This is a genomic window from Paeniglutamicibacter gangotriensis Lz1y, from assembly GCF_000348945.1.
Taxonomy (GTDB): Bacteria; Actinomycetota; Actinomycetes; order Actinomycetales; family Micrococcaceae; genus Paeniglutamicibacter; species Paeniglutamicibacter gangotriensis.
Window position 1 is genome coordinate 112,954 of the sequence record NZ_AOCK01000012.1, and the last position, 57,671, is coordinate 170,624.

The 57,671-nt window shown below is 64.0% G+C and carries 52 protein-coding genes and 3 tRNA genes (2 of these 55 only partly in view); 39 read left to right on the plus strand and 16 right to left on the minus strand.

The genetic code is table 11. From position 1 onward, the window contains the following. Positions 1–325, minus strand: the beginning of a protein-coding gene (locus ADIAG_RS17535) for an AI-2E family transporter (RefSeq protein ID WP_043475834.1). Its footprint begins 710 nt before the window's first position; the window shows 325 of its 1,035 coding nt (coding positions 1–325); the start codon lies at positions 323–325; the stop codon falls past the left edge of the window. 89 nt (positions 326–414) lie between these two features. Between ADIAG_RS17535 and soxR the strand changes: the two genes are divergently transcribed. From soxR to ADIAG_RS17550, 3 genes are all read left to right on the plus strand, one after another. Further along, positions 415–882, plus strand: a complete 468-nt coding sequence (soxR, locus tag ADIAG_RS17540; RefSeq protein WP_007272772.1) for a redox-sensitive transcriptional activator SoxR — start codon at positions 415–417, stop codon at positions 880–882. Between the two features lie 102 nt (positions 883–984). Next, positions 985–1,503 (plus strand): flavin reductase family protein, encoded by a 519-nt coding sequence (locus ADIAG_RS17545; RefSeq protein ID WP_007272773.1) that lies wholly within the window; start codon positions 985–987, stop codon positions 1,501–1,503. 60 nt (positions 1,504–1,563) lie between these two features. Next, the gene (locus ADIAG_RS17550; RefSeq protein WP_007272774.1) at positions 1,564–2,193 is read left to right on the plus strand and encodes a superoxide dismutase; all 630 of its coding nucleotides are present in this window, start codon (positions 1,564–1,566) and stop codon (positions 2,191–2,193) included. Positions 2,194–2,291: 98 nt separating this feature from the next. Here the strand turns inward: ADIAG_RS17550 and ADIAG_RS17555 are convergent, their stop codons facing one another. Beyond that, complete coding sequence (locus ADIAG_RS17555; protein WP_007272775.1) at positions 2,292–3,740, minus strand: DUF5129 domain-containing protein; 1,449 nt, start codon at positions 3,738–3,740, stop codon at positions 2,292–2,294. 86 nt (positions 3,741–3,826) lie between these two features. After that, positions 3,827–4,603: a LysE family translocator gene (locus ADIAG_RS17560; protein WP_007272776.1), complete on the minus strand. Its 777-nt coding sequence runs from the start codon at positions 4,601–4,603 to the stop codon at positions 3,827–3,829. A 186-nt stretch (positions 4,604–4,789) separates the two neighbouring features. On the opposite strand from ADIAG_RS17560, the gene ADIAG_RS17565 reads away from it, so the two are divergent. Then, positions 4,790–5,236 carry an Lrp/AsnC family transcriptional regulator gene (locus ADIAG_RS17565; protein WP_083874242.1) on the plus strand — a complete coding sequence of 149 codons (447 nt, stop codon included), beginning with the start codon at positions 4,790–4,792 and terminating at the stop codon, positions 5,234–5,236. A 520-nt stretch (positions 5,237–5,756) separates the two neighbouring features. Here the strand turns inward: ADIAG_RS17565 and ADIAG_RS17570 are convergent. After that, positions 5,757–5,830: transfer RNA gene (locus ADIAG_RS17570), tRNA-Arg, on the minus strand. A gap of 329 nt (positions 5,831–6,159) precedes the next feature. Here ADIAG_RS17570 and ADIAG_RS17575 point away from each other — a divergent pair. Beyond that, entirely contained in the window at positions 6,160–7,266 is a 1,107-nt protein-coding gene (locus ADIAG_RS17575; protein ID WP_161623977.1) for an MFS transporter, read from the plus strand. Here ADIAG_RS17575 and ADIAG_RS17580 read toward each other — a convergent pair. Beyond that, complete coding sequence (locus tag ADIAG_RS17580) at positions 7,263–8,108, minus strand: aldo/keto reductase (protein ID WP_007272780.1); 846 nt, start codon at positions 8,106–8,108, stop codon at positions 7,263–7,265. The two genes, ADIAG_RS17575 and ADIAG_RS17580, sit on opposite strands and share 4 nt — an antisense overlap. Before the next feature lie 208 nt (positions 8,109–8,316). Between ADIAG_RS17580 and ADIAG_RS17585 the strand changes: the two genes are divergently transcribed. From ADIAG_RS17585 to ettA, 3 genes are all read left to right on the plus strand, one after another. After that, the gene (locus ADIAG_RS17585) at positions 8,317–9,270 is read left to right on the plus strand and encodes a CPBP family intramembrane glutamic endopeptidase (RefSeq protein ID WP_007272781.1); all 954 of its coding nucleotides are present in this window, start codon (positions 8,317–8,319) and stop codon (positions 9,268–9,270) included. Positions 9,271–9,385: 115 nt separating this feature from the next. Continuing rightward, a complete protein-coding gene (locus ADIAG_RS17590) occupies positions 9,386–9,868 on the plus strand; it encodes a single-stranded DNA-binding protein (protein WP_007272782.1) in 483 nt (160 codons plus the stop codon). A gap of 151 nt (positions 9,869–10,019) precedes the next feature. Continuing rightward, positions 10,020–11,702 carry an energy-dependent translational throttle protein EttA gene (ettA, locus tag ADIAG_RS17595; RefSeq protein ID WP_007272783.1) on the plus strand — a complete coding sequence of 561 codons (1,683 nt, stop codon included), beginning with the start codon at positions 10,020–10,022 and terminating at the stop codon, positions 11,700–11,702. A gap of 101 nt (positions 11,703–11,803) precedes the next feature. Here ettA and ADIAG_RS17600 read toward each other — a convergent pair whose 3' ends face one another. Then, the gene (locus tag ADIAG_RS17600) at positions 11,804–12,688 is read right to left on the minus strand and encodes an acyl-CoA thioesterase (protein ID WP_007272784.1); all 885 of its coding nucleotides are present in this window, start codon (positions 12,686–12,688) and stop codon (positions 11,804–11,806) included. A gap of 199 nt (positions 12,689–12,887) precedes the next feature. Here ADIAG_RS17600 and ADIAG_RS17605 point away from each other — a divergent pair, with 199 nt between their 5' ends. Beyond that, positions 12,888–13,547 (plus strand): hypothetical protein, encoded by a 660-nt coding sequence (locus ADIAG_RS17605; RefSeq protein WP_007272785.1) that lies wholly within the window; start codon positions 12,888–12,890, stop codon positions 13,545–13,547. A 14-nt stretch (positions 13,548–13,561) separates the two neighbouring features. Here ADIAG_RS17605 and ADIAG_RS22285 read toward each other — a convergent pair whose 3' ends face one another. From ADIAG_RS22285 to pepN, 4 genes are all read right to left on the minus strand, one after another. Further along, positions 13,562–13,987 carry a globin gene (locus ADIAG_RS22285; protein WP_397387570.1) on the minus strand — a complete coding sequence of 142 codons (426 nt, stop codon included), beginning with the start codon at positions 13,985–13,987 and terminating at the stop codon, positions 13,562–13,564. Positions 13,988–14,260: 273 nt separating this feature from the next. Next, positions 14,261–14,965, minus strand: coding sequence for a DNA alkylation repair protein (locus tag ADIAG_RS17615; RefSeq protein ID WP_007272787.1), 705 nt, complete (start codon positions 14,963–14,965; stop codon positions 14,261–14,263). Next, complete coding sequence (locus ADIAG_RS17620) at positions 14,962–15,435, minus strand: OsmC family protein (protein ID WP_007272788.1); 474 nt, start codon at positions 15,433–15,435, stop codon at positions 14,962–14,964. Before ADIAG_RS17620 ends, ADIAG_RS17615 begins: the two co-directional genes overlap by 4 nt. Positions 15,436–15,552: 117 nt before the next feature. Further along, a complete protein-coding gene (pepN, locus tag ADIAG_RS17625; protein ID WP_007272789.1) occupies positions 15,553–18,096 on the minus strand; it encodes an aminopeptidase N in 2,544 nt (847 codons plus the stop codon). Between the two features lie 197 nt (positions 18,097–18,293). Here pepN and ADIAG_RS17630 point away from each other — a divergent pair, with 197 nt between their 5' ends. The 11 genes from ADIAG_RS17630 to ADIAG_RS17680 all read left to right on the plus strand — a co-directional run bounded on the left by ADIAG_RS17630 (position 18,294) and on the right by ADIAG_RS17680 (position 28,132). Further along, the gene (locus ADIAG_RS17630) at positions 18,294–19,121 is read left to right on the plus strand and encodes an aspartate dehydrogenase domain-containing protein (RefSeq protein ID WP_007272790.1); all 828 of its coding nucleotides are present in this window, start codon (positions 18,294–18,296) and stop codon (positions 19,119–19,121) included. Positions 19,122–19,215: 94 nt separating this feature from the next. Next, the gene (locus ADIAG_RS17635; RefSeq protein ID WP_007272791.1) at positions 19,216–20,259 is read left to right on the plus strand and encodes a DUF1648 domain-containing protein; all 1,044 of its coding nucleotides are present in this window, start codon (positions 19,216–19,218) and stop codon (positions 20,257–20,259) included. A gap of 69 nt (positions 20,260–20,328) precedes the next feature. Next, the gene (locus ADIAG_RS17640) at positions 20,329–20,802 is read left to right on the plus strand and encodes a ribose-5-phosphate isomerase (RefSeq protein ID WP_007272792.1); all 474 of its coding nucleotides are present in this window, start codon (positions 20,329–20,331) and stop codon (positions 20,800–20,802) included. Between the two features lie 45 nt (positions 20,803–20,847). Further along, entirely contained in the window at positions 20,848–21,819 is a 972-nt protein-coding gene (locus ADIAG_RS17645; RefSeq protein WP_007272793.1) for an Fpg/Nei family DNA glycosylase, read from the plus strand. Positions 21,820–22,006: 187 nt separating this feature from the next. Continuing rightward, positions 22,007–22,080, plus strand: a tRNA-Gly gene (locus ADIAG_RS17650). 736 nt (positions 22,081–22,816) lie between these two features. After that, positions 22,817–22,891: transfer RNA gene (locus tag ADIAG_RS17655), tRNA-Pro, on the plus strand. Positions 22,892–22,972: 81 nt separating this feature from the next. Further along, entirely contained in the window at positions 22,973–24,355 is a 1,383-nt protein-coding gene (gene tig, locus ADIAG_RS17660) for a trigger factor (protein WP_007272794.1), read from the plus strand. Positions 24,356–24,634: 279 nt separating this feature from the next. Continuing rightward, positions 24,635–25,228: an ATP-dependent Clp protease proteolytic subunit gene (locus tag ADIAG_RS17665; protein WP_043475848.1), complete on the plus strand. Its 594-nt coding sequence runs from the start codon at positions 24,635–24,637 to the stop codon at positions 25,226–25,228. A 45-nt stretch (positions 25,229–25,273) separates the two neighbouring features. Continuing rightward, complete coding sequence (locus tag ADIAG_RS17670; protein ID WP_007272796.1) at positions 25,274–25,936, plus strand: ATP-dependent Clp protease proteolytic subunit; 663 nt, start codon at positions 25,274–25,276, stop codon at positions 25,934–25,936. A 166-nt stretch (positions 25,937–26,102) separates the two neighbouring features. Then, the gene (gene clpX, locus ADIAG_RS17675; RefSeq protein ID WP_007272797.1) at positions 26,103–27,395 is read left to right on the plus strand and encodes an ATP-dependent Clp protease ATP-binding subunit ClpX; all 1,293 of its coding nucleotides are present in this window, start codon (positions 26,103–26,105) and stop codon (positions 27,393–27,395) included. 89 nt (positions 27,396–27,484) lie between these two features. Then, positions 27,485–28,132, plus strand: coding sequence for a mycothiol-dependent nitroreductase Rv2466c family protein (locus tag ADIAG_RS17680; RefSeq protein WP_007272798.1), 648 nt, complete (start codon positions 27,485–27,487; stop codon positions 28,130–28,132). Between the two features lie 442 nt (positions 28,133–28,574). On the opposite strand, the gene valS is transcribed toward ADIAG_RS17680, so the two are convergent. After that, on the minus strand, positions 28,575–31,202 hold the full coding sequence (valS, locus tag ADIAG_RS17685) for a valine--tRNA ligase (protein WP_043475850.1): 2,628 nt from the start codon (positions 31,200–31,202) through the stop codon (positions 28,575–28,577). A 115-nt stretch (positions 31,203–31,317) separates the two neighbouring features. Next, on the minus strand, positions 31,318–33,030 hold the full coding sequence (locus ADIAG_RS17690; RefSeq protein ID WP_007272800.1) for a glycoside hydrolase family 13 protein: 1,713 nt from the start codon (positions 33,028–33,030) through the stop codon (positions 31,318–31,320). A gap of 176 nt (positions 33,031–33,206) precedes the next feature. Here ADIAG_RS17690 and ADIAG_RS17695 point away from each other — a divergent pair, with 176 nt between their 5' ends. From ADIAG_RS17695 to ADIAG_RS17710, 4 genes are all read left to right on the plus strand, one after another. Further along, positions 33,207–33,572 carry a DUF488 domain-containing protein gene (locus ADIAG_RS17695; protein WP_149620582.1) on the plus strand — a complete coding sequence of 122 codons (366 nt, stop codon included), beginning with the start codon at positions 33,207–33,209 and terminating at the stop codon, positions 33,570–33,572. A 113-nt stretch (positions 33,573–33,685) separates the two neighbouring features. Next, positions 33,686–34,456, plus strand: a complete 771-nt coding sequence (locus ADIAG_RS17700) for an SDR family oxidoreductase (RefSeq protein ID WP_007272802.1) — start codon at positions 33,686–33,688, stop codon at positions 34,454–34,456. 10 nt (positions 34,457–34,466) lie between these two features. Then, positions 34,467–36,176 (plus strand): alpha/beta hydrolase, encoded by a 1,710-nt coding sequence (locus ADIAG_RS17705; protein WP_007272803.1) that lies wholly within the window; start codon positions 34,467–34,469, stop codon positions 36,174–36,176. Positions 36,177–36,302: 126 nt separating this feature from the next. Then, positions 36,303–36,671, plus strand: a complete 369-nt coding sequence (locus ADIAG_RS17710; RefSeq protein ID WP_007272804.1) for a DUF898 family protein — start codon at positions 36,303–36,305, stop codon at positions 36,669–36,671. A 168-nt stretch (positions 36,672–36,839) separates the two neighbouring features. Here ADIAG_RS17710 and ADIAG_RS17715 read toward each other — a convergent pair whose 3' ends face one another. Continuing rightward, positions 36,840–37,031 (minus strand): hypothetical protein, encoded by a 192-nt coding sequence (locus ADIAG_RS17715; RefSeq protein WP_007272805.1) that lies wholly within the window; start codon positions 37,029–37,031, stop codon positions 36,840–36,842. Between the two features lie 61 nt (positions 37,032–37,092). Beyond that, positions 37,093–38,826 carry a DUF222 domain-containing protein gene (locus ADIAG_RS20520; protein WP_007272806.1) on the minus strand — a complete coding sequence of 578 codons (1,734 nt, stop codon included), beginning with the start codon at positions 38,824–38,826 and terminating at the stop codon, positions 37,093–37,095. A gap of 9 nt (positions 38,827–38,835) precedes the next feature. Between ADIAG_RS20520 and ADIAG_RS17725 the strand changes: the two genes are divergently transcribed. The 6 genes from ADIAG_RS17725 to ADIAG_RS17750 all read left to right on the plus strand — a co-directional run bounded on the left by ADIAG_RS17725 (position 38,836) and on the right by ADIAG_RS17750 (position 45,528). After that, a complete protein-coding gene (locus tag ADIAG_RS17725; RefSeq protein WP_007272807.1) occupies positions 38,836–39,039 on the plus strand; it encodes a hypothetical protein in 204 nt (67 codons plus the stop codon). 184 nt (positions 39,040–39,223) lie between these two features. Then, positions 39,224–42,529, plus strand: a complete 3,306-nt coding sequence (gene ileS, locus ADIAG_RS17730) for an isoleucine--tRNA ligase (protein ID WP_007272808.1) — start codon at positions 39,224–39,226, stop codon at positions 42,527–42,529. Continuing rightward, positions 42,526–43,890, plus strand: coding sequence for a bifunctional folylpolyglutamate synthase/dihydrofolate synthase (locus ADIAG_RS17735; RefSeq protein ID WP_007272809.1), 1,365 nt, complete (start codon positions 42,526–42,528; stop codon positions 43,888–43,890). Before ileS ends, ADIAG_RS17735 begins: the two co-directional genes overlap by 4 nt. Before the next feature lie 2 nt (positions 43,891–43,892). Next, positions 43,893–44,354 (plus strand): DUF4233 domain-containing protein, encoded by a 462-nt coding sequence (locus ADIAG_RS17740; protein WP_007272810.1) that lies wholly within the window; start codon positions 43,893–43,895, stop codon positions 44,352–44,354. Between the two features lie 50 nt (positions 44,355–44,404). Next, positions 44,405–44,821: a nucleoside-diphosphate kinase gene (gene ndk, locus ADIAG_RS17745; protein WP_007272811.1), complete on the plus strand. Its 417-nt coding sequence runs from the start codon at positions 44,405–44,407 to the stop codon at positions 44,819–44,821. Between the two features lie 188 nt (positions 44,822–45,009). Then, positions 45,010–45,528 (plus strand): hypothetical protein, encoded by a 519-nt coding sequence (locus ADIAG_RS17750; protein WP_007272812.1) that lies wholly within the window; start codon positions 45,010–45,012, stop codon positions 45,526–45,528. 15 nt (positions 45,529–45,543) lie between these two features. Here ADIAG_RS17750 and ADIAG_RS21700 read toward each other — a convergent pair whose 3' ends face one another. Both ADIAG_RS21700 and ADIAG_RS17760 read right to left on the minus strand, forming a co-directional pair. Continuing rightward, positions 45,544–45,912 carry a ribosomal maturation YjgA family protein gene (locus ADIAG_RS21700; protein WP_007272813.1) on the minus strand — a complete coding sequence of 123 codons (369 nt, stop codon included), beginning with the start codon at positions 45,910–45,912 and terminating at the stop codon, positions 45,544–45,546. A gap of 88 nt (positions 45,913–46,000) precedes the next feature. Next, positions 46,001–46,630, minus strand: coding sequence for a vitamin K epoxide reductase family protein (locus ADIAG_RS17760; RefSeq protein WP_007272814.1), 630 nt, complete (start codon positions 46,628–46,630; stop codon positions 46,001–46,003). 547 nt (positions 46,631–47,177) lie between these two features. On the opposite strand from ADIAG_RS17760, the gene ADIAG_RS17765 reads away from it, so the two are divergent. The 9 genes from ADIAG_RS17765 to ADIAG_RS17805 all read left to right on the plus strand — a co-directional run. Next, on the plus strand, positions 47,178–50,543 hold the full coding sequence (locus ADIAG_RS17765) for an Rne/Rng family ribonuclease (protein ID WP_007272815.1): 3,366 nt from the start codon (positions 47,178–47,180) through the stop codon (positions 50,541–50,543). A gap of 194 nt (positions 50,544–50,737) precedes the next feature. Further along, positions 50,738–51,046, plus strand: coding sequence for a 50S ribosomal protein L21 (gene rplU, locus ADIAG_RS17770; RefSeq protein ID WP_007272816.1), 309 nt, complete (start codon positions 50,738–50,740; stop codon positions 51,044–51,046). Positions 51,047–51,094: 48 nt separating this feature from the next. Beyond that, the gene (gene rpmA, locus ADIAG_RS17775) at positions 51,095–51,346 is read left to right on the plus strand and encodes a 50S ribosomal protein L27 (RefSeq protein ID WP_007272817.1); all 252 of its coding nucleotides are present in this window, start codon (positions 51,095–51,097) and stop codon (positions 51,344–51,346) included. Between the two features lie 152 nt (positions 51,347–51,498). Then, positions 51,499–53,070: a GTPase ObgE gene (gene obgE, locus ADIAG_RS17780; protein ID WP_007272818.1), complete on the plus strand. Its 1,572-nt coding sequence runs from the start codon at positions 51,499–51,501 to the stop codon at positions 53,068–53,070. A 9-nt stretch (positions 53,071–53,079) separates the two neighbouring features. Next, positions 53,080–54,219: a glutamate 5-kinase gene (gene proB / locus ADIAG_RS17785; protein WP_007272819.1), complete on the plus strand. Its 1,140-nt coding sequence runs from the start codon at positions 53,080–53,082 to the stop codon at positions 54,217–54,219. Between the two features lie 77 nt (positions 54,220–54,296). Beyond that, entirely contained in the window at positions 54,297–55,616 is a 1,320-nt protein-coding gene (locus ADIAG_RS17790; RefSeq protein ID WP_007272820.1) for a glutamate-5-semialdehyde dehydrogenase, read from the plus strand. Positions 55,617–55,719: 103 nt separating this feature from the next. Then, positions 55,720–55,941 (plus strand): hypothetical protein, encoded by a 222-nt coding sequence (locus ADIAG_RS17795; RefSeq protein WP_007272821.1) that lies wholly within the window; start codon positions 55,720–55,722, stop codon positions 55,939–55,941. Beyond that, positions 55,901–56,575 carry a nicotinate-nucleotide adenylyltransferase gene (gene nadD / locus ADIAG_RS17800; protein WP_007272822.1) on the plus strand — a complete coding sequence of 225 codons (675 nt, stop codon included), beginning with the start codon at positions 55,901–55,903 and terminating at the stop codon, positions 56,573–56,575. The genes ADIAG_RS17795 and nadD overlap by 41 nt, the downstream gene beginning before the upstream one ends. A 13-nt stretch (positions 56,576–56,588) precedes the next feature. Continuing rightward, positions 56,589–57,671 carry the 5' portion of a hypothetical protein gene (locus tag ADIAG_RS17805; RefSeq protein WP_043475766.1) on the plus strand. 396 nt of this gene lie beyond the right edge of the window, so the window shows 1,083 of its 1,479 coding nt (coding positions 1–1,083); its start codon is at positions 56,589–56,591; its stop codon lies off the right edge, out of view.

Below are 57,671 nucleotides of genomic sequence, written 5' to 3' on the forward strand. Positions count from 1 at the left end.
ACCACACCTGGGATTCGATTCCTTCAAGGCTTGAGGGAAGCGATATCAACAGCTTTCGGCCTTCGGTGACCAACAGCGGAATGACCAGGGCCAGCACCAGTGCGGAGAAGACCAGAAGTGCGGCAATGACGCACAGTACCGCCTTGACCCGGCTAAGTCCCAGGCGTTCGAGCCTGCTGACCACCGGATCCAGTCCCAGCGCCACAAATAGCGCCACGAACACCAGCGTCAGCACGTAGGTCAACGAAACGACTGCCGCACCCAGCCCGAGCGCGACCAGCACCCCGAGCGTTACAACAAACCCTGACCTGAACGTTGGTTTCATGAAGTACGCACCTTTTCTCCGCTGCCGCTTGTAGAAGATCATGCCATCACACCGTCCATGGAGCGCCCTAGACGCGAAGAGGAGGCAGAATGGAACCCATGGACATGGGTGAGACGGCCGCGCAGGACCTGAGCGTGGGACAGGTCGCTGCCAGATCGGGCGTTGCCGTCTCGGCGCTGCACTACTACGAGCGTGAGGGGCTGATTTCCTCGTGGCGCACCTCTGGCAATCAGCGTCGCTTTGATCGCAGCGTGCTGCGGCGCGTGGCTGTGATCAGGGCGGCCCAGCGCGCCGGAATCCCCTTGGCCTCCATCGCGGAGATCTTTGCCGGGTTACCCGACGACCAGACCCCGCTCAAGGAAGACTGGCAGGCTGTTTCCGCAGCCTGGCGCGATGACCTGCAGGAGCGGATCCACCAGCTGCAATCACTACGTGACGGGCTCGGCGGCTGCATTGGTTGCGGCTGCCTCTCCTTGGCCGAATGCGGGTTTGTTAACCCCAATGACCAGCTGGCCGACGAACGTGGAGGGGCAAAGCTGTTTCGCGATAGCCTGTGATTTGACCTCAACCAAGGTTGAGGTTCTAGCGTTGGGGTAGCAGATAAGGATAATTCCGGGCCCAGGGGCCACGGATCCTGATGAGAGGAACTTCCACCAGCCGTGCACACCCAACTTCCGCCAGCAGTCATCACGGAGCAGTTCCGTGCCGCCTTCGGCAACCACCCCGCCGGAGTGGCCGTCGTAACGGCTTCCGGCGCACGCGGACCGGTAGGCATCACCGCTTCGTCGTTGATTTCGGTTTCGGCGGACCCGGCGTATCTAGCTTTCAACATTGCTAGGAGTTCCGGGGCCGCCCGGGCAATCCTGGAGGCGGAAACTGTCGTGGTGCACCTGCTTACGGCAGGCAACGCAGACATTGCCGCGTTGTTTGCTGGTCCCGGAGAAAATCGCTTCACCAACGTGCCGCACTGGGAGGCCTTGCCCGGCGGAGAACCCCTGATCCATGGATTGGGTGCCGCCATGCGTTGCTCGATCGAGTCCCGGGTCCCGGCGGGGCCGGCAACAGTCGTCGTAGCAGAAGTCCTCGAGATCTTCGAGGGCCAAGCAAGTGCCGCGCCACTGGTCTACCACCGGCGCGGCTACCACAGCATTGGTGAGCACACGCGACTCACCGATTGACCGGACTCCCGGAGGAACCGGGCGCTGGATCCCATAAAACACGAGAATGAGGAGTCAATTTTGGCTATTTATACCTTGCCTGAGCTGCAGTACGATTACGCGGCGTTGGAGCCGAACATTTCGGCGCGGATCATGGAGTTGCACCACTCCAAGCACCATGCCGCGTATGTTGCCGGCGCGAATTCGGCGTGGGAGCAGTTGGCGGAGGCCCGCGAGAAGGGCGAATTCGGCAATGTGCCGAAGCTTTCCAAGGATCTGGCGTTCCACTTGGGTGGTCACACCAACCACTCGATCTTCTGGAACAACCTGTCCCCGGAAGGTGGAGACAAGCCAGAGGGTGAATTGGCTGCCGCGATTGATGATGCGTTTGGTTCGTTTGACGCTTTCCGTGCGCACTTCACTGCTGCGGCGATGAGCTTGCAGGGTTCGGGTTGGGCATTGCTGGGCTTTGAGGGCCTGGGTTCCCAGTTGGTCATCGAGCAGCTTTACGATCAGCAGGGCAACGTGCCGGTGGCAACGACTCCGTTGTTGATGCTGGACATGTGGGAGCACGCTTTCTACCTGGATTACGTGAATGTTAAGGCCGATTACGTGAAGGCTTTTTGGAACATCGTGAACTGGGCTGATGTGTCGGCTCGCTTCGAGGCTGCCCGTGCTGGTGCGGCGCAGTTGATCGTCCCGGGCAAGTAACACACCCGAGCTCAACGCAAGGGGCGGGCCTTGCTTCGGTTTTTAGTCCGAGGCGAGGTCCGCCCCCTGTGCGTTTGTCCCTCGGGCAGGCTGGCCGATCAGAAGCGGGAGGAGGAACCCGAACCGGAGAAGCTCCCGCCACTGGAACCGTATCCAGTGCTGCCGCCCGTCGACGAGCTCGCGCTACGGCTTTCCTGGACGCTTGAACGTCCTGAACGGTAGCCGACGCTGAAGCCCACGACCGACCAGAACCTGTTGGAAGGGTAGACGGTGCCAAGGATGCTGTGGTTCGAGGAATGGCTCGTGCCGCTGGCCTCGGGGGTACGCATGGCGGCGCGCATCATCTTCTCTTCTTCCTTGTCCTTGGCAAACTTCGCGATCACTGCCTCGGAGTACTCCTTGAGCACCTCGGTCAACTCCTCGCGAGCCGCAGCAATCTTGTCGAGCCCGTCCTCGGGGGAAAGCTGCCGGGATTGCAGGGCCGCACCCCACTTTTCCACCTCGTCAGCGGTCATGGTCTTGAAGCGCGTGAGCGCAATGGCTGCCGGGGCATCGGGAACGGCATGTTTGCCGGTGACCAGCGGGTCGATTTCGGCGAGGTCCTCACGCAGCGGAGCCAGCTGCCGCTCCCATGCCGCGGCCCACCCCGATCCCATGTTCAACAGCATGTTGGTATCTGCGATCACGTCATCGAGCCGGTCCAGCTCCGTGGCCTTGCCCGCGTACTTCTCCATGAACAAGGCTGTTTCCTTGCGCTGGTGCAACTTCGTATCCATATCATTTGCCTTGTTGCCCTGTTCGGCCAGGTCGTTGTAGGCGGCCATGAATCCGCGGTATTTCTCTAGCACGAGGCTGCCATAACGCGAATCGCCGTTGATGGTCTTCGCATTCAGCTCGGTGGCTTCGAGATCCAGGCTGACGTTCGAGTAGCTGGCGTTGCCAATCTCCAGCGCCTTTTCGGAACGGGTCCGGTAGGTCTTGCGCACATACAACGTGCTGCCGACGCTGATCCCGCCGACCACCAGGATTCCGCCGCTCCACGCATAAAGCTTCGGGGACTTGTACCAGGGACGGTTCATCAACTGTGCTGCCCGCTCGACGCCGGCGATGCTTCCGTCAGTCCATTGGGCTTCTTTGAACAGATCCTTGGTGGCGTTCTGGATGTCATCTCGTTGGCCGGGAGAAACCTTTCGATCCTCTCCGAAATATGTCCCGACCTGTCGGCCTGCGGGGTCCAGCGCAAAGACGAATAGCGAGTCGGCCCACTTTTGCCTGTCGCTGCTTAACCATTCGGGATGCTTTTCGCGCGCAAAACGCAGCACTTCCTCATTGAGGTTGTCGCTTTCGTTCCCCGCCCGCGTGTAGATGGCGACCTTGGTCGGCTCGTTGAACTTGATCTTTTCGATGGCCGGGAGCAGGGTGTTCGCATCAAGGGTGCCGGCCGTGTCCTCGATGACAATGTCGGTTGCTTGGGAGGCACTTGCCGCGGGAGCGCCGCCGATCAAAAACAGTGCGCCCAGGGCAAGGATGGAGAGAAGCTTTCGCATGAATATTGCCGTTCGTCGATTGCAGTCTTCTTTAGAACCCTAGCTGGATTAGACCAATCGATCGATTCCGGGTTGCTGGGCCAGGTCTACTTACCCAAAAAGAACAGTAAAGTTCTGAGAGAGTCGGCGAGAACTGGAGCTTGTTCAGCGACGAGAAGAAGCCCCAATACGATCATGATCAGCCCGCTGAACAAGGTAATGAACCGTGCCGCTGTTGGACGCTGGCGCAGCAACACCCGCGCACCCAATGCCACGCCCGAGTAGATGAAAATGGACAGGATCATGTGGCTGATGCCCAGCAAAGCCGTCTGTACCGGCACTGGGAACGCAGCATCTGCATGAATGAACTGTGGGATCAGTGCCAAGTAGAGCAGCAATGCCTTGGGGTTGGTCCCACTGGTACCCAGACCGCGAAGAAACGCGGGCCCGAAGAAGCGCTCCTTCGTCGCTGCGGGCGCAGCGGACCGTACGATCGTGCGAACTGCCGTGTCTACGCCACCGTGTTCGCCTGTGTAGGAGCCTTGCGTCGGTGTTTCACTTTGTACCGCCGACAGCATGCCTGAGTCGGCGCTGAATCCTGCGCCGCGCCAGGACCGTGCCGTGCTGATACCCAACCAGAGCAGGTAAGCCGCACCTGCCAGCGTGATCCAGGACAGCAACCGGGGGTTGCTCGCCACCAGGGTGGCCATGCCGGCGACGATGAGGGTTGTATGGAAAATGTATCCACTGCACAATCCAGCAACGGCGGAAGTGACCTTGTGCCGCCCAAGGCCAGCAGAAATCGCATAGGCCCAGTCGGCGCCGGGAGTCATGGCGAGAGCGAACGACACCCCAAGAAATCCAAGAATGGTTGCGATGTCCATGAGTGATCTCTTTCCCCGTGTTGTTGGTATGCGCAAGTTTATGAACAAATCGTCGAGAGGTGCTTGCGTGTTCCGGCGAGAATCATAGGATTGACGCAAGTTTTAGTTTGTTATTATGAAGTTTGAGCTAGATTCTCGCTGAGTGTGGTTCTAGTGCGGTGGAAAATTGCTGAAAGAGGACCGAACATGGATGGAATTGACCGTGCAATGCTCCGCCGGTTGCAGGATGACGGACGAATGACGGCCACGGCGTTGGCCCATGATGTGGGCCTCACCTTGGCGCCCTGCCACCGGCGGCTACGCGAAATGGAAAGCAACGGCGTAATTCGTGGCTACCGCGTGGAGGTCGATCCTGCCAAGGTAGGGCTTGGCTTCGAGGCGCTGGTGTTCGTGACCCTTAAGGATCGCTCAAATCTGAAGGGTTTTGAACAAGAGGTTGCCGGGATCGGACAAGTCATAGATGCCCAGCGACTTTTTGGGGAACCGGATTTCTTGTTGAGGGTCATGGCCGAGGATCTGCCCGCTTATCAACGCTTCTATGATGATGTTCTGGTGGGCCTGCCCGGGGTCGAAAAACTCACCAGCACCATCGTCATGAAGCACGTGAAGACCGGCGGGCGCCTGCCGCTGTAGCCAACCGGCGGACGGGCGTCGTTAGCCCTTGCGGATCCGGTCTAGCCGCGTGATGCTTGGGAAGCCGAGCCAACTTGATGTCTCGGGCACCAACTGGAGATGAGGTCCACTCAAATGAACGTACGCACAACTGTGCTAACCCCCGGCGTCCGAAGATGAACAGTGTTCTCGTGGTGTTGCGCGGAGGGCCGTTCGACGGCCGACAACTGACCGTCACTGACTGGCCGGAACCGGTCATGGTGGAGTCGCTGCCTCAGGAGCTTCCATACGAAGGACGCGTACGGGCACGGTACCTAGCTAAGGAGCCTGCCGGAACGGTGGAGGGTCCACGGGAAATGATTTGGGACGAGGCCAAACGTGTCGGAGGGATCCATCATGCGTAGTTTTCTGCGGATTCTCCGCAGACGGCGAGCTTTCGGGTCAATTACCTTGTCCGGGCTTCGTCCACTTCATCAGCTTGCAGGCATATGAAAAGCGGCATCCAGCAGGGAGTCCCTGTTGGATGCCGCTTTTGTCTCTGTGCCCCCGACGCGACTCGAACGCGTGACCTAGAGATTAGAAGGCTCTTGCTCTATCCATCTGAGCTACGGAGGCAAGCACAAGAATCATAGCTCAAACTTACGGTGCCCTCATATTTCACCCATGGCGATACAGGGTCGTCTGAGCGTTTTTAATCGTGAGAAACAATAACTACGGCGGTATGATGAACGTGTCAATCATCTAGGTTTGCCGTTGAGCTATCCAACCGAAAACCGCTTCTCCAATGTCGAAAGGGAGCCGTGCCAAGTAGGACCCCAGCACCCATCAATATGACATCGACGCGGTCCAACGGAGCATGGCGCAATTCCATTTTCGGTATCTTCTTCTTGTGCGGCTTCGCGTTTGCCACTTGGGTTGCCAGGCTTCCGGCTGTACGTGTCCAATTGGACCTGTCCACTTCCGACGTCGGGATCCTGCTATTTTCCCTGGCGATCGGGTCGATTGGCGGACTGGCTTTCGCACCGGGGATCCTGACGAGACTTGGAATCCGTCGCGGGATCTCGTGGGGTCTGCTCAGTCTGGGCGCTGTATTGGGTGTCCTCGGACTAGTGACAGAGTTGCTTGGCAGCACCGTGGGCGCCATGACGGTGTTGGTCATATACGGCTTCGTATTCAGCGCCACCGATGTCATGATGAACGTAGACGGAGCCGCCGTGGAACGCGCGCTTGGCAAGACGGTCCTGCCGTTGATGCACGCATTTTTCAGCTTCGGCACCATCATCGGCGCTGTTATGGGGGCAGCGGCCGCGAGTTACCAAATCGATGTGCTGTGGAACTTCACCATCGTCGGTGTGCTGATCATGGTCCTAGGCATCTATTTCGCCCGCAACGTCTCCGGTCTCGAACCACCGGCCACCGAAGGCATGGAGCCCGACCTCCCGGCTGACTCTTGGTGGAAGCGCTTCTCCGGGATCTTCCACGACGGGCACCTGATGCTGATCGGGCTGATGGTGGCGGGACTTGCATTCGCCGAAGGAACAGCCAATGACTGGCTCACGATCGCTTCGGTGGACGACCATGGCTTCAGCGAAGCCAATGGAGCGCTGGTCTTTGGGGCGTTCGTCGCGGCCATGACCATCGGCCGGATCTTTGGCGGACCGCTCATCGACCGCATGGGTCACAAGCGAGTGCTGGTGGCCATGGGGCTGCTCGGGTTGGCCGGAATCGCGCTGTTCATTCTGGCGCAAGCACCATGGGCCGTCTTTGCCGGAGCAGTGCTGTGGGGGTTGGGCGGATCACTTGGCTTCCCAGTCGGGATGAGCGTTGCCGCAGCCCACCCTACCGACGGTCCTCGGCGGGTGGGCATCGTAGCGGTCTTCGGTTATTCCTCGATGCTCGTCGGCCCACCGGTGTTGGGATTTTTGGGCGAGCACTTCGGCGTCCTGAGAGCCTTCATTCTGGTTGCAGCGGTCCTCTTGCTGACGTTGCTGATCACTCCCAAGGCCACCGGCGGGCAGACAAAGCGGTCGCTGCCCGAACGCATCGACTAGTGACCGAATTGCATCGGATCGACTGGTTCGTCCGCTGTGCCATCCAAACCATCGATGGCCAACACCTCGTCCGGGGTGAGGTTGAAGGTAAAGATGTCCAGATTTTCCGCCATCCGCTCGGGGCTCGACGTCTTGGGAATCGGGATCACGCCGCGCTCCATCTGCCAACGCAGGGCCACCTGCGCCGGGGTCACCTTATGGGTCGCCGCGGCCTTGAGTATGGGCTCGCTTTCCAACAAACCATGCTTGCCGCGCCCCAGCGGCGCCCACGCCTCCGTCAAGATTCCGTACTCGGCGTGGAAGGCCAACCGTGCGTCGTCGATCCATAGCGGTGAGTGCTGGATCTGGTTGACGTCGGGAACCACTCCTGTGGCATCGATAAGTTCTTGCAGCTGGTCAACCGTGAAGTTTGAGGTGCCGATGGCCCGCACCCGCCCGCGCTTGAGCAGCTTCACCAGGCCTTCCCACGCCTGGACGTAGTTGCCTTCCTTCGGGTTGGGCCAGTGGATCAGGAAAAGGTCCAGGTATTCAACGCCGAGTCGCGTGCAGCTGTTCTCCCATGCATTTTGAACGCCCTGAAGAGAATGCCACTCCACATTAAACTTTGAGGTGATGAACAATTCCTCGCGAGGTACCGACGTGGACCCGATGCCCTCGCCGATGCCTTCCTCATTGCGGTAGTTCTCCGCCGTATCGATTAGGCGGTACCCGGCATCCAGCGCATGCGCCACTGCGGCTCCGGCTTGGATGTCGTCCAGAGGCCACGTTCCAAAGCCAATGGATGGGATGAAAGCGCCGTTGTTGAGTTCACGTAAGGGGACCGATGCGTAGTTATCTGACATTTGGCCATGCTATGGCACCTACCTGATTACCGATAGAGGGGGGTGTCTCGTTGCAGGCTCGGAAACAACGGGCGGCGGGGCTGGCGGAGAAGATCCGCACAAAGAATGAGGTGTGCCGCGACACGGACGTGGCAGTGTTAGAAGGAATTTCGAGAAGCCGCTGCACCACTCACAGATCGCATCATCCACCCACGATGGGAAGGCAATAATGCTCGCAGATCGCAAGGTCCGGGGAATCGTGTGTTTTGTGGCCATCGCTTTCGGGCTCGCCTGGCTGGTGGCGCTGCCACTGTGGCTCGGTGACGGGCTATTTGACGCACGTTTTGGCACCGTCGCGCTGGCGGTGATGTCTACCCCCGCGATGGCAGCGCTGCTGATGGTCTTCATCATCGAACGTCCCCAGGGCAAGGCCCGGGCCCTAGGGTTGTGGCCACTGCGGCCGGTCGGCCGGTTATTCGTGTACCTGGGTCTCGGGCTAGTTGTTCCGGTGGCGCTGGTCTTGGTGGCATTGCCCGTTGGTGATGTGCTTGGTGTCTACCCGGGTGACTTCAAGACGTTCTCCGCATTCAGGATGATCCTCAACGGGCAGTTGCTTGCTGCCGGGCAAGTCGAGCTGCCGCTGCCGATCGAAACGTTGGTGGCCTTGCAATTCGTGAACGTGCTCATAGGTGCGTTCATCAACCTGGTACCGGCCTTGGGGGAGGAGCTGGGGTGGCGAGGCTGGATGCTTCCACGACTGATGGTCTACGGCCCCGTGAAAGCCATCGTGATTTCCGGGGTGATCTGGGGTGCGTGGCATGCCCCGCTGGTGCTGCTGGGATATAACTACCCGATGGCTCCTGGCTGGCTGGGAGTGCTGCTGATGATCGGCATGTGCACGCTCGTCGGCGCAGTTTTCGGCTGGCTGCGGTTGCGCTCTCAATCGGTGTGGCCCGCAGCACTGGCGCACGGGGCATTTAATGCCGCGGCCGGCTTTCACCTGGTCTTTGCCTCTGCGGGAGCCCCGGTCAACACGACCCACGGCACCATCCTGGGCTGGTCAGGCTGGATCGTTCCGCTGGTGCTGGTCGTGGTGCTGGTGGCCACCAAACAGTTCCGCCACGCTGCGGCCCCACAGTTACCCTCACAGGAGTCGGCCGAAGCCCCTGCCTCGGATCGGTAACACCGGGTTCCTCCACAGACGCGAATCTGGTGTCGTCCGGGTTGGCCGCCTCGGAAGGACACTGAAGGGGATGCGGCAGGAAATACCTGCCTACATCCGAACATTGGAGTGCACCATGACGGACCACATAACGTTGCGCGGTGTCGCCGGAACCGAACCCCGGCGGAGCGGGGAAGGCAGCGGCACGCTTGTCGCCAAGTTCCGGATGGTCAGCAACGAGCGGCGACAGGACCCGGAGACCGGCCAGTGGGCCGATGTCCACAGCAACTGGTACACGGTTTCGTGCTTCCGTGCCATGGCCTCCAACTTGCTGGACAGCATCCACCAGGGCGACCACGTGGTGGTCTACGGGAAGATGCAGGTCCGCGAGTACGACCGCAAAGACGGGACCCGCGGCTTCAGCGTGGATATCGAGGCCATGGCACTGGGCCACGACGTGCGCTTTGGGATCAGCCGCTTCGAACGGGTGCGGAACGCGGAATCCGCCACCGAACGCCGTACGCGCCACGGGGAGACCGCGCATGGTCGGGAGGAATCGGGCGAGAACGTGCCGGAGACCGACTGGCCCCAGGTCGAACCCGACACCGAAGCGGCTTGAACCGAACCAGAAGGCAAACCGCAAGGAAATGTGTGGGCGGCCACGGCAGTAGATGCCGTGGCCGCCCATTGTGTGCAGGAACATGTCCCCTTGGCAAAAATCGGCTGCGGAAATTGTGAGGAAGTCAGCCCAAGGCACTAGCCTTGAGGGCATGGCGGAATTCATTTACACGATGACCAAGGCTCGCAAGGCCGTTGGCGACAAAGTCATTCTCGACGATGTCAGCATGTCGTTCTATCCAGGCGCAAAAATTGGCGTGGTTGGACCGAACGGTGCAGGCAAGTCTACAATCCTGAAGATCATGGCGGGACTGGACATCCCCTCCAACGGCGAGGCACGCCTCAGCCCGGGATACAGCGTTGGGATCCTGTTGCAGGAGCCGCCGCTGAACGAAGAAAAGACCGTTCTGGGCAACGTCCAGGAAGGCGTCGGGGAGATCTACGAAAAGATCACCCGATTCAATGAGATCTCCGAGGAGATGTCCAAGGACGGCGCAGATTTTGATGTGCTGCTCGAAGAAATGGGACATCTGCAGGAAGCCATCGACACGGCCGACGCATGGGACATCGACTCCCAGCTCGAACAAGCCATGGATGCTCTGCAGTGCCCACCGGGCGACTCTGCGGTGTCGCACCTCTCCGGTGGCGAGCGCCGCCGTGTGGCGTTGTGCAAGCTTCTCCTGCAGAAGCCGGACCTGTTGCTCCTTGATGAGCCCACTAACCACTTGGACGCCGAGTCCGTGTCGTGGCTCGAACAGCACCTGCAGGCTTACCACGGTGCAGTCCTTGCCGTGACTCACGATAGGTACTTCCTGGACCATGTGGCCCAGTGGATTGCCGAGGTCGACCGCGGGCGCTTGATCCCGTACGAAGGCAACTACTCCACCTACCTGGAAAAGAAGCGCGAGCGCCTCGAGGTCCAGGGCAAGAAGGATCAGAAGCTTGCTAAGCGTCTGACCGAAGAACTCGCATGGGTTCGTTCCAACGCCAAGGGCCGTCAGACCAAGTCCAAGGCGCGTCTGGCACGCTACGAGGAAATGGCGTCCGAAGCGGAGCGCACCCGCAAACTGGACTTCGAAGAAATCCAGATCCCTGCCGGGCCGCGACTGGGTTCCTTGGTCATCGAAGCCAAGAACCTGAAGAAGGGCTACGGCGACCGCGTGTTGATCGACAACCTGTCCTTCACGCTGCCGCGAAACGGCATCGTCGGTGTCATCGGCCCGAACGGCGTGGGCAAGTCGACCTTGTTCAAGACGATCGTCGGCATGGAACCGATCGACGGCGGGGAGCTGACAATCGGTGAATCGGTCAAGATCTCCTACGTCGACCAGAACCGTGGCGGCATCGACCCGGAAAAGTCGCTGTGGGAAGTTGTTTCCGAGGGCAACGACTACATGCACGTTGGCCAGGTCGAGGTTCCCTCGCGCGCCTACGTCTCCGCCTTCGGTTTCAAGGGCCCGGACCAGCAGAAGAAGGCAGGTGTGCTCTCCGGTGGTGAGCGCAACCGCTTGAACCTGGCACTGACCCTCAAGCAGGGCGGCAACTTGCTGCTCCTTGACGAACCGACTAACGACCTTGATGTTGAAACGCTTTCCAGCTTGGAAAACGCGTTGCTCGAGTTCCCCGGTTGCGCCGTGGTCGTCTCGCACGACCGTTGGTTCCTGGACCGTGTGTCAACCCACATCCTGGCCTACGAAGGCACCGATGAGGACCCGGCAAAGTGGTACTGGTTCGAGGGCAACTTCGATTCCTACGAAGCTAACAAGATTGAGCGTATGGGCCCGGAGGCTGCCAAGCCGCACCGTGTCACCCACCGCCGCCTGACCCGCGACTAGGAGCCTTTAGCCCCCGGTAGGGCTCATAGCACCAAGAAGACCCGGACCCGCAATGGAAGAAATTCCTTGCGGATCCGGGTCTTTTGCGTGTGGCTCAGGGGTTAGTCCTCGTCGGGCAGGCGGAGCATACCTTCCTGGGCGACGGTGGCCACCAGCTGTCCTGCGCGATTGAAGACCCGCCCGGAGGCCAGCCCGCGTGCCCCGGAGGCGCTGGGGGACTGCTGGACGTAGAGCAGCCATTCATCGACCCGGAACGGTCGGTGCCACCACATGGCATGGTCCAGGCTGGCCACCGACATGCCCGGGGTGATCCAGCTCAGCCCGTGGCGGCGCAATATCGGTTCTAGCAACGTGTAGTCGCTCGCGTAGGCCAGTGCGGCGCGGTGCAGGGCATCGTCGTCCGGCATGGGCGAGTTGGTCTTCATCCACACGGCATTGGTGGCGGTGCGTTCGCCCGGCCCCTTGAGGAACAACGGCTCGCTGATGTAGCGGATGTCGAAGGGCCGCTGGAAGGCGAATTCCTTGGCGACCGGATGGTCGATGTTGCCGATCAGATCCGCGGTGCTGGGCAATGATTCGGGATCCGGGACGTCCACCGGCATGGGGTCCTGGTGGTCAAGTCCCTCCGAATCCGTTTGGAACGAGGCGATCATCGACAGGATCGGCACCCCGTCCTGGTAGGCATGGACGCGGCGGGCGGAGAATGAGCGCCCGTCGCGCAGTCGCTGCACCCCGAAGGTGATTGGTAGTCGTGCATCCCCGGCGCGCAGGAAATAGCCGTGCATCGAATGGATCGGACGGTCCGGGGCGATGGTCTTCGAGGCCGCCATCACCGACTGGCCGAGAACCTGGCCGCCGAAGACCCTGTTTCTGGCCTGTGGCGGGGTGTGGCCGATGAAGATGTCTTCGTCGGTACGGGCCTCTGGATCGCCGCTGAGCTCCAGCAGGTCTATCAGTTGCGGCGTCGTGGTGTCGTTGGTGCTCACGTGTCTGCTCCTTGGAGGGGAGAAAATGGATCTGGTTAGACACTATCGCCCCGGTGCGTGCTTTGCCGTATTGGCCCCGAGGCCGTACCGCGTCGACTGACATCTCGGCAGGACCGCTGCTGACCTTGGGCAGAAGCGGCGCTTGTCGGCGCAAAGGACGCATTGAGCCGGTGACGGGCTGCCATGAAAGGATTGGTGTATGGCTAGTGAAACAGTTCTATTTGAGGATCAGGAAACCGTTGCGGACCTGACGACCTTCCTGTCCCGTGCGCGTGCGATCAACGACGGGGCACTGATGTTGCAGGCAGCAGGCAATGCGTTGGGGATGTACGTCCCGGTGCTGTACCCGGAGTTCTTGGGCGATCCGGTCCCCACGGTGCTGGGGATGCGCGCCGCACGGCTTGCGGCTCCGGCCAGCGTCAGGGGCGTCTACGCGATTTCCGCGCTCACCGATCGGCTGGCGCGGATGGGTGCCGACGCGCTGGAGCTGGCGATTCCGCCCGCGGAGGTCAACGCGACCTGGGCGGGTCAGCAGGTGCCGCGCGGCGGCTGGACACAGACACAGACGCTGGCCGACGACTTGTTGTTGTCCGAGGCGACGCGGGGGATGTCCGTGGTGGCGCAGGCGCTGCCGGAAAATGCCGGAGCACCGGTGCTGCGAAACATCCGCGCACGCATCTGGTCCTCGCCCGTTGAAGGGGTGGACACCGCCATGCCATTGGCCATGGCCTTTGGTGCCCAGGCACTCGGATTCCTGCGCGAGGGGCAGTCCTCGGAGCTGTTCAGCTCGGCTGGCTGGCTTCGGCTCAGCAGCACCGGCGGTCACATGGTGGCACGCCAGGGCGGCATCCTGGGCTGAGCCGCGCCGGATTGCTAATCCGGGGCGTTCATCAACGAGTGGGCTGCCCGATCGAAGTAATCCCACAGAGTTTCCTCGAGCAACGGCGGCAGCTCTAAGGAGTCCACGGCGATGCGCATGTGCTTGAGCCAGACGTCGCGGTTATGCGAGTTGATGGTGTACGGCACATGTCGCATGCGCAGGCGCGGGTGGCCGCGGCGCTCCGAGTAGGTTTTGGGCCCGCCCCAGTACTGCTCCAGGAACAGCTGCAGGCGCATGGTGGCCGGACGCAGGTCCTGCTCCGGGTACATGGCCCGGAATTCCATATCGGCACCGACGGACTCGTAGAAGGCCTCCGCGAGCTTCCTGAAGGTTTCTCGGCCGCCGACCTGTGCATAGAAGGTGCCCTCGTAGGCGGCGGGGTCGTGGTTATCGCCCGGGGTCAGTGGCCCGGCGGGCAGGTTGCTCTTGAGCGATTCACCCACCGGTCGCAGGGTTCCTGGTTCGGCGCCGAAGGGGCGCAACTGGCCGACGTTCTCGCCGAAGCGCGTGCTGACCTGCTGCGGAGCAGGTTCGGGCGAGGTGGGCTCAGATGCTGGGTGTTGCTCGTTCACGATGTGGTGGTGTCCTTTCAGAACCCGGCTGTGGCCGGGGCGGCCTCTTGGCCCCATTATCCAGTCTCGGGCCCCGATTGCGGGAGCCTTTCGCGCAGGGCGTGAGAACAAGGCGCGGGTTCAGCGGTGGGTCTCGCCGAGGTGCTTGAGTGCCTCGCGCAGTGACAGCGGGCTCAGCTGGCCCCGGTGCGCGTGCACCCAGGCGCGCACCCACGCAGGGTCGGTCCGCCCGTACTGGCGCAGCGCCCACCCCACGGCCTTGCGGATGAAGAACTCCGGATCGTCGAGATTGGCCAGCAACGTCGCATCGAGCAGCGTGGTGTCGGTCGCGTCCGCCAGGTGCAGCTGGCAGATCATTGACTGGCGGCGCTTCCACATGAAGCCGTCGTCCGACCACTGACGCATCAACAGGCCAACAACTCCGGGGTGTGCCAGCAACAGCTTGCCGTAGTTCTTGACGCAGCCGTCGACGATGTCCCACCAGGCGCCCTCGAGGATCATGCGCTCGTATAGCGGCAGGAATTCGAGCCGCCCACAGCAGCTGGCCGCCGCGCAGATCTCCTGTGCCGCGTACCAGTGCTCCCGGTGCGTGGCCTCATCCCAGATTCCCGTGGCCAGTTCCAATCTCTCGGAGGCGGAAACCGCCCCGAGGATGCGCACGAATTCGCGGGTGGTGGCACGCAGCACGGGCATCGGTACACCCAGGAACGGTTGGCTGGTCTTCATATATGCCTGCGCGCTCGCTGCCCGCCCCTCTTTGATCCCGGGCAGCAACATCGTGGTGAGCCTGTCGATGGGGGCCCGCGAGGCGGGCGTGGGGCTCACGCTCCGGGGGCGAGGGGGAGGTGGTGCACCGGGAAGTTCACACTCCGGGCGATGAAGCACGTCGCGTTGGCTTCGGCATGGAGCGAGTCGGCCAGCGCGCGAACGGATTCGTCGGCCAGCTCGACGCATGGGGCCAAGGTGGCTTCAAGGAACTCGCCGCTGCCATCACGATTCAGCCGCAGCGTGCCGGTGGCTGCATCGGTGTAGCCGGTGACCAGAAGCCCGTGGCGCACCGCGACGTGCAGGTAGGAGAGCATGTGACATTGGGAGAGTGCGGCGAGCAGCAGCTGTTCGGGGTTCCAGCGGTCCCGGTCCCCATGGAACGACGGATCGGCGGTGCCGGGCAAATCCGGCAGTCCCGCGGCACGGATGATGTGATCTCGCCCATAGCTGCGATAGCCGGACGTGCCCTGCCCGCGGTTGCCGGTCCAAGAAATCTCGACGTGATACTCATGCAATGCCAGGTTCATGTTTTCCATTCTCCACCATGGTGCATCGCGAGAATGGTCCCTCTGATGCATGGTGTGGTGCCGGGTGTGGTGACGGGCGCACCCGCCCACCACACCCGGTCGGGGTTTGGGCCGCGTCTACACGTCGGCGCCCTGGGCGGCCAGGGCACGGACCACGCCGTCGCGGGCCTCGATCACTAGGCGGCGCAGCGCCCGGGAGTCCTCCCCGAGGGAGGAGATGAACTCATCGGTGGCATCCAGCGTCGCCTGGTTGGTCTGCACCGCGGGGTACAGACCGACGATGACCTGCTGGGCGATCTCGTGGCTTTTGGTCTCCCAGACGGTGCGTGCGGCCTCGAAGTAGGCCGGCACGTATCCGGAGATCAACTCGAGATCGTGGACGCGGTTGAACCCGGTGATGGCGGCGCGCTGTTCCAGGTTGGACAGTTCCCCGCCCAGGATCCCTTCCCAGGCAGCTGCCTTGGCTTCTGCTGTGGGGACTGCGGCCCGGGCAGTGTGCGCGGCCAGCGAACCGTTGGCCGTGTTATCGCGGGCCAGCTCCTGCTCGATGGTCTCCACGGAGGCGCGGGACCCCGCGGCCAGGGAGGTCAGCAGGTCCCAGCGCAGGTCGGTGTCCACGCTCAGGCCCTGAAGGACCAGATCCCCGGAGAGCAGCGCCTCGACCGCATCGAGCTGCGCGGGGGAGCCGGCGCGCTGGGCGAAGGCCCTGGTGAACTGCAATTGCGAGTCCGATCCGGCCGCGGCCGACCGGGCCAGCTCCCACAAGGCATCTGCGGCGCTGGCGGAGGCTTCGGCGGCGACGGAACGGTCGACGTAGAAGTCCAGGGCGGTGTTCAGCTGGCGCAGCAGCACCATGACCACCGAGGAGTCCGATTCGTGGCCGATGTTCCCCAGCACCACGTCGATATAGGCGCGGGCCGGAGCCTCGGCATCACGCACCGCATCCCAGGTCGCTCCCCACACCAGGGTGCGCGGCAGCGACTGCTCGAAGTCCTTCAGGTGCTTGGTTGCGGTGGCCAGCGACAGCTCGTCGAGGCGGATCTTGGCGTAGGCCAGATCGTCGTCGTTGACCAGCACCAATGCCGGGCGCTGGCGTCCCACGAGGGCCGGGACTTCTGTGGTGGTGCCGGCGACGTCGAGTTCCTCGCGGTGCACGCGCACCAGCGCGCCAGCCTCGTTCAAATCGTAGAAGCCCACGGCCAAGCGGTGCGGGCGGATCGTGGGGTAGGCGGCGATGGCGCTTTGGTTGATGACGAAGGAGGTGATGGTGCCGGCATCATCGGTTTCGATGGCTGCGCGCAGCGTGTTGACCCCTGCGGTTTCCAACCAGGCCTCGGACCACGGCCCCAGGTCGCGGCCGGACGCTGCCTCAAGCTCGCGGATCAGATCCGGCAGCTCGGTGTTCTTCCAGGCGTGCTTGTCGAAGTAACTGCGCACCCCGGCCATGAACTGTTCCTGGCCGACCCAGGCGACCAGCTGGCGCAGTACCGAGGCACCCTTGGCGTAGGTGATGCCATCGAAGTTCACCAGCACGTCTTCGAGATCGTTGATCTCTGCCTTGATCGGGTGCGTGGAGGGCAGCTGGTCCTGGCGGTAGGCCCAGTTCTTTTCCATGATGTTGAAGGTGGTCCACGAGGAGGTGAACTGCGTGTTCTGCGCGGCGGCCAGCGCCGCCATGAACTCGGCGAAGGACTCGTTGAGCCACAAATCGTTCCACCAGCGCATGGTGACCAGGTCGCCGAACCACATGTGTGCCAGTTCGTGCAGGATCGTGATGGCCCGTCGTTCAACCATGGCGTCGGTGGGCCGGGAGCGGAAGACGTAGGACTCCAGGAACGTCACGGCCCCGGCGTTCTCCATGGCCCCGGCGTTGAACTCCGGCACGAAGAGCTGGTCGTACTTCGTAAAGGGGTAGGGGGTGCCGAACTGTTCCTCGAAGAATTCGAAGCCCTGCCGGGTGAGGGTGAAGATGTTCTCCGCATCCAGGTGCTCCATCAGCGAGGCGCGGGCAAAGACGCCCAGCGGGATGATGCGGCCGTCGCTGCTTGTCAGTTCGGAGCGCACACACTGGTACGGGCCGGCAACCAGCGCGGTGATGTAGGAGGAAATACGCTCGGTCGGTGCGAAGGACCAAGTCTTGGCGCCGGCGTGGGCGGGCACCGGTGCGGGGGTCGCGGAGTTGGAGATCACGTCCCAGTGCTCCGGGGCCGTCACGGTGAAGGTGAAGCTGGCCTTCAGATCGGGCTGCTCGAAGACGGCGAACATCCGTCGGGAGTCCGGGACCTCGAACTGCGAGTAGAGGTAGACCTCTTGGTCCACCGGGTCCACGAACCGGTGCAGACCCTCTCCGGTGTTCATGTAGAGCGCGTCGGCGTCGATGACCACGGTGTTTTCCGCCGCCAGGGACGGCAGCGCGATGCGCACACCGTCGGCGACCTGCGCCGTATCCAGCTCGGTTCCGTTCAGATTCACCGAGCGGACGGTGGGCATCACGGCGTCGATGAAGCTGGAGGCCCCGGGGGCTGCGGAGAAGCGCACCGTGGTGCGGGAGGAAAAGACGGTGTCGGATCCGGTCAAATCCAGTTCGACGTCGTAGGAGTGCACGGTGATCAATTCGGCCCGGGTGCGGGCCTCTTCGCGGGTGAGGTTCATTCCTGGCATGGTCGTTGACGCGCCTTTCGATGGTTGCCGAACTGGGATCCACAGGGACTGTGGCAGATGCCCGCAGCGGTGCTGGGCCGTGCCCCGGGTGGGGCGCAACGACACAGGTTGTGAAACAAGCCTTGAACAGTGTGCCCATTCTCTCACCAACACCCCACGGTGCCGCAAGTGCGCGCGGTGCTGGTTGGATGGATGACATGGGAATCGATGTGGCAATACTGGGGTACGGAGCAATCGGACGATCGGTGCACCTGCTGTTGGCGCAGCATCCTCAGCGCGTGCGGGTGCTCGGAGTGCTGGATCGTGCCGCGCTGGCCAAGGAGGGCCCGAAGCCACCGCGGCGCAGTGCCGGACCCCCCGAGGCGCGGGTTCCGGTGCTGGATCTGCCGACCGCCATCAAACGAGCCGACCTGGTCATCGAATGCGCCTCTCCCTCCGCGGTGCGCGCCCATGGCCCGGAGATCATCGCTGCCGATACCGACCTGCTGGTGGCCTCGCTGGGGGCGCTGGTCGACGCACGGCTCGGCGCCCAATTGCATGCAGGTCCCGGCCGCTGCCACCTGTCCACCGGGGCCATCGGGGGACTTGACCTGATCCGGGCAGCGGCGGGCACCCTCGAGGCCATCGAGCTGGAAACCGTGAAATTGCCCGCCGCCTTGCTACATCCCGGGCTCTCTGGCGCACAACGTGAAGACATCGAACGTGCCCAAGCCACCGGCAGTCCCGTGCTCGTCTTTAGCGGATCGGTCTCAGACGCAGTGGCAGGCTTCCCCTCCAACATCAACGTCGCCGCCGCCCTGGGACTGGCTGCAGGGGACCTGTCCGTGGTGCGGGTCTCGATCACCGCCGATCCGACAGCGACCCTGACGTCCCACACCATCACGGTGCGCGGCGAAACCGGTAACCACCGATTCAAGCTCCGAAACTTCCCCGATCCGGCCAATCCCGCCAGCAGTGCCTTGACCGCCCGCGCCATCGCCTCCGGGGTGCTGCGTCTGGCAGGGGTCGGCCCGCACTTCATTTAGCAACCCACGCCCGGCACCGTCAATACCATGTGGTGTTTTGGATAAGCTGGGTCTCACGGCACAAGTAGTCCAAGCCCAAGGGGAAAACTGCAGCATGAACGCATCGTCGAATCCGCCGCCGGCGCCGACCCGGACCCGGGCTCCTCGGCTCTGGCCGCTCTCGCTGGCCACCACAGGAATCGTGCTGGCACTGCACCTGGGCACCACGCTGCTGTGGCGCGGGCGGCTGCCCGATCCGGTGGCCACCCACTGGGGCGGTTCCGGAGTGGCCGACGGCACCGGGAGTTTGACCACCCACGTGTTGCTAGGTGCCTTCACGATCGTGCTGATCGGCATCCTCATCCCGGTGTCAGCCGGCACCGTCTCGGGCGCCGGGAACCGCAGCGGTGTCCCGCTGCTGGCCGGATTCGGCAACGGGCTCGTGGTGGGGCTGGGCGCGATGTTCATCTCCGGACTCGTCGGACAGCTGGACGCAGAACAGGCGCTGGGGACCCGCATGGAGGGCTGGGTGCTGATCGGAGGACTCATCATGGCCCTGTGCTGGGGACTGGCCTCGGCCTACCTGGTGCGCGCAGCCCTTCCCGCCCGAAGCCTGAACCCGGAGACCGCCGCGCCATACGCTGGCGCCGGAGCCACCGGGGTTGCACCCGGCACCGTGATTTCATCCACCGTGCGCGGACCGGCCTGGCTGCTGGCGCTGATCGGTGTTCTGACACTGGCCATGCCGGTGCTTGCCTTCACCGCCGGGCGCGATAATCCCGCAGTTTTCTGGTCGATGGTGCCGGGCCTGGTGATCCTGGTCGTAGCCGGGGTTACCTGCCTGGCCGGCAGAGTGGTGGCCGACGAGCAGGGTATCCGCGTTTACGGAGGCGGGTTCTTCAAGATGCTGCACGTGCGCCCCGAGGACATCGCCGTTGCCGAGGGTCGGGAGATCACCCCGGCCGAGTTCGGCGGGTGGGGGTTGCGCGTCAGCGGTGTCGGCGTCGCCTTCATCATCGGCACGGGTCCCGGGGTCATCGTGAACCGCACCCGCGGAGGAGCAAGGATCTACTCGGTCGCCACCACCGAGGATGCCGCGGTGATCGCCGGGTTGCTCAACTCACTGGCCATCAACCAGGGGGCCGGTTCATCAACTTAGCGACCCGTGCCGGGCCCCGCTAGGCTGGATCCTGCATCCCTCCGCCACCACCTTGCAAGGACACACCACATGCGCGTTCACATTGCCACAGACCACGCTGGCCTCGAGCTCAGCGCCCACCTGATCGAGCACCTCACGGCCCAAGGCTTCGAGATGGTCGATCACGGGCCCACCGCCTATGACGCCGAGGACGACTACCCGTCCTTCTGCATCAACGCCGCCCTGGCCGTGGTCGCCGACCGTGCCCAGGGCCAAGACTCGCTGGGCATTGTGCTGGGCGGTTCGGGCAACGGCGAGCAGATCGCCGCCAACAAGGTCGTCGGCATCCGTGCCGCCCTGGCCTGGAACCTGGACACCGCGCGGCTGGCCCGCGAGCACAACGACGCCAACGTCGTGGCTGTGGGCGGACGCCAGCATTCGCTGGAAGAAGCCACCTCCATCATCGAGGCGTTCCTGGCCGAGCCCTTCTCCAACGTCGAGCGCCACATTCGCCGGATCGGCAAGATCGCTACCTACGAAACCACCGGCGAGGTAGTGGCTTAAGCGCCCCTCCAGCACCTCGCCGCCGCAAGCAAATAGGAACAACATATGCCCGAAGGTCACTCCGTACACCGGCTAGCCCGCCAATTTGACGACGTCTTTGGCGGGCAAGTCCTGGCGGTCTCTTCGCCACAGGGACGCTTCGCGGCGGCGGCCACGCTGATCGATGGGCAGCAATTGCTCACTTCCCGCGCCCACGGCAAGCAGCTCTACCTGGGATTTGCGAACGACTTGGTGCTGCGCGTGCACCTGGGACTCTACGGGGCGTGGAGCTTCGGAGGAGACGAACACTTCACCGGGGCCTCCTCCATCGGCGCCCCGCGCAAGGTCGGAGAAACCGAACAAGGCCCAGCGGAAGGCTCAGGCCCCTATGACGGGCCACCCGAACCCGTCGGTCAGGTCCGCGCCCGGCTGGTCTCCGCCCATGGTTGGGCGGATCTGCGTGGGCCCAGCGCCTGCGAGGTGCTCACGCCCGAAGAGGCGTACGCCGTGCGTGCCAAGCTCGGCCCCGACCCGCTCACCATCGCAGCGGGGGAGTTCGAGTTATCCAAGGGCCGCGGTACCGCTGAGGAACACCTAGCGGCAGCTCGCGCCGCACGCAGGGACTTCGTCTCCCGACTGGACGGCAGGAGGACCCCCATCGGCACCGCGCTGATGGACCAGGGGATTCTGGCCGGGGTGGGGAACATCTATCGCGCAGAAACGCTCTTCCGCACCCGGCTGGATCCTTATCTCCCTTCCGGGCAGATCTCCGCGCGGAAGGCCGGGATGCTCTGGGACGACATCGTGGAGATCATGACCGACGGTGTCCGGGATGGAAAAATCATCACCACCAGCCCCGCACATCGCGATGCCGGTCCGCTCTGGCCGGACAATGCCTACTACACCTACCAACGCCAGGGTCGTGGATGCCGGTTGTGCAGCTCGAAGATCTTGTTGGCCGAAGTTGCTGGACGCAAGCTTTACTGGTGTCCGGGCTGCCAGCGGCCTCCGACCCCACACGGGGTACCCAAGCCTTAGCGGTGGTCGCTCGACAGATCCCGGTGAACGTTTTCGGCCGCGTGGAGCGGTCCGGGCACGGCCGGAGCGCCGGAGGTGGGACTTCCGCGATGACAAGGATCGAGACATGTCACAGGGCCGATTTGCGCGGTACATAAAATGGGTGCTAAGGTTTTACCCGTTGCCCACCTAGAGGTGAAGCAAATGCGGGGATGTAGCTTAATGGTAAAGCCTCAGTTTTCCAAACTGATGACGCGGGTTCGATTCCCGTCATCCCCTCCAAATAAATAGAAAAGCTCCAGCTCTCACGAGTGCTGGAGCTTTTCTGTTTCTTCCGGCAGTCTTCCGGCATCCGCGGCTCATTCTCTCGGCGCTGGCGTGCTCGGCATCCTCGAAGGTGCATCAATGCTCTGTGGTGGCTCTTGATGGGTCGGTAAGCCCTAGGTTGTGATGCCCAGTTCGTTCTGGACCGTCCATCCCCGGTGCCGACTACCAAACTTGCCAGGTGATTTCGCGGCCGCATCGGCGCCGCGGCCACTCAAGAGCGCAAGCAGGTGCCTTCCTTCTTGATGTTTCGCGACATGCGGGCTCAACAGGGCCCGGCGCTGGTCACGGTCGCATCCAGTCACCCTCCTGAGGCGATGGTGAGCCTGGTCGGAGCCGGGGAGGACATGGACCCGAGCGTCCGCTCCACCCAAAACCGTTGTGATCCCTCAGGGAGCCACCGTGCACATCGCCTTTGCCTCAGACTTTGCCGCGCAACCCGGCCCCTCCCGTGAGCCGCGTCTCATTGGTTCGAAGTTTGTGCGCATGGCGTGCCTTCGCAGGCGGTGTCAGCGGCCCGGTGCCCGCGGGAACATGCGGAATATCCAGATTTTTTGATGTACGGGAACACGAATTTTGTTTTCCCACGAATGCTTGTATGGTTATTCCGCGCCGTCGACGAATTCCAAACTTCTGGTTGACGGGCCGATTAGTAGAAAATTGTTTATTCCGCATAGACTGTTTCTGCACTAATCGGGGTGTAGCTCAGCTTGGCTAGAGCGCGCGCTTTGGGAGCGTGAGGTCGCAGGTTCGAATCCTGTCACCCCGACTCTGTATTCAACCCCGTAACGGATTCCGTTACGGGGTTGAAGTCCAGTCAGACCAAACAACACACCAGGAGTACACCGCTGTGAAGAGCGCCGTCGAAACCCTCACCCCCACCCGGGTCAAGCTCACTGTTGAAGTTCCTTATGATGAGCTGAAGCCGCGTATTGCTGAGGCCTACAAGACCATCGCCAAGCAGATCCAGGTTCCCGGCTTCCGCGCCGGCAAGGTCCCGTCCCGCATGATTGATCAGCGCGTCGGCCGTGGCTACGTCCTGGAGACTGCCATCAACGAAGGCATGAACACTTACTACCAGCAGGCCGTCACCGAGAACGAGATCGTTCCGCTGTCGCGTCCCGAGGTCGAAATCACCGAGCAGCCTTCCGCTGAGGTTGAGGGCGAAGGCCAGCTGGCCTTCCAGGTTGAGATCGACATCCGCCCGAGCATCGAACTGCCGGAATACAAGGGTCTGGAGGTCACCGTCGATGCCAGCGAGGCCGACGAAGCTGACGTTGCGAAGGCACTGGATGACCTGCGCGGCCGCTTCGGCACGCTCAAGTCCATCGAGCGCCCGGCCGCTGACGCCGACTTCATCACCTTGGACATGACCGCATCGGTCGACGGCGAAGAGGTCGACTCGGCCACCGGCCTGTCCTACCAGGTTGGCTCCGGCACCATGCTCGAGGGCATGGACGAGGCAGTCACCGGCCTGTCCGCAGGCGAAGACGCCACCTTTGAGACCAAGCTGGCCGGCGGCGAGCACGCAGGTGCCGACGCGCAGGTCAAGGTCACCGTCACCGCCGTCAAGGAGCGCGAGCTCCCCGAGGCCAACGACGACTTCGCTCAGCTGGCATCCGAGTTCGACACCATGGATGAGCTGCGCGAATCCCTCGTGAAGGACGCAGCCGAGTCAAAGGTTGTCGAGCAGGGCGTTGCCGCCCGCGATCTGGTCCTGGACAAGCTCATGGAGCTCGTCGAGGTTCCGGTTCCCGAATCGGTCATCACCGAGCAGGTTGAGCAGCACTTCGAGCAGGGCGCCCACAACGAGGGCGAAGAGCACGACACCGAAGAGCACCGTGCCGAGGTCAGCGAGAACACCGCCAAGGCCTTCAAGAACGAGATCGTGCTTGACGCCGTGGCCGAGGCAGAGAAGATTGGCGTTGCCCAGTCCGAACTGATCGACTACATCGTCCAGACCGCCGGCCAGTACGGCATGGACCCGAACCAGTTCGCGCAGATGCTCGACGGTGCCGGCCAGGTCCCGATGCTGGTGGGCGAAGTTCGTCGCCGCAAGGCCCTTGCTAAGGTCCTTGAGCTGGCAGTCGTCACCGACACCAACGGCAACGTCGTTGACCTGTCCTCCTTCGTCCGCCCGGAAGGTGAAGAAGAGGGCGAGTCGGCATCGTCGGCCTCCTCCGCTTCGTCGGCCTCCTCGGCGTCGTCGGCATCGGCAGCATCCGCCAAGTAATGCGGCGCCGCTGAACGCGGCAAAAACCTCCAAGCGCGGAGTTGCCCCTCACCGGGTGGCTCCGCGCTTTCGGTTTAAGTCGCGGTTTTAAGCCAAAAGCGATGCGTCCGCACCCGACCATGCGCCGACAGCGAAAACTTGCCCCTGCACTGCCAAAGTCGCTGACCAAGGCAGTAATGTTCAAGGAAGTAAAGAGCCAGCGCCCCGACGGACAGAACATCGGGGCACGGCATCACGGAGAGGTATCAGAACATGTCCAGTGACTCCCGCACTCCCACGATGGCTTCGGTAGATCCGGCCGCACGTGAGGACTACATCTACAATCGGCTCCTCAAGGAGCGCATCATTTGGTTGGGCACCGAGGTGAGCGATGCGAACGCAAACGCCATCTGCTCCCAGCTGCTGCTGCTCTCCGCCGAAGACCCGGACAAAGACATCTGGCTGTACATCAACTCCCCAGGTGGTTCGATCACCGCCGGCATGGCCATCTACGACACCATGAACTACATCCCCAACGATGTTGTCACCGTCGCTACCGGCTTGGCCGCCTCGATGGGGCAGTTCCTGCTCTCTTCCGGCACCCCGGGCAAGCGCTACGCCACCCCGAACGCGCGCATCCTGATGCACCAGCCGTCCGGCGGCATCGGCGGTACCGCTTCGGACATTCGTATCCAGGCGGAACTGATCCTGCATATGAAGAAGGTCATGAGCGAGCTGACGGCGACCCAGACCGGTCAGAGCCTCGAGACCATCCTCAAGGACAACGAGCGCGACAAGTGGTTCACTGCCACCGAAGCCCTCGAGTACGGTTTCTTTGACCACATCGCCCAGTCCTCCGGCATCGTCTCCGGTGGCGGCGGGGTCGCGAAGTAACGCGACGGCACCCGGCAGACCTAATTGATTTCCCCAGGAGAAACGATGAATAACACACCGCATGCCACCTCCGGCGAAATGCCGTCGGCGCGCTACATCCTTCCGCAGTTCGAGGAGCGCACCCCTTACGGGTTCAAGCGCCAGGACCCGTACGCGAAGCTTTTCGAAGACCGCATCATCTTCCTGGGCACCCAGGTCGATGACGCTTCGGCCGACGATGTCATGGCCCAGCTGTTGGTTCTCGAGTCGATGGACCCGGAACGCGACATCACCTTGTACATCAACTCGCCCGGTGGCTCGTTCACCGCGATGACCGCCATTTACGACACGATGCAGTTCATCCGTCCCGAGGTTCAGACCGTGTGTCTGGGCCAGGCAGCCAGCGCCGCAGCGGTGCTGCTGGCCGGCGGCACCCCGGGCAAGCGCCTGGCGCTTCCCAACGCACGCGTGCTGATCCACCAGCCGGCGATGGGTGGCGGGGAACGCGGCACCGCCTCGGACCTGCAGATCCAGGCCGAGGAGGTCATGCGCATGCGCGCATGGTTGGAGAACACGCTGGCCGGGCACAGCAACAAAACCCCGGAAGAAGTCGGCAACGACATCGAACGCGATCTGTACATGACGGCCGCCGAGGCCAAGGAATACGGCCTGATCGACGAGGTCCTGTCCCCGCGCAAGATCAAGCCGCAGGCCATCATCACCCGCTAAACGGTGCGGGCCTTGTGGAACGGGTGGCACGTGGCCGCGCGAAACATGCGCACCACGTGCCGCCCGTTCGCCCATTCCGTCGGCGCTCTGTCATAGAGTTAAGACAGTTCAGCATTTCCGGTCCCTCGGGCCGGTCCTACCGGTACCAGAAAAGGGGACCAACACGATGGCACGCATGGGTGAAGGGTCTGATCTACTCAAGTGTTCCTTCTGCGGCAAGAGCCAGAAGCAGGTTCGCAAGCTGATTGCAGGCCACGGGGTCTACATCTGCACCGAATGCATTGAGCTCTGCAACGAGATTATCGAAGAAGAGCTGGCCGAGGTCGAGGAAGGCACCGACTTCGAGCTGCCCAAGCCGAAAGAGATCTTCGATTCTCTGCAGGAGTACGTCATCGGCCAGGAGGGCGCCAAACGCTCACTCTCCGTGGCGGTGTACAACCACTACAAGCGCATCCAAGGCGGTGCCGCGGCCAAGGCCGTCTCGCCGCTGAGCGATGCCTCCTCTCTCGATGAGGTTGAGGTCTCCAAGTCCAATATTCTGTTGATCGGGCCCACCGGCTGCGGTAAGACCTACCTGGCCCAGACCTTGGCCCGCCGGCTGAACGTCCCCTTTGCCGTCGCCGACGCCACCTCGCTGACCGAGGCCGGTTATGTGGGCGAAGACGTCGAGAACATCTTGCTCAAGCTGATCCAGGCGGCGGACTACGACGTCAAGAAGGCCGAGCAGGGCATCATCTATATTGACGAGATCGACAAGATCTCACGCAAGTCCGAGAACCCCTCGATCACCCGGGACGTCTCGGGCGAGGGCGTGCAGCAGGCACTGCTGAAGATTCTCGAAGGTACCGTCGCGGCCGTTCCGCCGCAGGGTGGACGCAAGCACCCGCACCAGGAATTCATCCAGTTGGACACCACCAACGTGCTGTTCATCGTTGCCGGGGCCTTCGCCGGACTCGAGGAGATCATCTCCTCCCGCGCCGGACGCAAAGGTATCGGCTTCGGTGCCCCGCTCTCGGCGCTGAAGTCCGAGGAAGCATCCTACTCGGATGTGCGTCCCGAGGACCTGCTCAAATTCGGGTTGATCCCCGAATTCATCGGGCGCTTGCCGGTGATCAGTACCGTGGAAAAGCTTGACCGCCCGGCCCTGATCAAAATCCTTTCGGAACCGAAGAACGCCTTGGTCAAGCAGTACCAGAAGATGTTCCGGATGGACGGGGTCGAGCTGACCTTCGAAGACAGCGCCCTGGAGGCCATCGCCGATCTGGCCCTGGACCGGGGCACCGGTGCTCGTGGCCTGCGCGCCATCCTCGAGGAGACGCTCAGCGCCATCATGTTCGAGTTGCCCAGCCGTGACGATGTCGCAGAGGTCCGCATCACCAGCGATGTGGTCCTCAATGGGGCCGAACCGGTCCTGATCTCCGAGCAGGTCGCCGACAAGCGCGGGAAGAAGTCGGCGTAGCAATTCCCCGTGCAGCCAATCTTGCAGTGCACTTCCGCACTGTCGTCGGGCCCCATGGGTCCATGGAATTTGATTGAAGGAGCAGTGCGTTGTCCGATAAAACACACGTTGATTTTTGGTTCGATCCGACCTGCCCGTTTGCCTGGGCCACTTCACGCTGGATCCTCGAGGTCGAGAAGGTCCGCGACATCGAAGTGTCCTGGCACGTCATGTCGCTCTCGGTGCTCAACGACGGCCGTGAAGGGCTGAGCGATTCCTATCGCGAAAACGTGGCCAAGGGCTGGGGCCCGGTCCGCGTGCTGATCGCCGCCGCACAGAAACACGGCGATGCGGTGTTGGGTGATCTCTACACCGCCATGGGCGAGCTACTGCACTATGAAGAAGTCAAGGACTACACCGAGGTCATCACCCGCGCCTTGGCTACCGCCGGCCTCGAGCCCGAGCTTGCCGAAGCCGCCGAGTCGACCAGGTACGACGAGGCGCTGAAAGCCAGCCACAACAACGGGATCGCCCGAGTGGGCCAGGACGTCGGCACTCCGGTCCTGGCGCTTAACGGCACTGCTTTCTTCGGACCGGTCATCACCCGGGTTCCCGTCGGAGAGGAAGCCGGGAAGCTCTTTGATGCCTCGGTCACCTTGGCCTCGTTCCCGTACTTCTTCGAGATCAAACGCTCCCGCACCGAGGACCCGCAGTTTAATCTCGAGTCGAACCCGTCCAATTCCGCTGTCAATGGCTGAATAGGCCAATAAACGCGGGCAGGGGCCTAGGCGAACCACAAGGTTTGCCCGGGTCCCTTGCCCGTTAATGGGCACGCGCGTATAAAAGAGATATGCACCACTGCCGGAGTGGTGCTGAACAAGAACCAAATTCGTGGTGACGAGCTATTGGAATCTCTTCTAGTTCGGCTGCAGCAGCGAAGCAGCAAGACCCACGCAACAAGGGTTTTGTTCGGTTCTCCAAGTCAACGCTGTACGAGGATCACCACCGAGTCGAAGCCCCTCCGACATTGGTTTGTCAGCCGAAGGGGCTTCCCCTCTGTCCGCCATCAGGTGGCGTGACTCAACGTAGGGGAAGTGTTGCTTCGACGGCAAGACGACGAGGGCGCTGTGCCCATCCCTCTAGGGGAGAGGCGCAGCGCCCTCGTTGCTGGGGCCCCCGCGGTGCGGTAACCCTGCGTAGCTAGGCTTGGACTGTGTCCTCGGCCGGGGCCAGAACCACATCCGAGACGGTCAAATCACCGTCGGCAGCAACTAGCGTCACGTCGTGCGCGTTGCCCGCGGCCAATAGGTCGCCCAGGCCGGCCCGCAACAGCTCAAGAGTTGCCTCCGGTGCGGAAATGACACCGGAGAGCACCTCGGTGCGTTGCTTGACCTTCGCTTCGGACTTGGCCTTGCGGATGCCCGAAAGGGCCTCGCCGACAACCGGGAGTACTGCGGTATTTGCTCCGACGATGGCCTCGGCCAGGTGGGCCGATCCCGGCCATGGCGCCGTGTGTACCGAATCGGCGCGCCACCAGCCCCAGACCTCTTCGGTAGCGAAGGGCAGGAACGGGGCAAAGAGACGCAACACCGCATCCAGTGTGGTGGCCAGGGTGGTCAGGACGCTGGCCTGCTCGGCCTCGCCGCGGGCACCATAGGCACGGTCCTTGATCAGTTCGACATAGTCGTCGGTGAACGACCAGAAGAACGACTCGGTGATGTTCAGTGCACGGGCATAGTCGTAAGCATCGAAGGCGCGCGTGGCGTCATCAATGACCTGCGACAGGCGAGCCAGCACCGACTTGTCCAGCCCGTTGGTGACCACCGAGGCGTCATTGACGATGACGTTGTCCTGCGTGGCACCCAGATTGAGCACGAACTTGGAGGCGTTGAGGATCTTGATCGCCAGGCGGCGGCCGATCTTCATCTGGTTGATCTCATACGCGGTATCCGCGCCCAGCTTGGCGCTGGCGGCCCAGTAGCGCACCGCGTCGGAGCCGTAATCGGCCAGTACGTCGGTGGGGACCACCACGTTGCCCTTGGACTTGGACATCTTCTTGCGGTCCGGGTCCAAGATCCAACCGGAGATCGCCGCGTGCTTCCACGGGGCAACATCATGCAGCGCGTCGGAACGAACCGCGGTGGAGAAGAGCCAGGTGCGGATGATGTCATGACCCTGCGGACGCAGGTCGAACGGGAAGACCTTGTTGAAGAAGTCTTCGTCGCGGCTCCAGCGGCCCACGATCTGCGGGGTCATCGAGCTGGTCGCCCAGGTGTCGAGCACATCGGCGTCGCCGACAAACCCGCCGGCGGTGTTGCGGGCCGATTCCTCGTAGCCCGGTGCGGTGTCCGCGGCCGGATCAACCGGAAGCATCTGGTCCGTGGGCAGGATCGGGTGCTCGTAGTCGGGCTCGCCCGAAGCATCGAGCGGGTACCAGACCGGAACCGGCACTCCGAAGAAGCGCTGACGGGAAACCAGCCAGTCGCCGTTGAGCCCGGAGATCCAGTTCTCGTAGCGCGAGCGCATGAACGCGGGATGGAATTCGATTTGCTCGCCGCGCTTGATCAGGCGTGCTCGGCGTTCCTCGTCGCGACCGCCGTTGCGGATGTACCACTGGCGTGAGGAAACGATCTCCAGGGGCTTGTCGCCCTTTTCGAAGAAGTTCACCGGGTGGGAAATCTTCTTCGGCTCACCATCCAGCAGATTGGCGGCGTTGAGCAGGGCAATGACGCCCTCCTTGGCGGAGAAGACAGTCTTTCCGGCGATCGACTCGTAGGCTTCGATCCCGGCCGGTGTGGTGATCCATTCCGGGGTGTCGGCGATGACGCGACCGTCGCGGCCGATGATGGCGCGGGTGGGCAGTTGCAGCTCGCGCCACCAGGTTACGTCGGTCAGGTCTCCGAAGGTACACACCATCGCGATTCCCGAGCCCTTGTCGGCCTTGGCCAGCGAGTGCGGGTAGACGGTGACCGGCACATCGAAGAGCGGGGAAGTGACGGTCTTGCCGAAGAGCGGCTTGTAGCGCTCGTCATCTGGGTTCGCGACCAAACCTGCACACGCGGCCAGAAGCTCGGGGCGGGTGGTCTCGATGAAGATCTGGATGCCATCTTCGGCGGTGAACGGGTAGCGGTAGTAGGCGCCGGGCACCTCCCGGTCCTCGAGCTCGGCCTGGGCCACCGCGGTGCGGAAGGTGACGTCCCACAGGGTGGGGGCTTCGGCCATGTACGCGTCGCCGGCGTTCAAGTTGGCCAGGAAGCCGCGCTGCGAGACGGCGCGCGAGACGTCGTCGATGGTGCGGTAGGTCAAGTCCCAGTCGACCGACAATCCCAGGGTGCTAAAGAGTTGCTCGAAGACCAACTCGTCCTCGACGGCGAGCACTTCGCACAACTCGATGAAGTTCTTGCGGCTCACCACGTCCCAGTCGCGCTGGTTCTTCGCCGGGGTCGCCGGAGGCTTGTAGCCCTCGACGTAGGAGTAGGTCGGGTCGCAACGCACACCATAGAAGTTCTGTACGCGGCGCTCGGTGGGCAGGCCGTTGTCGTCCCAGCCCATCGGGTAGAACACGTTCTTGCCGGTCATCCGCTGGTAGCGGGCCAGCACGTCGGTCTGTGTGTAGGAGAACATGTGCCCCACATGCAGCGACCCGGAAGCCGTCGGCGGGGGAGTGTCGATCGAGTAGACCTGCTCGCGCGTGGTCTCGGGGTTGAACTTGTAGGTGCCTTGTTCGCGCCAACGCGCGCCAAGGCGTTCCTCCAGGCCCTCCAAAACGGGCTTGTCCGGAACTGAAACTGTGACGGGCGTGTCTGTGCCCAAGGTATCTTCTGCCATGGCGTCCATTCTTCCATGTCCCGGACGGGTTCGGGCATTGGTGCGGGTGTGATGGCCGCGGCACCGCATGGGGGGTGCCGCGGGCCTCAACGGGGTTCTGCTGACGGAAGCGGGCTTATGGGGCCAACCAGAGTGTTGTCTCGCCCGGGATCTGCTGAGGGGGACGGGCGACGGGGCCGCTGGCCAGCACGATGCGTGAAGCTTCAGCACTAACGGGCAAGGGTGCCGGCTCGGTACCGAAGTTTGTGAGCACTTCCCAGCCGTTGGGGCGCCGGTAGTGCAACAGCGGATCCCCGGAGGCAGAGAGCCACTCCAATGATTCGGCGGCCTGCAACTTCCTGCGCCAGGCCAAGGCATCGCGGTAGAGCTCCAAGGTGGAACCGGGTACCCCGTCCTGTTCCGTGACGGCGTGTGCAGCGAACCAGGCAGGCTGGGGCAGCCAGGGGGTGCCGCCGAAACCGTGGTTTTCTTGGCCCGCATCCCACGGCAGCGGCACCCGGCAGCCGTCGCGGCCCTTGATCCGGTTTCCGGTGCGGAACCAGGTGGGGTCCTCGAGTGCATCGAGGGGTAGGTCTGCGACCTCGAAGAGTCCTAGTTCCTCACCCTGGTACAGGTAGGCGGACCCGGGCAGTCCCAGCATGAACAGCGTTGCCGCCCGGGCCCGCCGTAACCCGCGGGCCGGATCCGGCTGTGGGTGGGTGCCGCCGTTGAGCAGCCACGCGTCCAGCGCCTGGGCATCGGTGCCGTCGGGCAGTGCATAGCGTGAGGGGTGGCGAATGACATCGTGGTTGGAAAACACCCAGGTGGAAGACGCGCCGGAGGCCGCTGCCTCCGCCAGGCAGCTGGCCACGATGCCGCGGAACTCGCCGGCATCGAAAGGAGCCTGCAATAAATCGAAGTTGAAGGCCTGCCCCAGGCCAGTGGGTTGGGCGTATTTCAGGCGGCGGTGGGTGAAGGGGACCCAGGCCTCGGCCACCGCGGCGCGTGGTGGGTCGTACTCGTTGAGCACCTGCCGCCAACCGGCGAAGATCTCGTGAACCTCGTCGCGGTCAAAGAGCGGGTCGGTCCCGTCGTCAAGCAGGATCTGAAGCGAGGGTTTGGAACGAAGCGGGAGGGACATGTCCTTGGCCAGGGCGTGGGCGACATCGACGCGGAATCCGTCCACGCCGCGATCGGCCCAGAAGCGCAGCGTCGTGTGGAAGTCCTCGCGTACTTCGGGGTTCTCCCAGTTCAAATCCGGCTGTTCGGAGGCAAAAAGGTGCAGGTACCACTGGCCCGGATCCCCGGCGTTGGCCCCGGTGCTTTCGGTGACGCGGGTCCACGCGGGGCCGCCGAAGTGTGAAGGCCAATCCGAGGGCGGCAACTCCCCCTGTTCACCGAGCCCCTCGTGAAAGTGGTACCTGGCGCGTTCAGGGGAACCGGGGGCGGAGGCCAGCGCTTCGCTGAACCACCGGTGCCGGTTGGAGCTGTGGTTGGGCACCACATCGACGATGACCTTCAGTCCTGCCTCGTGGGCGGCGGCGACCATGGTATCGAAGTCCGCCAGCGTGCCCAGCCGGGCATCGACGTTGCGGTAGTCATCGACGTCGTACCCGCCATCGGCCAGCGCCGAGGGATAGAACGGGGAGAGCCAGATGGCGTCGATGCCCAGCTCCTTGAGGTAGCCGATGCGCGAGGTGACCCCGGGCAGATCCCCGAGTCCGTCATGGTTGGCGTCGGCGAAGCTGCGCGGGTAAATCTGGTACACGGCGGCCTGACGCCACCAATCGGCATTATTGCGGGTCTCGGGCTCGGCTGCCGGGCGCGTCGGGGAAAGCTGGCGGTCCATGGGTCGGGGGGATCCTCTCAGAGTATTGAGTGCTGCGGTGCTTCAAGTATGCGTCGAGGTGATGCTGATCACCGGCATATCCGCAGCTTCCCAGCGGCTCGGAACGCAAGCGCTCGACACCTCGCCACGGGGGCGTTCCACTGGATGAAGTACCAAAACAGGCCTAAAATATGCTTATGGGAACCTTTCGCTTGTTGCGCGCCTACGAACCTGCCGATGGCGGCTATCGGATCTTGGTGGATCGTCTCTGGCCGCGCGGACTGAGCAAGGAGCGTGCAGCGATCGACGACTGGGCCAAGGATGCGGCTCCCTCGACCCCATTGCGGGTGGCCTTCAGCCACAAGGCCGAGAGGTTCACCGAATTCACCGACCACTACCGTCAGGAGCTGGAGATCGGATCCGCGGCCGACGGCGCCGAGCGGCTGTTGGGACTGGCCGACGAGCATGAGGACGTGGTGCTTGTCTATGCGGCTCGGGACACGGTACACAACCACGCGGTGGTGCTCATCGATTTCCTCATCAAGGCGCAGCAGGCGGCCTAGCACCCGGTGGCGGGAACCCCGAGGGCTGAACGGGGAAGTAACCCAGGGAAGAAACGCGGAATGAATCGACATCCCAGTTGGGCACGGTTGGGGCCGCTGGATAGGATTTAGTCATGTCACCAACGAATTCACGCACCCAGCACGCAGCAGTAGTCACCGGAGCCTCGAGTGGAATCGGGCAGGCAACCGCCCGGGCCCTGTCCCAAGCCGGGTGGAAGGTCTTCGCCGTGGCCCGGCGCGCGGACCGGCTCCAGGAGCTTGCCGATGAAACCGGAGCCATTCCGATCACAGCGGATGTGACCGACGATGCGCAGGTAGCGGCGTTGCTTGCGACGGTGGAAGCAGCCGGTGGCATCGACACCCTGATCAACGTTGCCGGCGGAGCCCGCGGCACCTCGTACCTCGCCGAGGCCAAGAACGAGGACTGGGACTTCATGCTTCAGGCCAATGTCATGGGCACCATGAAAACCACCCGCGCTTTTTTGCCGATGCTGCGCGCCCATGGTGAGGGGACGGTGCTCAACCTGACATCGACCGCAGGACTGGTCAGCTACGAAGGCGGCGCCGGATACAACGCCGCCAAGGCCGCACAGCGGGCGCTGACCCAGGCCCTGCGGCTTGAGGAAGTCACCAACAACCTGCGGGTCATTGAGGTGCTGCCCGGGCTGGTGCACACCGAGGAATTTGCCCTGCGCCGCACCGGCGGGAACGCCGAGGCGGCAGAAGCCGTCTACAGCGGCGTGGAAAAACCGCTGACCGCCTCCGACATCGCCGATATCATCTCCTATGCGGTGAACCTGCCGCACCACATCAACCTTGACGAAATCGTGGTTCGGCCGGTGGCGCAGGCCGCGGCACACAAACTGGTACGCACCCAGGACTAGTGGCCTAACCATGAGGAGTGAGCCGCCCGCCATCAGTGGCATACCTCTGACCGGGGTTGTCTGCGGGCTGCTGCTGGCGTCGTTGGCTTTGACCCCATCTTTGGTCCCTCGCCCCACCGTATTCCAAGGATTCCTGTCCGGATTGTGGTTCATGATCGGCTATGGTCTGGGCACGCCGGTGCACCGCGTGGGTTCCTGGCTGCTCGGCAGGATCCGGACTCGACGGTGGTTCCCCGCATCGCGTCCGCTGCACTCCGCCAGTCGCACCGGCCTACTGGTGCTGGCGACGATGTTGCTGGTGCTGTACGTCGTCATTTATTCGGGGTTGGTGGTTTCCTGGCAGAACGAGGTTCGTGCGCTGGTGGAGATGGGCCCGGTCGACGGTGCTGGCCATCTGCGTTTCTTAATCGCCATGGTCGTCACCATGTCGCTGTGCTACTGGATTTTCCGCGGTATCGGTGCCCTGCGTGTGATGGCAGCCCGGTGGGCTCGGCGCAGGGGTTCCGGACCTGGACGGGCCCGCGCCATGGGACTGCTCGCCGGTCTGCTTGCCAGTTTTGTGCTGGTGGCGGGGCTTGTCGGCGCGGGCCTGGGTGCCGTGGGATCAATCTATGCCGCACGCGATGCACAAACGCTGGAGGGCAGCCGCCGTCCGGAGCTCCCCCTCCGTTCTGGTTCGCCGGACTCCATACTGGCCTGGGACAGGTTGGGGCGCCAGGGTCGTGCCTTCGTCGGTGGCGGCCCAAGCGCGGCAGCCATTGCCCGGGTCGGTGCCAGCGACGCCACGGAACCGATCCGCGTGTATGCGGGGTTGGGTCAGGGCGTCGATCTGGCGGAGCGTGCCGAATTGGTGGTCGGCGAGCTCGAGCGCACCGGAGCATTCGAACGAGAGGTGCTGTTGGTTGCCACGCCCACCGGCTCCGGCTGGCTCGAACCGCAGGCCATCGCCGCACTTGAATACCTTTACGCAGGTGACACAGCGACGGCTTCGATGCAATACTCGTTCCAGCCCAGCTGGGTCTCGTTCCTCTTCGCGCCCGAACTGTCCACGCAGTCCAGCAGCGCGCTCTTCGATGCCGTCCATGCCCGCTGGAAGCAGCTTCCTGCCAGCGATCGGCCGAAGCTTGCCGTCTACGGGCTGAGTCTTGGCGCCCAAGGCATGCAGGGGCACTTCGCCGATCTTGGGGACTTGCTCGATCGCACCGATGCTGCGCTGTTCACCGGGCCACCATCAAACTCCCAGCCGTGGCGCACCCTGCAGGCGGCACGAGACCCCGACACACCGATCTGGCAACCGACCTACCGGGGTGGTGCCTCGGTTCGATGGCAATCCAAGCCTGGGGACTTCGCGAACCTCGCGGGAACGTGGAACCAGCCGCGCGTCGGCTACCTCCAGCACGCCACCGACCCGATCACCTGGCTTGATGCCTCGGTGATCTACCAGCGTCCCGAATGGCTGGCGGGGCCCGCGGTAGAGGGTGGCCGTGGGTCGGATGTGAGCGATGCGATGCGCTGGATTCCCGGGGTGACGTTCCTGCACCTGGTCACCGACATGCTTGTCAGCGAGGCCGTCCCGCCGAGCCACGGGCACAACTTCGGGGACGTAGCGCTCGACGGCTGGGCGCAGGTGTTGCCCGGACACGGACGTAGCGACGCCCAGCTTGCCTCCATCCAGGCGGTCCTTGAAACGATCGACACCCACGACCCCATCTGGGAGTAGTCCTCCCGGCACGGAGCCGACCTGTCGGCAACGCGTGGGTGTGCCCAGGTATGTTTCAAGGACTAGGACGGCACTTCCGGCATCCGGTCAGCAGCCGTACATCAACCAAGGGGAATCATCGTGAGCATGTATGTCAGTGGAAACCAGCAGCCGGGCCAAGCGCTCACGCCGTTGGGCAGCATCCCTCCGGGCGTCCCGATCTTCGTCTTCCGTGGTGGGGCTGCGAACTGGTTCGGCACCCAACTACTCGGGGTACTCATCACGGTTTTGACGTTGGGGTTCTGCTACCCGTTTGCCGTGGTGTTGGTGGAACGCTGGCGCGCCAACAACACGTTCCTGCTCGGGCGTCCGCTGCAATTCACCGGTACGGGATGGGGCATCTTCGGTTTGTGGATCAAATGGTTCCTGCTGTGCATCATCACCCTAGGCATCTACAGCTTCTGGGTGTACCCGCGCCTGACGGCCTGGAAGGTCGAGCACACGGTGCTTGCCTAACGACCTGACGGGGCCAAAAAGCCGGGAGAGTCAGCTCTCGGTGTCGGGTTTCTGAAGCTTTGCGGTCTGCTCTGCCTGGTCCGCCGGCTGCCCGGTAGCTGCTGGGGCGCGGCCGTCGGCATCGATGTCCAAGGTGATCGGTACCTGTGCGATGCGGCCAGCCTGCTGCTAGGTGACCGGTGCGGCCACGGCGTTGGGCTGGTACATGCCACCATCGAGTCTCGCGGCGTTCATAGACGGGCTCTTCTTGCGCTGGTGGAAGCGGACGACCGCCCAAAAGAGCAGCCATGCGGGGAACGCGACGCTGAGCACCATCCCGATCCACCGTGAAATCTCCATGCCCCAAGGATAGGTCAGCACGCTGGATACTCATCGGGGGCCGGACACATGCCTGCGGGCGGCGCGGCCAAAGCCGCGAGGGCTAAGCGGCCTCGGCGGGAATGGAGTTGGGATGGAAGATCCAATTGCGTCGCGGCAGCTGGAGCGGATCCCTGGATCTGGGCAGGATCACGTGCGGGTGCCCGTTGACCATCACGATCCGAAATTTTCCGCTGTGATACCCCTGATGGCACATCGGACAGAGCAAGCAGCCACGTGAGACATTGGTCAGACCTCCGCCGTTCCACTCGTCGAGATGGTGCGCCTCGCATCGGCCGATCCTCATGGTGCACCCGGGGTTGATACATCCCTTGTCGCGAACCGCGATGGCCCGGCGCTGGGCCCGATTGAAGTATCTTCGACTGCGCCCAAGTTCCAGCGGGACCCCGGTGCCGCCCAGGACAATCGGGATGATTCCCGCATTGCAGGCCAACCGTCGGCAACTGGCCGCCGAAATATCCTCGCCGCGGTCGCTGATTCCGGAGGCCCCGAGCTGTCCGAGGAAGGTCTCCAGATCGATGGTGACATTCAGGGTGACGTTCGGTGCCAGCGGTAGCTGCTCATCGAGCCCGTACCCCTCATCGGCTCCTGGCTCGGCGGGGCTGGTGGTGATCCGCACCGAATCGAGGATGAGCTGGTGCAAACGGCGGGCCCGCTGACGGCTCAAGGCCTGCTCGATCCCCTCTCCGGGGCGAAGTTCGACGGAAGGATCAAGTTCCACGGGCTGCCCCAGGTCGGTGAACCCGGCGACGGGGCGCTGCTCGAGGGGCGTGCCGGGGTCCACTGCCCACTCGGGAATCGGGGCCGGTTCAGGTGCGGCGTCCGGGCCGGAGGAATCGGGGGTGGTTCCTGCCTGGGTCCGGGGGCTGTTGAGGATGTCGGCGGCCGTGGCGAGCAATTCGTGGCCCTCCGCGGTGGTGATGACCTTGTACTCGTAGCCCTTGCGGGTGTGGCCCAGAAAGTAGGCCCCGACGAACAGGTCTTGCGTTTCCTGCCGGTTTGCCGAGGCCTCTTCATCGAGCCGCCGGGCCTGGTCCTTGAGCAATTTGGTGGTGCCCTGGGCATTTCGGGTGCGGGCTGCCTCGGCCAGTTCTGTCTCCAACTCGCGGGCTTTGCTCAGAGCCTCGGGTGAGCCGGTGCCCTCCGGGGAGAGGTTCTCGAACTTGGTGGCCAGCGTGGCCAGGGCCTTGGGATCCGCGGCGCCGTCGCTGAGCACCTGGCCCAGCAGCGGGAACTTTGGTGCGATGGTTCGCCCGTTGAACCCGGTGTGTGGCAACAGGTTTTCGGCGCTCTGCGCCCGGTGTTGTGCCTGGAAGTGCGTGAGGTTTAACGCGTCGGCCAAAAAATCTGTGGTGTCGCGGTACAGCGGTTTGCAGCCGGGCTTCGTGGTGGCATCGGCCGGCAGCGCGGCCCCGTCGGCGAAGGCAACGGGATCCCGAAGTAGCTCGTTGAGTTCCGCCAACGGCTCCTCGGTGATGGTGTGCAGCTGCGCGTCGGCGCCGTGGGAAGCCGCGAGCAGCTGGCCGTAGCCGGCCTGCCGGTACAGCGACTCGGTGAGCTGCAGCAGTGCCGCGGCCCGAACCGGGGAGGTGGTGACCTCGGCCGCTGCCCGATCCAGGACCTCGCGCAGCAGCGGAATCAGGACCGCGAGCACACGCAGCGCATCGACCCCGGTCCCGGCCTTGGGGGGCTGGGACGAGGGTGTGGATGCTGGGCGGGGCAGGAGCGCCGTGAGCGTCTGGAGCCCGGCTGCAACGAGTGCCGGCAGGGTGGTCATGGAACAAGCATGCATCGCCGGGGCGCGCCATGGGGCGGCGGCGACGAATCTGTGGATAAGTATTTTGTGAGGTGGGCCCTAGCGGATACCTGCGGATTCTCCGGTGCGCCGGTGGTGGCGCTAGACTGGTACCCATACGACGTCGACCCGGCAATCACCGGCGAGTCCTTGGAGGAACGGTCACTTCGCCCACGCGCGAGAGAAACCAAGTAGAACCAAGCGGGTAAGCCCGTCACAGCAGTTAACGAGCGGCCCAATCCGGCCGGAGGGAATCTTCCGGTGCAGAAACGGCAAGCGGGGTGGTACCGCGAGGCCCAGTGACCAATCACTGGGAATCGTCCCTGTGTTGGAGAACGCCTAAGCGCACACGCGCCTTCGATCACCAGGACTGCCGCAGATGACCAGCTACCCCAAGGCCTCGACCGACCCGCACGGCACCACGCCGTCCTCTCCCCGTTTCCCGGAGATTGAGGAGCGGGTTCTTTCCTACTGGAAGGACGACTCGACTTTCCAGGCCTCCATTGATGCCCGCGATGCCGGCATCGACGGTGCCAACGAGTTCGTCTTCTACGATGGGCCTCCCTTCGCCAACGGCCTGCCGCACTACGGGCACCTGCTCACCGGGTACGTCAAGGACCTGGTCGCCAGGTACCAGACCCAGCGCGGTCACCGCGTCGAGCGTCGCTTCGGCTGGGACACCCACGGACTGCCGGCCGAGCTGGAGGCCATGAAGCAGCTGGGCATGACCGACAAGGTGCAGATCGAGACGATGGGCATCGACAAGTTCAACGACGCCTGCCGCACCTCGGTGATGAAGTACGCCGACGAATGGCAGGCCTACGTCACCCGCCAGGCGCGCTGGGTCGACTTCGAGAACGACTACAAGACGCTGAACGTCGAATACATGGAATCGGTCATCTGGGCCTTCAAGGAGCTGTCCGACAAGGGACTGACCTACCAGGGCTTCCGAGTGCTGCCGTACTGCTGGAAGGACGAGACTCCGCTGTCCAACCATGAGCTGCGCATGGACGACGACGTGTACAAGGACCGTCAGGACCAGACCGTCACCGTTGGCTTCAAGCTGCTCGCCGGAGAATCGGAAATCTCCAAGCAGCTGGCCGGAGTCCAGGCCCTGGCCTGGACCACCACCCCCTGGACCCTGCCGACCAACCTGGCCCTGGCCGTGGGACCCCAGGTCAGCTACGTGGTGCTGCCCGCCGGAGAACACGGGATCAAGGCTTCGAACGCCACCGGCGAGTTCATGCTTGCTCAAGACCTGCTCGGCGCCTACGCCAAGGACCTGGGCTACGCCGATTCGGCCGCCGCCCACGACGCGATCACCGCACGGTACACCGGCAATCAGCTGGCCGGACTGCGCTACGCGCCGCTCTGGGACACCTTCACCGACACCGAAAACTGGAACACCGCACACGCCTTCCAGCTGCTGGTCGCCGACTACGTCACCACCACCGACGGCACCGGCATCGTCCACCAGGCCCCGGCCTACGGTGAGGAAGACCAGAAGATCTGTGAGGCCGCAGGGATCCCGGTGATCCTGTCCATTGACGAGGGCGCGAAGTTCCTGCCGGTCTTTGCCGGTGGCGAGCTGGAGACAATCGTCGGGGTCCAGGTCTTTGAGGCCAACAAGATCATCACCACCGTGCTCAAGGACGCGGGCCAGCTGATCAAGCAGGCCTCCTTCGAGCACTCCTACCCACACTGCTGGCGCTGCCGCACCCCGCTGATCTACCGGGCGATTTCCTCCTGGTATGTCGAGGTCACCAAGGTCAAGGACCGCATGCTGGAATTGAACCAGCAGATCAACTGGATCCCGGAGAACGTGAAGGACGGGCAGTTCGGCAAGTGGCTGGCCAACGCCCGGGACTGGTCGATCTCACGCAACAGGTACTGGGGATCGCCGATCCCGGTGTGGGAATGCGACGGCGCCGAGTGCACCCACCGCGAAGTCTACGGATCGCTGGCGCAGCTGCAGGAGGGTTTCGGCCGCCTGCCGCGCAACCACGAGGGGCAGCCTGACCTGCACCGCCCGTTCATCGATGAGCTCACCAAAGCCCATGAGGGTTGCGCGGAGCAAGGGACCATGTACCGCGTGGAGGATGTGCTCGATGTCTGGTTTGATTCCGGGTCGATGCCCTACGCCCAGGCGCACTACCCGTTCGAGAACAAGGAATGGTTCGACACCCACCACCCGGCGGACTTCATCGTCGAGTACATCGGACAGACCCGCGGCTGGTTCTACACCATGCACGTGCTCTCCACCGCGCTCTTTGACCGCCCCGCGTACAAGAACGTGATCAGCCACGGCATCGTGCTGGGCTCCGACGGACAGAAAATGTCCAAGTCGCTGAAGAACTACCCCGATGTCAACGAGGTGCTGGACCGCGACGGCTCCGATGCGATGCGCTGGTTCCTGCTCTCCTCCCCGATCCTGCGCGGCGGCAACCTGGTGGTCACCGAGCAGGGCATCCGCGAGGGCGTGCGCCAGGTGTTGCTGCCGATGTGGAACGTCTGGCACTTCTTCTGCCTGTACACCAACGCCGCGAACCACGGCGCCGGCTACCAGGCGAAGCTGGTGCACAGTGCCAGCGACCCGCTGGATGCCTACATGCTGGCAGCCACCGGGGACCTGGTCCGCGAGACCACCGCGAAGTTCGACGCCTATGACATCTCCGATGCCGCCGAAACCATCCGCGCCTACATGGACACGCTGACCAACTGGTACGTGCGCCGGAGCCGCCAGCGCTTCTTCGACGAGGACACCAGCGCCTTCGACACGCTCTACACCGCGCTGGAGACCCTGACGCGGGTCGCCGCCCCGCTGCTGCCCTTGGCCGCCGAAGAAATCTGGCGCGGCCTCACCGGGGAACGCTCGGTGCACCTGGCTCCCTGGCCGACGGCCGAGATGTTCGGGCGCAACGACGATTTGGTCGCCGCCATGGAAACCACCCGAAAGATCGCCTCGGTCGGTTCCTCGCTGCGCAAGGCAGCGAACCTGCGGGTGCGCCTGCCGCTGGCCGGCATGTCCGTCGCGGTGCCCAACGCCGCGGCACTTGAAGGCACCTTCGCCTCCATCATCAAGGACGAACTGAACCTGCGCAGCCTCACGCTGATCGACGCCGCAGAGGCCAACGCCGCCGAATACGGCATCAGCCAGGCGCTGGTCGTCAACGCCCGGGCCGCCGGCCCGCGGTTGGGCAAAAACGTGCAGCTGGCGATCAAGGGCGCGAAGTCAGGTGACTGGTCGGTGGACGATGCAGGCATCGTGACCGCCGGGGGACTGGAACTCGAATCCCACGAATACACGCTCGAAACGGTGGTCTCGGCCGCCGCGGGCGAGGATTCCATCGCCGCAGCAGTGTTGCCCGGCGGCGGCTTCCTGGTCCTTGACACGCAGGTCACCGAGGAACTCGCGGCCGAAGGCACGGCACGGGATATGATCCGCGCCATCCAGTCGGCCCGCAAGGACGCCGACCTGCAAGTCTCGGATAGGATCCGCACCCAGATCACCGCCGACGCCGCCACCGTGGAGGCGTTGGGAGCCAACACCGAACTGATCAAGGGCGAAACGCTCAGCACCGGGCTGGTCCTGGTCACCGGGGCGACGGGGACGGCGCCGGTTATCAGCGTCGAAACCGTGGCCCAGGCCGAAGCAGCCGACAAGGAAATGGGACCGAACACATGAGCAACACCTTTGATAAGTTCTCGGTGCAGAGCGTGTACGCCGAGCTTTTGGCACGCGCCCCGGAGAACAAGATCGAACCGCGCATGGAACCGATGCGCCGGGCCATGGAGATCCTGGGGGAGCCGAACCATGCCTTCCCGATCATCCATGTCACCGGCACCAACGGGAAAACCTCCACCGCGCGGATGATCGAATCCTTGCTGCGCGCCCACGATCTGCGCACCGGGCGCTACTCCTCCCCGCACCTGGTCTCGGTCACCGAACGCATCGCGATCGACGGGGAGTCCGTGGACGATGAGACCTTTGTGCGGATCTGGGACGAGATCCGCCCCTACCTGCAGATTGTCGACGACGAGCTGCTGGCCAACGGCGAGAACCGGCTGACCTATTTCGAGGCCGTGACCATCCTGGCCTTCGCGGTCTTCGCCGACACCCCGGTGGATGTGGCGATCATCGAGGTGGGACTGGGCGGGATCACCGACGCGACCAACGTCGGAGATGGGCAGGTTTCGGTGGTTACCCCGATCTCGCTGGATCACACCGACCTGCTCGGGGACACCGTGGAGCTGATCGCGGAGGAGAAGTCCGGGATCATCAAGCCCGGCGGGTTCCTGATCTCCTCCGCGCAACCGGCAGCCGCCGCCCAGGTGTTGCTGGAGAAGGCCCGGGAAACCGCGGTTCCCTACCGGTTCGAGGGCGTCGAGTTCGGCATCGAGAACCGCACGGTCGCCGTCGGCGGACAACAGCTTGACCTCAAGGGCCTGGCCGGAAGCTACCCCGGGATCCTGTTGCCCTTACATGGGGAGCACCAGGGGCAGAACGCCGCCGTGGCCCTGGCCGCGGTCGAGGCCTTCATCGGGGGAGGGGAAACCGAGCTGAACCACGACCTGGTCATGGAGGGCTTCGGTGCCGCCACCAGCCCCGGTCGCCTCGAGGTGATTCGCAAGGCCCCCACCGTGCTGCTGGACGCGGGGCACAACCCCGACGGGATCCGTGCCTCCGCGGCGGCAGTGAAGGAGTCCTTCGGGTTCTCCAAACTGGTGCTGGTCATCGGCATTCTGGCCGAGAAGGACGCCGAAGGAATGCTCGCCGAACTGCGCGAGGCCTACCTGGATCTCACCGAGGACATCGCCATCACCCAGTCCAATTCCCCGCGGTCCATCCCTGCCGGAGAACTGGCACGCATGGCATTGGATGCCGGGTTTGACGAGGGAGACATCTACGTGACCGAGCGCCTGGACGACGCCCTGGAATGGGCCGTGGGACGCGCCGAAGCCTCCGAGGACTTCGGCGGCGGCGTGTTGGTCACCGGCTCGATCACCCTGGTGGGCGAGGCCCGGATGTTGCTGGGAGGGGAATAAGCATGGCAAAAATGACGAAGGCGCAACGCGAATGGCGCCCCGGGACGCCGAAGAAACCGCGCTCGACCCGTGTGATGTTCGCCTCCACCGTGCTCACGCTCGAGGCTTTCCTGGCCATCTTCGTGGCGCTGGCACTCTTCGGGCTCAAACGCGATGAGCTGGCTCCCGGGCTGATCCTGGGCGCCGGCGCGGTGGTCGCGCTGGTATGCATTTTCACCTGCGCGCTGCTGAAAAAACCGCTGGGATACGCCATTGGATGGGCCCTGCAGCTGCTGTTCATCTTCTCCGGGTTCCTGCTGACCTCGATGTTCTTCATCGGCGCGGCGTTCGCCGCCACCTGGTGGTACGCGATCACCAAGGGGCGGACCATGGACGTGGAGACGGCACGTCGAGCCCGTGAACAGGCTGCCTGGGATGCGGCACACCCGCAGGATGATCCCGACGCCGGCGACGCCCAACCGTAGAATTAAGCCAAACGACATCAAGCACCACTCAAAACGAAGGAGCCGCCTCCATGGCCATTGAACGCACCCTGATCCTGATCAAGCCCGATGGCGTCAAGCGTCAGCTGACCGGTCAGATCCTGTCCCGCATCGAAGCCAAGGGCTACGAGATCGCCGAACTCAAGCAGGTTTCGGCGACCCGCGAACAGCTCGAGGCACACTACGAGGAGCACGTGGGCAAGCCGTTCTACGAGCCGCTGGTCGAGTTCATGGCCTCGGGCCCGCTCGTGGCGATCATCGCCGAGGGCCAGAACGTGATACCCGGCTTCCGCTCGCTGGCCGGCACCACCGACCCGACCACCGCAGCTCCGGGCACCATCCGCGGTGACCTGGGCCGCGACTGGGGCCTGAAGGTCCAGCAGAACCTGGTCCACGGTTCGGACTCGGAAGAATCCGCAGCACGTGAAATCGGTATCTGGTTCGCCTAACGCTTCAGGCACCGCCCGCGGTGCCCCAGCAAGTCCTCACCACGGGTCCGGCCCGCAGCATTCCAAGGAAAGTTGCGGGCCGGACCTTTTGCCTGTGCGCGAACCCCTTGGTGGCCGCGTTCGTATTTGATGATCAGGGGTATCAGGGAAACCGCGATGCCTTAAGACCGATGAGGAGTTCCCGGAACATGCCGACAAAGAACACGGCAGTCAAGCAGGGGCACGGGGCGATGGCCCGCGGGGCGCTGCTGCTCGGAATGTTGAGCACCGGCGCGTTGCTGCTGGCAGGATGCGGCGCGCAGGCCGCCCTGTCCCAAACCCCGCAAGCGGACCCGCGGCTGCTTCAAGATGCCCTGAAGGATTCCGCCACCGGCCACGTGTCCCTCGGTGAAATCTACGGGCAGGTGCACGATTTTGACCGCGCAGTGGCCATCTGCCCCTACATGGACACCGATGACGTCGATCTGGCACTGGGCTTCGCCTGGGACGGAACGGACGCACTGCCGCTGGATAACGAGGCGCGCGGAGCACTGTTACTGGCCCGGGACACCAAGGTCGCAGCCATTATGCTGGCAGAGCGGAGCGCACTGGACTTTTGCTCCACGGACGATGCCGCCGGAGCCGGCATCCTGCCCGAAACAGAGCTGGGATTCAGACCCTCGCCCGGCGCCGCAGGGGAAACCAGCTGGAGCGCCATCCGGCCGTAGGTGCCCTCTCGAGGCTCAGTCCGTCGCGGTGCGGGCGCGGCGGGCGCGCAGCAATCCTCCGGCCAACAGATCCAGACCAAGTGCCAGTGCACTGCCGATGGCGTAGGCCAGCAAGTCCAGCGGGACGAAGGTCGTGCCCAGCACCAGCCGCACCGGCGGGAACACCGCGGCGAGGCTCGTTGGAAACGCGGTGAGTTGCAGCAGCTCGATGAGCACGCAGAACACCAACGCCGCCACCGCGTTTGCCGCCTGCCCCGCGCGGGGGCGCAGCAGTGTTGCCAACACATAGATCAGCACCGCGTAGATGACCCCGCCGGACAGATCTGCGGCCAGCCCGGAGCCCAGGAACCTGGCGCCCAGGCCCAAGGCGATGACCGGTAGCACACAGGCGACAGCACCCAGGCGGCGCCGATGCGCGGTGGCGGCGGGAGACCGGAGTTGCTCCGATAAGGGCGCTGAACCGGCCAACGGCTCAGGCGCCAAAGAAGGCACCGGGGAAGCGCAGCACGATGCTGGCCGCGGTGAGCACCAGCAGCACGGTTGTGGCCACCCAGGTCCACTCGGCGACGGCCCGGCGCACCGCAGCGGAGGCGGGGATCACGCCATGGGCGATGTTGCGCGCGGTGGTGTAGAGGAACATCGGGATCATCATCGCCCACACGATCATGCAGTACAGGCACAGCGCGTTGATCTCATACAGGGCCTGCGACCAGAGCCAGATAATGAACACCATCGCCAGGGAAACCCCGATCTGCACGCCGATCCAGTACCAGCGGGCGAATCGGGCCCCGGCGAGCAACGCCATGCCAATGGTGATCACGATGCCGAACCCCACGACGCCCAAAAACGGGTTGGGGAAGCCCAGCAACGCGGCCTGGGTGGACTTCATGACGGTGCCGCAAGAGACCCACGGGTTGAAGTCGCAGGAGGTGACGTAGTCGGGGTTCTTGTAGAGGGCGATACGTTCGAGCACCAAGATGCCCGAAGCGATCCAGGCCACCGCGCCGGTGAGCACCAGGAGTAGGCCGAAGCCCCTGGCCCTGACCATGCGGGGCGCCGTGGCCTCGTCGCGTGGCTGCATAGAGGTGTCGGACGTGCTCATGGTGGTGCGCTCCCTGGTGGCGGTGGTCGATGCAGGCATCATGCGGGCACCGACAAGGTGGCCCGCCTGAACAAAAGTCTAATCGCCGGCGCCCATCGGCTTCCCGACCCCGCGCCGAGGCCGGGACAACCAGCGGTGCAATACTCCCGTGAAGCCGTGTACGTGAAGCTCGATTCAGGACCGCGGCGTCCATCGGCGTGTCGGTATGAGACAATTGCAGTGGTTGTTCGTGGATCCACAGTCTGCTTTCAACCCAACGACAGGCTTTCAAGCCCGATTGCGATGCATCTGCTGCCAAGAGACCGCCTATACGAAGGTCGAAGCGAATACCGCGATATGGTCGCCGCAACAAAAAGCGGCTTGCTTGGAAAAGCGCCGTTGGTCCCGCATGGATGCCGCGCCCCTGACACGGTTGGCGCACCCGAGTGCGGACATATCAAAGGACTTCCGCTGGGACACGCGGCCACACGGCCCGGTCCAGCGAACCAACCAGGGAAGACGAGCTATCTGTGGGAGCCATCGACCCGCCGAGGAGCACTCTTTTAACATGGCACTGAATCGCGACGAATCAAAGGCAGCGATGGGGCAGGGACCCAAGGCCCGCAGCACCCGCACCAGCCGCGCACCACGCGGCAACTTCAACGAACCCTCACCGCCGCCGCCGCGCCGGGCCATGACCCTGGCTGACCTCAACGACGCCGCTGCTTCCCCCGGAGGCAAGCTGCGCCAGTCGGTTTCCCCGCGTGGTGCCAGCACACGCCGCAGCCCGGCCAGGAATGCTGCCCCCTCCAGGTCCAACGCACGGGCGAAGACCGCCCAGGATGCCACGGTCGAGTCGGTCGTCGCCGAGGCCACCGGCCAGAAGCGTGCGGCAGCACCGGCCAAGACCGAGCAGCAGGCTCCGGTCCAGGCCCCCGCAAAGGCACCGACCCGTCGTGGTCCGCGCCGTGCAACCTCCGGGGTCACCTCCCCGTCCTCCGCAGCGACCGAGGCCCCGGCCGTGATTGCTGCTCCCGCGGCACAGGCCGAAGCCGAATCCAAGACCTTTGAAAGCGCCACCGAAGCAGTTGCCGCACCGGCAGCCGTGAAGGACACCGAGGACACCGCCACCACGCGGCCGGCCCGTGGTCGTAGCCGCCGGGCCAGCTCCGCTGCCAGCAACACCGAGGTAGCAGCCGAGGAACCGGCTCCCGCCGCCGAAGCCGTTGCCCCGGCCGCCGAGGAATCCTCGCAGGATGCCGAGCCGGCCAAGACCACCCGTCGCCGTCCGGCCCGCGGCTCTCGCGCCAGCCAAAGCGTCGAGGCAACCGAGGCCAAGGCACCGGCAGCTTCCGCTGACGCAGTGCTTGATACCGAGAAGGATGCAGATGGCGAGCCCGTGGCCATCACCGATCCGTTCGCCATCCCGGAATCAGCGCTGTCGCTGATTTTCCGGGCCCCCTCGATTCCCGAGGCCGGCGAAACGGACCATGAAGAGTCAGGGTCCCGTGCCCAGCACGAATCGCACGAAGATGACGGAGACGACTCAAGCGTCGTGTCCCGTCGTCGTCGTCGCCGTCGCCGCGGGGATGCAGACCTCGAACTGACCGGTGGCTCGGAGAACGACCCGCCGAACACCATCACCCGGGTCCGTGCCCCGCGCGCCACCCTGGAACCGGTGGTCTCCAACAAGGTCACCGCAGTGCGCGGTTCCACCCGTCTGGAAGCCAAGCGTCAGCGCCGCCGCGATTCGCGCGAGTCAGGCCGCCGCCGCCAGGTCATCACCGAGGCCGAGTTCCTGGCCCGCCGTGAATCCGTGGACCGCCAGATGATCGTGCGTCAGCGCGAGGACCGGATCCAGATCGGCGTCCTGGAAGACGGCATCATGGCCGAGCACTTCGTCTCCAAGACTCAGCAGGATTCGCTGATCGGCAACGTCTACGTCGGTAAGGTGCAGAACGTTCTGCCCTCGATGGAGGCAGCCTTCATCGACATCGGACGCGGACGCAACGCCGTGCTCTACGCCGGCGAGGTCAACTGGGACGCCGCTGGCCTTGACGGTCAGCCGCGCCGCATCGAACACGCCCTGAAGTCCGGGGACAGTGTCCTGGTGCAGGTCACCAAGGACCCGGTCGGCCACAAGGGCGCCCGCCTGACCTCACAGATCTCCTTGCCGGGCCGCTACCTGGTCTACGTACCGGGTGGCTCGATGACCGGTATCTCGCGCAAGCTCCCGGATGTGGAGCGCAACCGCCTGAAGAAGATCCTCAAGGATCACCTGCCGGAAAATGCTGGCGTGATCGTGCGCACCGCCGCCGAGGGCGCTTCCGAGGAAGAGTTGATGCATGACATCAACCGCCTGCGCGCCCAGTGGGAAGGCATCGACGCCGCCGCGACCTCCACCAAGACGCTGGCACCTGAGCTGCTTTACGCCGAACCGGATTTGACCATCAAGGTCGTCCGTGATGTCTTCAACGAGGACTTCACCAAGCTGATTGTCTCCGGCGAGGACGCCTGGGACACCATCGAGGCCTACGTGACCTATGTGGCCCCGGATCTGGTCTCGCGCCTGGAAAAGTGGGAGTCCGACGAGGACATCTTCGGGCACTACCGTCTGGACGAGCAGATCCACAAGGCCCTGGACCGCAAGGTCTTCCTGCCTTCGGGTGGCTCGCTGGTCATTGACCGCACCGAGGCCATGACCGTGGTCGACGTGAACACCGGCAAGTACACCGGTTCGGGCGGAAACCTCGAGGAAACCGTCACCAAGAACAACTTGGAGGCTGCCGAAGAGGTCGTGCGCCAGCTGCGCCTGCGTGACATCGGCGGCATCATCGTCATCGACTTCATCGACATGGTGCTCGAATCGAACCGCGACCTGGTGCTCCGTCGCCTGGTCGAATGCCTGGGCCGCGACCGCACCAAGCACCAGGTGGCCGAGGTCACCAGCCTGGGACTGATCCAGATGACGCGCAAGCGCATGGGAACCGGTCTGCTGGAGGTCTTCGGTGAAGACTGCGAGGCTTGCAACGGCCGCGGTGTGATCACCCACGATGAGCCTGTTGAGCACCGCCGTGCTTTCAACTCGGCCGGGGAACTTCACACTTCGGCGAACCGTGGCGACCAGAAGCCCTCACGGGCCGAACGCCGCCGCCGCAACAGCCGCGATACGGACACCGACTCGCACACCGAGCAGGCAGCAGCATCCGCCGCACCTGCCGCCACCGAGGCCAAGGAACCGGAGAACGCTGCCAAGGCCAACGCCACGCGCACAGCCTTCGCTAACATCGCCGCTGCGGCCCACGCCGCGCACGATGCCGATGCCGCGGAATCCACCGACGAGGAAGCCACGCTGACCGTTGCGGGGGAGTCGGTGGCGGTTCCCGCTGCACGGCGCAACCGCCGGGCAGGTTCGGCCGAGTCCTCGGCCAAGCTGACGCTGGAAAACTTGGAAGCCGCCCTGCCGGGTCACACCTCGAGCACCGAGGAAGCCGAGCAGGCTTCTACCGGTGACGGCGAAGAATCGGATAATTCCCGTCCGGCACGCACCCGCACCCGCCGCAAGGCCCGTGCGAAGGTCACCGAGCCCGCAACCGCCCCGGCGGAAGCAGCTGCTGCCCCGGCAGCACCGGTGCTCTCGGGCGTGGCAGGCCAGGCCTCCTCCGATGCGGCGACCGAAGGGCCTGCCGCAACGGCAACCAAGAAGACTTCGGGCATTGTGCCGGAGGCTCGCGTCAAGCGCAGCCGCCGTGCCATGAGCCCGCAGGGTGGATCCGACACCGCAGTTACTGTGGCATCGGACACGCCTGCAGCATCGGGCAAAACCCATGTTGCTTCGCTCGCTGAACCAACTTCGACCCAAAAGCCGCTAAAAGCCGCGAAAGCGCCGGTTATGCTGGGCGTCGGAGTGCCGGTCAACGAGCTAAAAGAGTAGGGGTCTAGGCGACGCGCGGGGGCAGGTTCTATTTGCCCCCGCAACGCTTTTTAGCGTAGTCTAGATCCTCGGTGCGAACGCCAGCTATCGGATTCTTCCGCTCGGCGTGCCAGCACAGCGCAATCCTTGAACTCGTTTCGAGGTAGTGATGCGCAGCAAGACAGATTGAACGTCGAGTAGAAGTGAGTACCCACGTGGTGTACGCAATTGTCCGCGCTGGCGGCCGCCAGGAAAAGGTTTCTGTTGGAGACCTCGTAACCCTTGACCGCTTGAAGGCTGCCCCCGGCGCCTCCATTGAACTGCCGGCCCTGTTGCTGGTCGACGGCGAGAAGGTAACTTCTGCAGCCGACGAGCTTGCCAAGGTCACGGTGACCGCTGAGGTCGTTGAGAACCTTCGCGGCCAGAAGATTGTCATCCAGAAGTACAAGAACAAGACCGGTTACAAGAAGCGCCAGGGTTTCCGCGCTTCGCTGACCAAGGTCAAGGTCACCTCGATCGCTTAATTGCGGTTGTTTCCAAGAATTCTCATTACCTGAAGGTAGGCACATTCAATGGCAAGTAAGAAGGGCGCGAGTTCTACTCGCAACGGTCGCGACTCCAACCCCCAGTACCTGGGCGTCAAGCGCTTTGGTGGTCAGGTTGTTTCCGCCGGTGAAATCATCGTTCGCCAGCGGGGCACCCGCTTCCACCCGGGCGCCGGCGTTGGAATCGGCAAGGACGACACCCTGTTCGCACTTGAAGCCGGGGCTGTCGAATTCGGCACACGCCGCGGTCGTAAAGTCGTGAACATCGTTACGGTCTAACTAGGCGCGTAACCGCATTCATTGCACAATAGAGGGTGGGCCGCACGGCTCACCCTCTATGTGTTTTTTCAAAACCCCAGTGTTTTACAGCACCTCGGCCTTGGGCCGACGGGCGTAAGACGCCACCTTTTTTGTACTAGGAGCTTTCAACCGTGGCAGCCTTCATCGACCGAGTGGTCCTCCATGTCTCCGGTGGTACCGGCGGACACGGCTGTGTCTCCATCAAACGCGAAAAGTTTAAGCCCCTCGGCGGACCCGACGGCGGCTCCGGTGGCAGCGGCGGGGATGTGATCCTGCGCGTTGACGCCCAGACCACGACCTTGCTCTCCTACCACCACTCACCGCACCGTCACGCCGGCAACGGCGAAGGCGGCAAGGGTGACCTGCGCCCGGGCAAGAACGGCGAGACCCTCACCCTTCCGGTTCCCGAGGGAACCGTGGTCAAGACCCGGTCCGGAGAAATCCTTGCCGACCTGATTGGCGACGGCACCGAATACATCATTGCCGCAGGCGGCTTCGGCGGTCTGGGCAACGCGGGGCTGGCCAGCCAACGACGCAAGGCCCCCGGCTTCGCATTGCTGGGCACCCCCGGCGAAGCGGCCGAAGTAGTCCTTGAACTCAAGTCCGTCGCCGACGTAGCCCTGGTGGGTTATCCCTCGGCCGGCAAGTCATCGCTGATCGCCGCGCTCTCCGCAGCACGTCCCAAGATCGCCGACTACCCCTTCACCACCCTGGTCCCGAACCTCGGTGTGGTGCAGGCCGGAGAGGTCCGCTACACCGTGGCAGATGTTCCTGGCCTGATCCCGGGAGCCTCCGAGGGCCGCGGCCTGGGTCTGGAATTCCTGCGTCACGTCGAGCGCTGCGCCGCCCTGGTGCACGTGCTTGACTGCGCCGCCCTGGAAGCGGACCGAGACCCGGTCACCGACCTGGACATCATCCAGGGAGAACTCGACGCCTATGAGGTCGACTCCTCATTCGCCGGCGCCGATGGCCAGATCATCCCGCTGAACGAACGTCCGCGACTGATCGCCCTGAACAAGGTCGATATGCCTGACGGACGCGACATGGCCGAATTCGTGCGCCCGGAACTGGAAAAGCGCGGCTACCGTGTCTTCGAGGTTTCGGCCATGACCCGCGAGGGACTGCGCGAGCTCTCCTTTGCGATGGCAGACCTGGTGACCGAGGCACGGGCGAAGATCGAAGCAGCACCGCTGCCGGTTGCCGTCGACGTGGTGCGCCCCCGTGCCACCAAGGCCAGCAAGGCAGGGTTCGTGATCCGCGAGGAGGAGCACAACCTCGAGGTGCTCTACCGCGTCATGGGCGAAAAGCCCGAGCGCTGGATCCAGCAGACCGATTTCCGCAACGACGAGGCCGTGGGCTACCTTGCCGACCGCCTGGCCAAGCTCGGGGTCGAAAACCAGCTGTTCAAGCTCGGTGCCAGGCCCGGGGATGCGGTGGTCATCGGCTCCGAGGTCGACGCCGTGGTCTTTGACTGGGAGCCGACGATGGCCGCCGGTGCCGAGCTGCTGGGCTCGCGCCGTGGCCAGGACGAGCGCCTGGCCGAGTACGGTGCACGTCCGTCCCGCGACGAGAAGAAGGCTGCACACGAGGCACGCAAGGGTGCCAAGGCTGCAGCGCGCGAAGATCTGGAAGCCGAGCGCAAGGCCGGAATCTGGACGGAGTCGGTCAACTACAAGCACCAGCTGCCCAAGTCCGGGGAGTAGTCGAGTCACGTGCGCGCCACACACCAGCCTTCGGGCATTGCTCAACGTGCGGATCTGCCCCGCGCCAGTCGGATCGTGGTCAAGGTCGGTTCTTCGTCCCTGACCACGCTGTCCGGCGGCATTTCCGAGGAAGCCCTGAGTTCCCTGGTTGACCGCCTGGCGGCGGTCAACACGGCGGGGACCGAAATCATCTTGGTCTCCTCCGGAGCGATTGCCGCAGGCCTGGCACCCCTCGATTTGGGGCGCCGCCCGCGTGATTTGGCCACCCAGCAGGCCGCGGCCTCGGTGGGTCAGGGGCTGCTGATGGCCAAATACACCCAGGCGTTCTCGGCCCATGGGGTCACCGTCGGCCAGGTCCTGCTCACCGCGGATGACCTGATCCGCCGCCAGCAATACGCCAATGCGTTCCGTGCGCTGAACCGGTTGCTGGCCTTGGGTGTGGTGCCGATCGTGAACGAAAACGACACCGTGGCCACCCACGAGATCCGCTTCGGTGACAACGATCGACTCGCCGCCCTAGTGGCGCACCTGGTCAAGGCCGATGTCTTGCTGCTGCTCTCGGATATCGATGCCGTCTATGACGCACCGCCGAACGCCGGGGGAGTGCGCGTGGGGTCCATCGCGTGCGCCGAGGACCTAGCCAAGCTGGATATCGGTTCCACCGGTTCGGCCGGGCTGGGCACCGGGGGGATGGCCACCAAGGTCGAGGCCGCGACCATGAGCGCCGATTCTGGTATTCCTGCGCTGGTCACCTCCACGGCCAACGCCGCCGCGGCGCTGGCCGGGGCGGATGTGGGGACCTGGTTCTCCGCCCGTGGCGGACGACGCTCTACCCGCATGCTGTGGTTGGCGCACCTGGCCTCCACCCAGGGCCGAGTGCTGCTGGATCCCGGGGCCGTGCGCGCCGTGTCATCGGGCATCGCCTCGCTGTTGCCGGCCGGGATCATCGCTCTGAGCGGATCCTTCGAGGCCGGGGACGCGGTGGAGATCTGTGACGCCGCCGGAACTGTCATCGCCCGCGGCCTGGTGAACTTCTCCTCGGCGGAGTTGCCGCAGATGTTGGGCCGCTCCACCCGCGACCTGGGCGAGGATCTGGGCGGCTCGTTCGAACGCGCCGTGGTGCACGTGGACGATCTGGTGCTCGTCTAGCCTCGAGGTAGTGTGCGCCTGGGGGCTGCTTAACATTAGGGGTGGGCCGCGGTGCATCCACCGTAGAATGGTGAATCATGAGCCAGAACACCGATGCAGCGCACACTTTGACCGATTCAGCCGAAGGATCCTCCGCAGTAGCGGACGCCGCAACAGCGGTTTCGCGGCTGGCCCAGAAGGCTAGAGCCGCGTCACGCGTGCTGGCGCGTGCCGATCGGAACTGGAAGGATCGCGGGCTGCTGGCCATCGCCGCGTCCCTTGATGCCAACCGCGCCGCGGTGATCAAGGCCAACGCCAAGGACCTCGAGGCCGGCCGCGCCAAGGGCACCACCGAGGCCCTGCTGGACCGGCTCAAGCTCACCGACGAGCGCGTCGACGGGCTGATCTCCGCACTTCAGGAACTGGCCGGGCTGCCGGACCCCGTCGGCACCGTACTGCGCGGCCAGACCCTGCCCAACGGGCTGCGGTTGCGCCAGATCTACGTCCCCATGGGAGTGATCGGCGCGATCTACGAGGCCCGCCCCAACGTTACCGTCGACATCGCCGGGTTGGCCCTGAAAAGCGGCAACGCGGTGTTGCTGCGCGGCGGGAGCGCCGCCTCCCACTCAAACCTGGCCCTGCTCGCGCTGATCCGTGACGCCCTGGAATCGGTGGGTCTGCCTGCCGACGCCGTGGCCTCGGTGGACGACTGGGGACGTGATGGTGCCGATGCGATGATGGGTGCCCGCGGTGAGATCGACGTGCTGATCCCGCGTGGCGGCCGCGAATTGATCCAGCGGGTCGTCAGCACCGCCAGTGTCCCGGTCATCGAGACCGGCGAGGGCAACGTGCACATCTACCTGGACGAGTCGGCCAGCGCGAAAATGGCCGTGCCGATCCTGCTCAACGCCAAGACCCAGCGCCCCAGCGTGTGCAACACCGTCGAGACCCTGCTGCTGCACGCCAATGCCACCGCCGCCACGGAGGTCCTGGCGGCGTTGCATCGGGCGGGGGTGCGCCTGCACGTTGATGCGCGGGCCAAGGCGATGGCCGGGCAGACTCCCACCATCGATGCGGTGGAGTCCGATTGGGACACCGAGTACATGGACCTGGATCTCTCGGTGGCGGTGGTAGATGACCTTGATGGAGCCATGCGCCATATCCGGGCTCACAGCACCGGGCACACCGAAGCGATTCTGACCAACGATCTGGCCCATGCCGAGCGCTTCATCGCGGAGGTTGATTCGGCGGCCGTCATCGTCAACGCCTCGACGCGTTTCACCGACGGCGGGCAGTTGGGTCTGGGCGCAGAAGTGGGCATTTCGACGCAGAAGATGCATGCGCGCGGTCCCATGGGACTGCGCGAGCTGACCACGACCAAGTGGATTGTGCAAGGCGATGGGCATGTGCGTTCGTAGCTACGTGTCAAGGTGGGTACGATAGAAGCTAACGAGACATACTAGTTGCAAGACCGTGCCCCGGCCGCTGCCGCGGCGGTGGCACATAAGACCCTGGAGAAACATGTTTACCCAGTCCCTGAACGCGGCAATCCTTGCCGCCGAGTCCACCGGTGGAATGTCCACCCAGACCCAGGCGCTGCTTGTCGGCGGCGGAATCTTCCTGGCTTTTATGGTGATGCTGCTGGTCACCATGTCCTACTCCAATGTGGGACGGCGTCACCAGATCAAGCCGGAGCCAGAGGATGTGCACCGGACACACGCCAACAAGCACGGCCATCAGTAGTCGTCTGACGGCCGAACGAACCGACCGCCCATTTCGCCTCGGCGTCATGGGCGGGACCTTCGATCCGATTCACCATGGCCACTTGGTGGCCGCCAGTGAAGTTGCCTCGGTCTTCGACCTCGACGAAGTCGTGTTCGTACCCACCGGGGAACCCTGGCAGAAGTCTGACCGCGAGGTGGCCCCGGCCGAGCACCGTTACCTGATGACGGTGATCGCCACCGCGGCGAACCCCCGGTTCACGGTCAGCCGCGTGGACATCGACCGTCCCGGTCCGACGTACACCATCGACACGCTCCGGGATTTGGCCGCTCAGCGGCCAGAGGCCGAGTTGTTCTTCATCACAGGTGCCGATGCCATGGAGCAGATCCTGGGGTGGAAGAACGCCGAGGAGCTATGGGAATTGGCGCATTTCGTGGGGGTCACCAGACCAGGCCACGAACTGCCGGTGCTTGATCGCAACGACGTGTCGCTGATGGAAGTTCCGGCGATGGCGATATCCTCGACTGATTGCCGCGAGCGCGTGCGGACCGGACACCCGGTGTGGTATTTGGTTCCGGATGGCGTGGTGCAGTACATCGCCAAGTACAAGCTGTACAACGACAAGAGCAACGCAGTAAACAACGGCCAGATCTAGAGTCGGCCGGGAAATGGACAAGATGAGCGACGAGACCTGGCCCGCGCCCAGCAGGCGAGCCCTGCGGGAAGCGCGACGCGCCGAGGCCGAAGCGCTGCTTGCCCAGGAGGAAGCGGCCGACGCAGGCGCTGAAGCAGCAACCGCGCCGAAGCAGACGGCCGCCGAGTCGCCGACGGTTGCCAAACCCGTTGACAAGTCGGCAGCTAAGCCGGTGCCGAAGCAAGCTCCGGCAGCAAATCCTGCAGCGCCAGCTCCCGCAGCCAAACCGGAGCCGACGGCAGTGCCTGCACGCAGCCGCCGCGCCACCGACGGCGAAGTTGACGCAGTGCCCGAGCGTGCCGAACGCACCTCGTTGCAGCGTGCCCGCGACCGCGAGGCCCTGCGTACCCGCCGCAAGCTGGAACAGGAAGTTTCCGAGCTTTCTCCCAAAACTGTTTCACCCGGCGATGACCCGGCACCGCTGACGCGCAAGCAAATGCGCCTGCAGGCACTCAAGGCGGCTTCGGCTGCGAATCCCGGTGCCGCGGCCGAAGAAGCCAGCCCTGCCGCAACCGCTCCTGCCTCCCCGAGGCCCGCTGCCTCTAAGCCGGGCGAGCCCAAGAAACCGGCGGCCAAGCCCGCTGCGGCGAAACTGGCCCCCGCGAAGTCCCCAGCAGCGAAGACTCCTGCTGCGAAGGCGCCAGCAGCTGGCAAGGCGAAGCCCACCGCCAAGCCGCAAATGACCGTCGAAGCTGCCCTCGCGCTGCGTCGGCGTTCCGGTGGTGGCGCACCCGAGGAGCCGCTGCTGATTGCTCCCGAAGAGGACCTGGCAGATGTGGACCTGGAGGTCCTGGCCCAGCAGCGTGAGCTAGCCGCACGTGCAGCGATCATTTCCCGCCGTGCCGCCGAACGCCTACGCATGCAGGAAGCCAACACCCAGCGTGCCGACGCGCGCCGCTCGGACCCCTTCACCGGGGCCATGAACAACCTGGTCGACGACGAGGTCGAAAAGAAGCTGGTCAACACCGGCATCAGCGGCCCGTTGACGCGCGGATACAACCTCGCCATGACAGAACAGGGCACCATCGTTGATGGTGCAGACCCCGCCGCGGCACCC

Coding starts and splice junctions, on each gene's coding strand:
- soxR (WP_007272772.1), top strand. CDS start 415: ATGGAACCCATGGACATGGGTGAGACGGCCGCGCAGGACCTGAGCGTG.
- ADIAG_RS17555 (WP_007272775.1), bottom strand. CDS start 3,740: ATGCGAAAGCTTCTCTCCATCCTTGCCCTGGGCGCACTGTTTTTGATC.
- ADIAG_RS17560 (WP_007272776.1), bottom strand. CDS start 4,603: ATGGACATCGCAACCATTCTTGGATTTCTTGGGGTGTCGTTCGCTCTC.
- ADIAG_RS17565 (WP_083874242.1), top strand. CDS start 4,790: ATGGATGGAATTGACCGTGCAATGCTCCGCCGGTTGCAGGATGACGGA.
- ADIAG_RS17580 (WP_007272780.1), bottom strand. CDS start 8,108: ATGTCAGATAACTACGCATCGGTCCCCTTACGTGAACTCAACAACGGC.
- ADIAG_RS17585 (WP_007272781.1), top strand. CDS start 8,317: ATGCTCGCAGATCGCAAGGTCCGGGGAATCGTGTGTTTTGTGGCCATC.
- ADIAG_RS17590 (WP_007272782.1), top strand. CDS start 9,386: ATGACGGACCACATAACGTTGCGCGGTGTCGCCGGAACCGAACCCCGG.
- ettA (WP_007272783.1), top strand. CDS start 10,020: ATGGCGGAATTCATTTACACGATGACCAAGGCTCGCAAGGCCGTTGGC.
- ADIAG_RS17605 (WP_007272785.1), top strand. CDS start 12,888: ATGGCTAGTGAAACAGTTCTATTTGAGGATCAGGAAACCGTTGCGGAC.
- ADIAG_RS17620 (WP_007272788.1), bottom strand. CDS start 15,435: ATGAACCTGGCATTGCATGAGTATCACGTCGAGATTTCTTGGACCGGC.
- pepN (WP_007272789.1), bottom strand. CDS start 18,096: ATGCCAGGAATGAACCTCACCCGCGAAGAGGCCCGCACCCGGGCCGAA.
- ADIAG_RS17630 (WP_007272790.1), top strand. CDS start 18,294: ATGGGAATCGATGTGGCAATACTGGGGTACGGAGCAATCGGACGATCG.
- ADIAG_RS17635 (WP_007272791.1), top strand. CDS start 19,216: ATGAACGCATCGTCGAATCCGCCGCCGGCGCCGACCCGGACCCGGGCT.
- ADIAG_RS17640 (WP_007272792.1), top strand. CDS start 20,329: ATGCGCGTTCACATTGCCACAGACCACGCTGGCCTCGAGCTCAGCGCC.
- ADIAG_RS17645 (WP_007272793.1), top strand. CDS start 20,848: ATGCCCGAAGGTCACTCCGTACACCGGCTAGCCCGCCAATTTGACGAC.
- ADIAG_RS17665 (WP_043475848.1), top strand. CDS start 24,635: ATGGCTTCGGTAGATCCGGCCGCACGTGAGGACTACATCTACAATCGG.
- ADIAG_RS17670 (WP_007272796.1), top strand. CDS start 25,274: ATGAATAACACACCGCATGCCACCTCCGGCGAAATGCCGTCGGCGCGC.
- clpX (WP_007272797.1), top strand. CDS start 26,103: ATGGCACGCATGGGTGAAGGGTCTGATCTACTCAAGTGTTCCTTCTGC.
- valS (WP_043475850.1), bottom strand. CDS start 31,202: ATGGCAGAAGATACCTTGGGCACAGACACGCCCGTCACAGTTTCAGTT.
- ADIAG_RS17690 (WP_007272800.1), bottom strand. CDS start 33,030: ATGGACCGCCAGCTTTCCCCGACGCGCCCGGCAGCCGAGCCCGAGACC.
- ADIAG_RS17695 (WP_149620582.1), top strand. CDS start 33,207: ATGGGAACCTTTCGCTTGTTGCGCGCCTACGAACCTGCCGATGGCGGC.
- ADIAG_RS17700 (WP_007272802.1), top strand. CDS start 33,686: ATGTCACCAACGAATTCACGCACCCAGCACGCAGCAGTAGTCACCGGA.
- ADIAG_RS17705 (WP_007272803.1), top strand. CDS start 34,467: ATGAGGAGTGAGCCGCCCGCCATCAGTGGCATACCTCTGACCGGGGTT.
- ADIAG_RS17710 (WP_007272804.1), top strand. CDS start 36,303: ATGTATGTCAGTGGAAACCAGCAGCCGGGCCAAGCGCTCACGCCGTTG.
- ADIAG_RS20520 (WP_007272806.1), bottom strand. CDS start 38,826: ATGACCACCCTGCCGGCACTCGTTGCAGCCGGGCTCCAGACGCTCACG.
- ADIAG_RS17725 (WP_007272807.1), top strand. CDS start 38,836: ATGCATCGCCGGGGCGCGCCATGGGGCGGCGGCGACGAATCTGTGGAT.
- ileS (WP_007272808.1), top strand. CDS start 39,224: ATGACCAGCTACCCCAAGGCCTCGACCGACCCGCACGGCACCACGCCG.
- ADIAG_RS17735 (WP_007272809.1), top strand. CDS start 42,526: ATGAGCAACACCTTTGATAAGTTCTCGGTGCAGAGCGTGTACGCCGAG.
- ADIAG_RS17740 (WP_007272810.1), top strand. CDS start 43,893: ATGGCAAAAATGACGAAGGCGCAACGCGAATGGCGCCCCGGGACGCCG.
- ndk (WP_007272811.1), top strand. CDS start 44,405: ATGGCCATTGAACGCACCCTGATCCTGATCAAGCCCGATGGCGTCAAG.
- ADIAG_RS17750 (WP_007272812.1), top strand. CDS start 45,010: ATGCCGACAAAGAACACGGCAGTCAAGCAGGGGCACGGGGCGATGGCC.
- ADIAG_RS17760 (WP_007272814.1), bottom strand. CDS start 46,630: ATGAGCACGTCCGACACCTCTATGCAGCCACGCGACGAGGCCACGGCG.
- ADIAG_RS17765 (WP_007272815.1), top strand. CDS start 47,178: ATGGCACTGAATCGCGACGAATCAAAGGCAGCGATGGGGCAGGGACCC.
- rpmA (WP_007272817.1), top strand. CDS start 51,095: ATGGCAAGTAAGAAGGGCGCGAGTTCTACTCGCAACGGTCGCGACTCC.
- ADIAG_RS17790 (WP_007272820.1), top strand. CDS start 54,297: ATGAGCCAGAACACCGATGCAGCGCACACTTTGACCGATTCAGCCGAA.
- ADIAG_RS17795 (WP_007272821.1), top strand. CDS start 55,720: ATGTTTACCCAGTCCCTGAACGCGGCAATCCTTGCCGCCGAGTCCACC.
- nadD (WP_007272822.1), top strand. CDS start 55,901: ATGTGCACCGGACACACGCCAACAAGCACGGCCATCAGTAGTCGTCTG.